The organism is Rossellomorea sp. KS-H15a (assembly GCF_024195245.1).
Classification (GTDB): domain Bacteria; phylum Bacillota; class Bacilli; order Bacillales; family Bacillaceae_B; genus Rossellomorea; species Rossellomorea vietnamensis.
Map to the genome: position 1 here is coordinate 3643880 of NZ_CP096886.1, position 57671 is coordinate 3701550.

A 57671-nucleotide genomic window follows, 5' to 3' on the forward strand; every position below is an offset into this window, starting at 1 on the left:
CGTATCCTTCGACGAGCTTCCCACCCGTGACTTCCTCGAATTGCTGCTGCACCTCAACCGGTAATGGCGCACTTCCACTGAGACATGAATCGATGGATGATAAGTCATATTTCTTTAAATCCGGGTGATTCAAGAGTCCGATATAGATTGTCGGGGCTCCTGGAAACAGGGTAGGCTTCAGTTTCTGAATCGTCTTCAATGTTGTTTCTGCATCAAACTTAGGAAGCAGGATCATCTTATATCCCTGCATGACGGAAAGAATCAGCACGGCAGTCATGCCATACACATGAAAGAATGGCAGGATCCCAAGCATCTTTTCTTCCCCTTTTGTACACTTATACAGCCAGGCATCGCACATGGAGGCATTGGCCACCAGATTCTTATGGGTCAGCATGACGCCTTTGGGGAAACCTGTCGTACCGCCTGTGTATTGAAGCAGGGCAAGATCATTTTCAAAATCGAATTCTTCCTGGGATATCGCTTCAGCCACCGACGATTTCATGATTTCCGTGAATAAATGATTCTGCCCTCTATGGTCCACCTTCACGACGATACCATATTGTTTCTTCTGGATGAATGGGTAAATGAGATTCTTAGGGAAAGGAAGATAGTCTTTGATAGCGGTTACAATGATGTGCTCAAGGTCGGTGTTTTTCATCACTTTCGATACTCTTGGATACAGAATGTCCAATGTAAGGATCACCTTGGCTCCGGAGTCTTTCATTTGATATTCGATTTCCCTTTCCATATATAATGGATTGGTTTGTACCACCACTCCGCCTGCATAAAGGATGCCGTAATAGGCGATAACGGATTGGGGGGTATTGGGAAGCATGATCGCTACCCGATCGCCCTTGTTGATCCCAAGTGTTTTAAGGTATCCGGCGAATGTAAGAGCCGATTCGTATAGTTCCTTGTATCCTATCTCTTTGCCCATGAAATGAATCGCTGCTTTATCTCCGTACAGAGAAGCGGCTTCGGTCAAATAGGACTGCAAAGGTTTTTCAACTAGGTTGAGCTCCTTTGGTATTTCCGCCGGGTATTCAGCAAGCCATGGTTGGTTCATTGTAATCCCTCCTTCTGAATAGTTAGAAAATTTATTCTATTCATTATTATAATATAAGGGGACTTCAGTTACAATTTGAAATAAATGCCGACATACTTTCTTCCTATCCATGAAGCTTGACCTTCCTTACAGAACTTTTTTCAAAAGAAAACAGACTGCCTATTCCACCATATGACAGTCTGTTTGTACAATATTATTATTTTGGGATTGTGTTTTTCCCCTGAGTGCCCTGAGTCAAGTAAAGAACAACATATAGATGATGCCGACGACTATAAAGCCGCCGCACAGGGTGAGCAGAACTTTCGCCAATGTTTCCATATTCCCTCTCCTTACGATATACCGGCTCCTATGACATAGGATAATCCGACTGAAATGACCAGTGAAATGAAGCCTACCGCCCGGTTATCATTTTCAATTTCCTCATCGATCCTGAATTTCGGAGTCAGGAACTCATAAATGAAATACCCGATCAACAGCAGGAAAAAGCCAAACACCCCCCACCCGATCGTCGTGAGGATGGTATCGTTATGACTGATGGAATGCCGGAAAATATTCGCGATCCCGAATATTTTCCCTCCCGTTGCCATGGCCACGGCCATATTCCCTTTTTTGATTTCTTCCCAGTTCCGATATTTTGTCACCAGTTCAAAGACCGCTAAGAACAACACGAGACAAAGGATGACTACACTGTAATTCCCCGCCGTCTGAACAAATTCATTTTCCCAAAAGTTCTCCATCGTAAAGCTCCCTTTACCTTGTTATTTAAATTGAACGACAGTTACACCCGTTCCACCTTCACCTGCATCCCCGAAACGGATACTCTTGACCGACCGGTGATTCTTCAAGTACTCCTGCACTCCCTGTCTCAAAGCCCCCGTTCCTTTTCCGTGGATGATGGAAACGCGTGGGTAGCCTGCAAGCAGAGCGTCATCAATGTACTTCTCCACCCTCGATAAGGCATTTTCAAAACGTTCTCCGCGCAAGTCAAGTTCGAGGCTGACATGAAAATCTTTCCCTTTCACCGTAGCGAGGGGTTTCGTTTCGACCTTTTGTTGGGATTGAATGAATTCAAGATCCGATTCCTTCACTTTCATCTTCATGATGCCCATCTGGACCTGCCATTCCTTCGCCGATACCCGCTCGACCAAATGACCCTTTTGATCGAAGCTCAGTACTTTGACTTCGTCCCCGGCCTTCAATTCATGCTGGGATCCAGTCGCTTTCTTCTTTTGACCCGTTTTCAGCTTAGGAGTCGCATCTTCAAGCTGTTTTTTCGCCTGGATCAATTCATGTTCTTTGATCTGGGCTGACTTCTCATGCTGCATTTTCCGCAGATCCTTGATGACCTGCTCGGCTTCCGCCTTCGCTTTTTCAACGACCTCACTGGCTTTTTGCTGTGCTTTTTCGTAAAGGGTATCCTTCTTCTCGTAATACTCCATCATTTGCTTCTGCATGTCTTTATGCATCTTCTCAGCCTGTCTCAACAGCTCATGGGCTTCCTCGAGCTCCCGTTCACCCTGGCGCCTGCTGTCTTCAAGGGAAGCGATCATATTCTCGACTTCTTTGCTATCGGTACCGATATGGGACTTCGCCCGTTGAATGACACCATCTGACAATCCCAGACGTTTGGAAATGTCAAAGGCATTACTTCTTCCCGGGACCCCAAGCAATAGCTTATACGTGGGGCTTAATGTCTCTACATTAAATTCCACACTGGCATTCACGACTCCTTCACGATTATACCCATACGCCTTCAACTCTGGATAGTGAGTGGTCGCCACAACCCTTGCCCCTGTTCCATGAACTTCATCAAGGATGGAAATCGCTAATGCCGCCCCTTCCTGAGGATCGGTACCGGCACCAAGCTCATCGAACAGCACCAGACTCTCATGATCGACCTTTTTCAAAATGTCGACGATGTTCACCATATGGGAGGAGAAGGTACTCAAACTTTGTTCAATGGATTGCTCATCCCCTATGTCAGCGTAAATCGTGCGGAATACACCGACCTCGGAACCATCAAGTGCCGGAATCGGAAGACCGGCCTGTGCCATCAAGCTTGTTAAGCCCAGTGTTTTCAACGTGACGGTTTTACCCCCGGTATTCGGTCCGGTGATGACGATGGAAGAAAATTCATTCCCAAGTTCGATATCATTCGCCACTGCCTCATCGATGGGCAAGAGGGGATGACGTGCTTTATTCAGCTTCACCCGGCGTTCATTATTGATCGTCGGCTTTGACCCTTTGATTGATCGTCCGAATTTCGCCTTGGTAAACATGAAATCCACGTCTGACAGGACGTTGACGATCAGAAGCAGTTCTTCTCCCGATTCTTGTACACTTTCAGACAGTTCCTGAAGAATCTTCTCGATTTCCGTCTGCTCTTTCAAACGAAGCTCACGGAGCTGGTTATTCAGCTGAACAATCGCTTCAGGCTCGATGAATAACGTCTGCCCGGAAGAAGATTGATCATGGATGATCCCGCCATATTGCCCCCTGTATTCCTGTTTGACCGGGATGACGTATCGATCATTCCGGATGGTGATGATCGCATCGGAAAGCATCTTCTGTGCGTTGGATGAACGGATCATCCGCTCCAGCTTCTCCCGTATCCGCCCTTCGTTGGCACGCAGCTGGGTCCGGATCGTACGGAGGGTTTCACTCGCCGTATCCAATATTTCACCATTGTCATCCACCACTTTACGTATATCCTGCTCTAAATGAGGAAGCGGGATGACCGTCCCCATCTTGCCTTGTAAGAGGGGAATATCCACCTCTTCCTCCAAGAGCTCTTCTACAAAAAGGGTCAGCTTCCGGCTTGCCCGGATTGTACTTGCCACCTGGACGAATTCAGACGGAGAAAGCATACCGCCGATTTGGGCACGCTTCACATGAGGGCGTATATCAAAAATCCCGCCAAGCGGGGCATGACCTTTCAATCTGAGAATCGTCATGGCTTCATCCGTCTCTTCATGAAGAGCGGTGATCTCTTCATAATCGACCGACGGCATGAGGGAGGAAACCCTTGCATGACCAAGGGCAGATGCTGCAAATTGCTTTAATAATTCTTTGATTTTATCAAACTCTAACGTTTTCAATACTTTAGAATTCACGGAATGTATTCCACCTTTTATCAGTTTCGCTTAATGTATTGTATGAACTCATTTTTGTCCCATGTATTGATGACCGTGTCTTTCTTGATCCATCCTTTACGTGCCGTACCGACACCCACTTCCATAAATTCCAGATGATCGATACTGTGGGCGTCCGTGTTGATAACAAGCTTCACACCCTGCTCCTGTGCTTTCCGGATGTTTTCAGCAGACAGATCCAGACGATTCGGATTGGCATTCAGTTCAAGAGCTGTACCGGTTTCTTTCGCCAATTGGATAAGAAGATCCATATCGACGTCATATCCTTCCCGCCTGCCGATGATCCTGCCAGTAGGATGGGCGATGATATCCACATGGGCACTTTCCAATGCCGTCTTCAATCTCTCCATGATTTTTTCACGGGGCTGCGAAAAGCTTGAATGAATGGAAGCAATGACGAGATCCACTCTCTTCAAAAGGTCATCATCATAGTCAAGGGTACCGTCAGGAAGGATATCCATCTCGATCCCCGAAAGGATTTCTATATCATCATACTTTTTATTCAGTTCCTTTATTTCATCGATTTGCTTCACCAACCGTTCGGGAGTGAGGCCGTTAGCCACCCGTAAATACTGGGAATGGTCTGTGATGGCCATATAGTGATACCCTTTGGCACGGCACGCCTCAACCATTTCTTCTATGGAATAGGCACCGTCAGACCATGTGGAGTGCATGTGAAGATCGCCCTTTATATCATTCAGGGTAAGGAGGGGATAATCCCCCTTGAACGCCTCCACTTCCTTTCCATCTTCCCGGAGTTCAGGCGGGATCCAGGGAAGGTCGAAGTGATGATAAAATGCTTCTTCGGAATCGAATGTTTTCACGTCACCTGTTTCACTATTCTCAACGCCATATTCACTGATCTTCTCTCCGCGTTCTTTGGCAAGCTGGCGCATACGGACGTTATGATCCTTCGATCCCGTGAAATGATGCAGGGTCGTGGCAAATTCCTCAGGCTTCACGATGCGAAAATCGATGCTCACATCCCAATGATACTGGAGGGTCAGTGACACCTTAGTGTCCCCGGCTGCAATCGTCTCAACGATATTCGGCAACTTCAGAAGCCCTTCCTTCACTTTTTCCGGATGCTCGGTCGAGATGATGAAATCCAGATCTTTAATGGTTTCTCTCATCCTTCTTAAGCTGCCGGCTCTCGAATACGTTCCGATGCTGTCGATTTCAGAAAGATAGCCTTCTATTTCTTCCGCGATGCCCATCATAAAGCCGATTGGAAGCCGGTCCGGTCTTTTCCCAACCTGCTCAATGGAAGCAAGGATCTTTTCTTCGGTCTTTTTTCCGAAGCCTGCAAGTGCCTGTACTCTGTTCTCTTTACACGCTTCTTCCAGGTCCTCTATGCTTTCGACTCCCAGCTCACTGTATAGCTTCGCGATTTTCTTCCCCCCAAGACCCGGCAATTGCAAAAGAGGGATCAACCCCTTCGGCACTTCTTCCTTCAGCCCTTCAAGAACAGAGGAGGTTCCTTCATTTATGTACTCTTCAATAACGGAGGCCGTGCCTTTGCCGATCCCGGTGAGCTTTGTGAAGTCGCTGATTTCCTGCAGGCTCCGGTCATCATTTTCAAGGGCCGCTGCCGCTTTTCGGTAGGCGGATGTTTTAAACGAATTCTCGCCTTTCAATTCCATATATATCGCAATGTTTTCTAATAATTTTATAATATCTTTTTTATTCAAGGGAATCACCTACAATCATAGAATTAACGATCAGGAACCATGTTCATTCAAATATCCAGAACGTCTCCAATTATATAGTAGCAAAACTGGTAGAAAAAGAAAAAAGACTGACTTATAAGATGAACAAATCGTTAATGGCTTTCCTAACGAATGTAAGTTGCATACTTATAGTCAGCCCTTTTTCAGGCTACATATTCAATCCACCAGGATTTCACCATATCGGAGAAAACAGGAGTATGTTTCACCATCGCTTGTGCAATGAATGAGTTATTGATGAATGTTTGAACCGACTCAATCGGCAATAATACCGCAATATACAAGAGTATGAATATCATTAAATAGGATTCAACAAAACCGAGTATCCCACCGCCAAGAACATTCAACTGCTTCAATAGTGGAAGATGGGCGACAAAGTCAAGCATCGATCCGATGATTTGAAGAATGATGCGCACTGCGAAGAAAATCATCGCAAACGCGATTACACGGTAATATGCCTGATCCAGATGGGTCGATTCAAAGATCATATTTAACGTGGATTGCTCGTCCAATACAGGATAAGGAATCCATAAAGTCAGCTTCGGTGCAAGCTGATCATAGTATATGTATGCTACAATGAAAGAAACGATAAATCCGAAAATGTGGATGACCTGCAGAATGAATCCACGTTTTAAACCTATTAAAAACCCTATCACCAGGATGACCAACAAAGCTAAGTCCAACATCTTTATTCAATCCTTTAATCGTTTAATTTCCCGTTCAAGCTCTTCAAACTTTTCCTGAAGTTTGAGATAATCGTTCACGGCATTGACAGCTGTCAAGACCGCAAGCCTGCTTGTGTCGAGAGATGGATTCATGGAGTTGATTTCTCTCATTTTGTCATCCACTTTAGAACAAACGTATCGGATTTGACTTGTTGATTCAGTCCCAACAATCGTATACTGTTGACCATATATGTCCACCGTGGTGCGATTTTTTTGTTCTTCTGACAACCTGAAAGCCCCCCATTCATAAGAATCCTACACATAATCATACCATGAAGTCTTTTGATTATGGAAGGAATTTGTCATATACGCTCACATTTTTTATTAAATTCAAGAACTTTGTCATAAGGAGAGAGAAGCATGGCCAATACCGTCATACAAACAACGAAAGAGACAATCGAGAAAATGAAAAGTCATTACAAACATGCATTAATCGAAAAACTGCCGCCGGGGGCAGTCTTTGTCGCAAAACCCTCAGGCTGTACGATCACCGCTTATAAATCGGGTAAAGTAATGTTTCAAGGGGCAAACGGTGAAGGTGAGGCAAGCCGGTGGGGAAGCAGCGCACCGGCCAAGGTGAAATCCCCTTCCAAAGGGACTGCCAGCCTCCCCGAAAATTTCGCAAATTGGTCCGTCATCGGTTCTGATGAAGTGGGGACAGGAGACTTCTTCGGCCCGATCACCGTGGTGAGCGCTTACGTAAAAAAAGAGCAGATCCCACTCATGAAAGAGCTCGGGGTCAAAGATTCCAAAAACCTATCCGACCCTCAAATCATCAGTATTGCCAGGGACCTGATTTCCACCATTCCCTATTCACTGCTCATTCTCCACAACCCGAAATACAATGAGATGCAGGCAAAAGGAATGACCCAGGGGAAGATGAAAGCCCTCCTTCATAACAAAGCCATACTGAACCTGCTGGAAAAGATGGCTCCGGAACAACCAGAAGGCATCTTGATCGATCAGTTCGTCGAAAAGAATACATATTTCAAACACATCGCTGCCCAATCGAAAATCCAGCGGGAACGCGTATACTTCAGCACAAAAGGCGAAAGCATCCATCTGGCAGTCGCAGCGGCATCGATCATCGCGCGCTACGCATTCTTAAAAGAAATGGACAAGCTGAGTGCCAAAGCAGGTGTAGAAATACCGAAAGGCGCCGGTAAACACGTAGATGTGGCAGCCGCGAAGATCATCAAACGAAAAGGGATCGAAGAATTACAGTCCATGACGAAATGGCATTTCGCCAATAGTGAAAAGGCGATGAGGTTGGCGAGGAAATGAGGATGATGGCCCCACTGGTGTTGCTGGTGGGGTTTTTTGTTTGTGTTTTTTTGGGGTGGGTGGTGTTCAGCAGGAGAATTTCGGTTGGGATTCAGCTGCTGATTTTTCTTTGTTTTTCAGCAGGTGAAGTTTGGTGTTTTTTTAGCTGTTGAATGTTGGGGATATTTCAGCAGGAGAATTTCCCCGTTTTTTCTCCTGTTGAATATACGTCATATTTCACCTGCTGAATTCCACCATTATTTCTCCTGTCAAAATCCCCTCCTATTTCAACAGGCAAACAATCCCACACCACATACAAAAAAAGATGCCAGACCAATGTCTGACACCTCTCTCCAAAAGTCGAATTATCCTCTCAATTCGGCTCCTGCTTTTTCTTTTACGCTTGCAAGTACTCCATCATGCACCTTCACCACTTCTTCATCGGTCAATGTTTTTGCCGGATCGAAGTATTTCAAGGAGAATGCAAGTGATTTCTTGCCTGCTTCCATATGCTCGCCTTCATACAGATCGAAGACGGACACTTCTTTCAGAAGTTTTCCTCCTGCTTCTTTGATGATGGATGCCAGATCCCCGGCTTTCACATCCGTGTTCACTACAAGGGCGATATCCCTTGTGATCGATGGATGACGAGGGATCGGCGTGTAGCTTAGGCCTGGTTTTTCATAATGGAAGACAGGTGATGCCTTCAGTTCAAACACATACGTTTCGTTTAGATCCAGTTCTTTTTCCGCTTCAGGATGGATCGCTCCGACGAAACCGATCACTTCGTTATCAAGTAAGATCTCGGCCGTACGTCCAGGGTGCATGCCGTCTACGGTTGCCTGACGGAATGAAATAGCTTCTGATACACCGATTTCTTCGAACATGCCCTCCAGGATCCCTTTGGCCACATAGAAGTCGACTGGCTTTTTCTCGCCTTGCCAAGGATGCTGGTGCCACAGGCCGGTCAGCGCTCCTGCAATATGCTCTTTTTCCTGTGGAAGCTCTTCGCCTGTTTCCGTTAAGAATACGGATCCCACTTCATAAAAGGCTAGAGAATCATTTTGACGGGCCTTGTTATATGAAACCACTTCAAGAAGCTGCGGAATGATGCTTAAACGAAGGTTGCTTCGTTCTTCACTCATCGGCATCAATAAGCGGACAGGTTCCCTTACGTCCAACGCATATTGGCTTGCTTTCTTGTCGTTTGTCAATGAATACGTGATCGCCTGCAGGAGTCCCGCTCCTTCCAGGTATCGGCGGACCGTACGACGCTTCAGCTGGTGATTCGAAAGGCCACCAGGTGTTGCCTCTCCTTCTGGAAGTGTCATCGGAAGATTGTCATAGCCGTAAAGGCGGGCCACTTCTTCCAGTAAATCTTCAGGGATGGTGATATCCCCTCTTCTTGTAGGAGCCGTTACGACGAATGTTCCGCCGTTTACTTCTGCATCAAATTGAAGTCGGCGGAAAATATCTTCCACTGTTTCAACGGAAATGGCTGTTCCAAGTGAAGAATTGATTTTTTCAAGGGAGATTTCCACCTTGACCGGTTCAACATCCAATTCATTAAATAAAACAGTACCTTCGAGAACTTCCCCTCCGGCATATTCAGCCATCAGTTCAGCCGCTCTTTCCCCGGCTTTCAGGACACGATTCGGATCCACACCCTTTTCATAACGGGTGCTGGCTTCGCTTCTGAGTCCGTGGTCTTTCGATGCACCTCTGACAATGGCACCGGTGAAGTAAGCTGCTTCAAGAAGGACCGTCGTCGTATCGTTCTGGACTTCTGAATTGGCTCCACCCATCACTCCGGCAAGGGCAACGGGTTCAGTCCCGTTCGTAATCACAAGCTGGCTGCTTGATAGCGTTCTTTCAGCATCATCCAGGGTCACGAATGTTTCGCCGTCGTTTGCCCGGCGAACAAGGATTTCCTTTGAACCGAGACGGTCGTAGTCGAAAGCATGGAGCGGTTGACCATATTCCAACAGTACGTAGTTCGTTATATCCACTACGTTGTTGTGGGGACGGATCCCTGCAGAAATCAGTGCATTTTGCATCCAAAGTGGAGATGGACCGATTTTGACATTTTTGATGATTTTAGCCCCGTAAAGAGGATTATCTTCTTTTGCTTCTACTTTTACCGATACATAATCCGAAGCTTTTTCGTTGCCTTCTGATACCTCGGCTGTCGGAAGCTTTACGTCACGGTCCAGGATGGCTGCGACTTCATACGCCACTCCAAGCATGCTTAAGCAATCAGAACGATTGGGTGTCAATCCTAATTCCAGGATTGCATCATCCAGGTTCAATAATTCAACGGCATTGCGACCGACTTCGGCCTCATCACTGAATACGTAGATTCCCTCTGCATGCTCTTTCGGTACGAGCTTTCCTTCGACTCCAAGCTCTTGCAGGGAACAGATCATCCCGTGGGATGCTTCGCCGCGAAGTTTGGCTTTTTTGATTTTGAAGTTTCCAGGAAGGACCGCCCCTACTTTCGCGACAGCCACTTTTTGGCCCTTTGCCACGTTCGGTGCCCCGCAAATAATTTGGACAGGCTCTTCTTCCCCTACGTCCACAAGGCATTTATTTAACTTATCCGCATCGGGATGCGGCTCACATTGCAGGACATGCCCGACGACCACATTTTTGATCTCTTCGCCGATCCGTTCGACACCTTCGACTTCGATCCCGCTTCTTGTAATCTTCTCTGCCAACTCTTCAGGAGTTGTGCCTGATAAGTCTACATAATTTTCTAACCATTTATATGAAACAAACATGTGTTAGTACCTCCCTATCGTTTTCTTTACTCTTGTGTTCCGAACTGTGTCACAAAGCGAGTATCGTTTGTGTAGAAATGACGGATATCATCGATGCCATATTTCAGCATGGCAATACGCTCTGGTCCCATACCAAACGCGAAACCTGTATATTTCTTCGAATCGAATCCAGCCATTTCAAGGACATTCGGATGAACCATCCCTGCTCCAAGGATTTCGATCCAGCCTGTGCCTTTACATACGCGGCAGCCTTTTCCTCCACAGATCTTACATGAGATATCCATCTCGACAGATGGCTCTGTGAATGGGAAAAAGCTCGGGCGCAAGCGGATTTCACGGTCTTCACCGAACATTTTCTTAGCAAATACATTCAGCGTTCCTTTCAGGTCACTCATGCGGATGTTTTCGTCGATGACAAGGCCCTCGATCTGGGTGAATTGATGGGAATGTGTCGCGTCATCTGTATCACGTCGGTACACTTTCCCGGGACAGATGATCTTGATGGGTCCCTTTCCTTTGGCCAGTTCCATCGTCCTTGCCTGAACCGGTGACGTGTGGGTACGCAGAAGGGTTTCTTCCGTAATATAGAAAGAATCCTGCATATCACGTGCCGGATGTCCTTTAGGGAGATTCAGGGCTTCGAAGTTATAATAGTCCTTCTCGACTTCCGGTCCTTCAGCAACCGTATAGCCCATGCCGATGAAGAGGTCTTCGATTTCTTCCACGATCATCGTCAGGGGATGGTGATTCCCTTTTTTCACAGGGCGACCGGGTAACGTGACATCGATCGTTTCAGATTGAAGCTTCTTTTCGACCGCTTCTTTTTCAAGAACAGCCTGCTTTGCTTCGATGGTTTCGGTGATCGCTCCACGGACTTCATTGGCAAGTGCCCCCATTTTAGGACGCTCTTCCGCTGAGAGTTTACCCATTCCTTTTAAGGCTTCGGTGACAGGTCCTTTTTTGCCTAAATAAGCAACGCGGATGTTGTTCAGTTCTTTCAGATCTTGTGCTTCGTTCACTTTTTCGATGGCTTCTTGTTGAAGGGATCGTAATTTGTCCTCCATTGTTCTTCCTCCTTTAATGTATATCGTCCGAATGTTTCGTTGGATTGGTTTTTAAACAAATAAAAAAACCCCATCCCAAAAAGGGACGAGGTTTATATCGCGGTACCACCCTTATAAGCATATCCACAGGGGGATCTGCTCACTTCATTCGGATAACGGCTTATGCCGGAGCATCTTTACATTCACATTGGAATGGTCCCGATGCCAACTCGAGAGGTGAAATGTTCACATCATGTTTCCTTAAGAATGCTTACAGTCCAGGGCATTCTCTCCCTTGAAGAAGGTCATGTGTTACTTTCCTCTTTCAACGTTTTTAAAGTTATATGTGCATTATTATAGTGAATTTCACGACATAATTCAAACCTTTTCACGAAATTCACTGCCCATTTTTAAAATAGTACATTAAAATGCCTGCCGCAATGGCCACATTCAATGATTCACTCTTACCGTAAATAGGGATGTAGAGGTTCCGGTCCGTTTCCTTTAACAGGTCCTTCGACATGCCGTTCCCCTCGTTCCCTACGATGAGGGCATAGGAAGATTGCGGGCTGATCGACGTGTACTCCACTCCGTTTTCAAGAGCCGTCCCGTACACGGGGATACTGCGCTCTTTCAGGGCTGAAATGGTTTCAGGCAGTTCTTTTCTGACGATCGGAATATGAAAATGACTTCCTTGTGCCGAGCGCAACACTTTCGGATTATAAGGGTCCACCGTCCCTTTTCCCAACACGACCATATCGATTCCCGCCGCATCGGCTGTACGGATGATGGTGCCGATATTGCCAGGATCCTGAAGGCCGTCGAGAAGCATGAATGTGGATGCCTGATCGGGGTCATACTCATCTTCTCTTTGCCTGCATATCGCAAAGATCCCTTGAGAGGTCTCGGTATCAGCGAGGATTTTCCCGACTTCATCCGATACCATGGTGACAGATACCGAGTCCACCGTCCATTTCTGGGGAAGATCGATCCCTTCGACGAGGATCAGCTCAATGACCGTATCCTCCTGCTTTAATGCTTCTTCCACAAGGTGAAATCCTTCAATGATATATGTGCGGGTGAGATCCCGTTCTTTTTTCGTCAATAATTTCTTCCACTGCTTCACAACAGGATTTTTCGAGGATTGAATATACTTCAATCGTATCCGCTCCTTTTGATTACTATTCAAGGTCTCATTATACCTTAACTTTCCTACATAATAAATTCAATTTGAGACAAGATAACAATGAATTCCTCATCCTAGCAAAAAGGAGAAATGCGTGATGAATCTTAACTTACGAAAAGCGATCATACACAATGTATCTGGAAACAACCAGGACGAATTGAGAGACACCATCGTGGATGCCATCCAGGGGGGAGAAGAAAAAACCCTCCCAGGTCTCGGTGTACTCCTTGAAGTCTTCTGGCAAAACGCCGATCCAGAGGAACAGAAAATGGTCCTTGAAACATTAGAGGAATCATTGCAGCAGCAACAAATGCAATAAAGGCATGGGCAATCCTGAATCGGGGTTGCCCATGTTTTTTCCCTTGAATGGTTTTAGCCTCACTCCTTCAGTGGTAATACAACATACATAAGAAATCGAAGGGGGAGAAAAAGGGATGAGTCAAAAGAAAAGCGCCTTATTGATCATCGACATGATTAATACGTTTGACTTCCAAGGTGGAGAAAAATTACATGAAAACACAATGAACATCGTCGGAAACATCCGCGATTTGAAGGAGAAAGCGAAGGAATCCGGGGTGCCTGTCATATATGTGAATGACAACTACGGCCTTTGGCAGGACAATATGAATGATATCATCGAGGAATGCAAAAAAGGGAAAGGCAAAGACGTGATTGAAAAACTCCATCCCGATACAGACGATTATTTTATCATCAAACCGAAACATTCCTGTTTTTTCGGAACTCAGCTTGATATCCTGCTTCATCAGCTGGATGTGAAGCATCTGATTCTAACAGGGATTGCAGGTGACATCTGTGTGCTGTATACCGCCAATGACGCCTATATGAGGGAATATGACATGTCGATACCAAAGGACTGCATGGCATCTGAAACCGAGGAGGACAATGAAAGCGCGATCCGCATCATCAAGAAGACGATTGACGCCGATATGACCTCTTCGAAAGAAATGACATTTGAATAAAGACAAAATAAAGAGACCCTGATCTAAAAGGGTCTCTCTCATTGCAATCAATCAAACGTAATCTTCGCCACGGTGTCGCTGTCTAGCTTCTTGATCACTTCTGTAATCAATTTAACTGCGTTCTCGTAATCATCACGATGCAACATCGCCGCATGTGAGTGGATATAACGTGTCGCAATGGTGATAGATAAGGCAGGAACTCCATTGGCTGTCAAATGGATCGCACCTGAATCCGTTCCTCCGCCTGCGATGGCATCGAATTGATACGGAATGTTATGCTCATCCGCAGTATCGGTCACGAAGTCGCGAAGTCCCTTGTGGGAAACCATGGACGCATCATATAAAATGATCTGTGGACCTTCACCCATTTTACTTGACGCTTCTTTATCAGAAACTCCAGGTGTATCCCCGGCGATTCCAACATCCACACCGAAGCCGATATCAGGCTGAATCTTGGCAGCAGCCGTTCTCGCGCCACGCAGGCCGACCTCTTCCTGTACGGTACCGACTCCATATACGACGTTCGGGTGACTCGCATCCTTCAGGTTTCTTAGTACATCGATGGCAATCGCACATCCAATGCGGTTATCCCATGCTTTCGCCAGTAGCATCTTCTCGTTGTTCATCACCGTGAATTCGAAATGAGGGACCACCATATCTCCCGGTTTCACTCCCCATTCCAGTACTTCTTCACGGCTTGAGGCACCGATATCAATGAACATATCTTTGATGTCCACCGGTTTTTTGCGTGCTTCCGGAGGCAGGATATGCGGCGGCTTGGAACCGATCACACCCGTCACTTCCCCTTGACTCGTCACGATCGTCACACGTTGGGCAAGCATAACTTGAGACCACCAGCCTCCTACGGTTTGAAAGCGCAGGAACCCTTTGCTGTCGATCTGGGTGATCATGAATCCGACTTCATCAAGATGTCCCGCCACCATGATCTTAGGACCGTTTTCATCGCCCACTTTTTTCGCGATCAGGCTACCGAGGTTATCTGTCGTCACTTCATCTGCAAATGGCTCTATGTATTTTTTCATGACTTCCCGTACTTCTCTCTCATTACCCGGTACACCTTTGGCATCGGTTAAATCTTTGAGCATTGTCAATGTTTCATCTAATTTCGCCATTGTTTCGACCCCCTAAATATTGTTTTACCTTTTCATTATACTAAAACCTGTGCGATTCATCAAAATTTCCTGAATCTTCTTTACTATCATGGATTAATATCCTTCTTTTTGACGATTATAATTCACTTCATTTTTCTTCACATACGCATCGAACACTTCTTCATGGGTGAATCCGAGCAGTTCTCCAAGGTACACGTAGTGCCTGAATAACTCCTGGAAATGTTCAACGGAACGCTCTTCAGCAAAGTGGTTGGCATATTTGAATACTTCCATGAATTGCTTTGTCACATCTTCATTCACATAATTCGTCTCCCCTATATCGAATTGTTGAATGCCGATTTCGATTCCTAGTGACAGGATGAAATGGACCCCGTCCACAAATTCTTCAAGGATCACATCCTTTGCTGACGAAGGTTTCGTACTCCAGAACTTGAAGCTTCTCGTTTCATTGGCCAGTTCCCCTACCTCAACCAGGAGGGCCAGGATTTTTTTGTCGATCAGATCTTCTTGTTCCAGGCCGTGTTCCTCTTCGATATGCTGATCAAGCTTTTTCTGCATGTCCAATAATGTTTCAATATTCATTGTGGTATCTCCCCTTCGATGCCTTTATTTCTTACACACCCTCTTAGTATGACAAATTTTTAAACAAATTTATAATAATATGAAACCTTTTTCTGATTTAACCGTAAATAGTATTGGAAGAAATATGCCTATGGAGGTAATGGTTATGCTTTGGCTTATTCGGTTAGTGCTTTTGATCCTTATTCTTTATCTTTTATACAGCAGCGTGAAATACATTATCAACCCAAAGCGAAAACTCGAGCTTGCCCAGGAGCAGAAACGTTTCTATTTTCTCGATGATCAGGAAAATGTCCGGAAGAATTTTCACATAACGTACAAGGGTGTACGATTTGAAGGGGAAAAATATCTCGGTGCAACCGAGAAGGCATTCGATGTGGTTTCCATATTCGTATGGACCAAACATGTTTCCTCATTAAAGGGCCTTACCCGGGAGGATTTCGAATACCTCCAGAACGAAATCAAAGAAAGATACCCGAATGCCAAACTCGACTGGAAAAGTCCGATCCACGAATTCCTTCAAAAATCACAACAAAAAAACGACTAGCAGAGCTGGTCGTTTTTCATTTTTATTTACCCGGGAAAAACTCTCTCCATTGAATGACTCTGACTTTTTCTCTCAGGAGGTAAAATAGGACGATGAGTGCGATGAAGATCATGACGAGAATGGGCGGGGAAAATTGTTTGATGTATTGGCCGAACACCGTATAGAAAAACGCCAGGGGAATATTGGAAAGGACAGAGGCGCGTACGAAGGGCTTGAGCTCCTTCTTCCGCTCGAGCAGGCAAAGATTCAAGAGCTGGTAATGGACAAAGGGAATCAGCCTGAGAACCGCAATCTGACCCGTGGTGAGGGTGGCATTCCGGCCGAACCACTTTTCTTTCAGCCTCAGGAGTTTTTCATAAAACGATTTGAAACTTTTGATGACAAAATAAAAAGTGACAGATAAGAGCGTTAATCCGATCAACGAGTACAGTGTGCCGAATAGACTCCCGAACAGAACCCCTCCCGCCATACAGACAAGGGCGACGGGGATGAACAGAAACTGCCTCAGGATATGAAATAAGATAAACAGAACAGGAGCCATATACCCGCTTGCCTCCATCAGGGCGAATGCAGCAACCAACCGTTCGTCCATGGCTTATGCGACCTCCTTCTGCTATTCTAAGCTGTTTCTACAAACCCTCTTTATATAGTATGTATGAGAGACGGGTTAAAGAATGAAAACTTTGACGTCACAGATTCGCGTTCAGCCAGATGAACAGCACACAGTGGACGATGACAAGCAATGGGAAGCCGATGGCAAACGCTTTGTGCTTCGTTTTATGCCTGAACACCTTCATCCCCATATACGCTCCGACACTGCCTCCCACAATGGCGACCTGCCACAGCACCCGCTCGCTGATGCGGTATTCATGCCGCTCTGCTTTCCGTTTATCTCTCCCCATGACCGTAAAGCCGATGATATTGATGATGACGGCATATAGATAAAGAATCCCTGTTAATGCATCCATGATTTCTACCTGCTTTCTAAAGTGATTGATATAAGAAAGGACCGGCCAGGGGCCAGTCCTTTTTGTCTGCTGATTTCGTCAGCAGTTACTTATTTGTTTAGTTGAGCTTTAGCAGCGTCAGCTAATTGGTTGAATGCTTTTTCGTCAGAAATCGCAAGCTCAGCAAGCATTTTGCGGTTTACTTCGATACCAGCAAGCTTTAATCCGTGCATTAAACGGCTGTAAGAAAGACCGTTCATACGTGCAGCCGCATTGATACGTGTGATCCATAGTTTACGGAAGTCACGTTTCTTTTGGCGACGGTCACGATAAGCATACATGTATGATTTCATGACTTGTTGATTTGCTACTTTATATAAAGTATGTTTTGAACCGAAATAACCTTTGGCTAATTTAAGAACTTTTTTACGACGTCTGCGTGTTACTGTTCCGCCTTTTACGCGTGGCATAATAATTCCCTCCTGTTTCTAATACTTCTTATTTTAGGTTGTCAAGCATATGACGAATGCGTTTGAAATCTCCTTTAGAGACAACAGCCGCTTTACGTAGCTTACGCTTTGCTTTAGTAGATTTGTTTGCGAATAAGTGGCTTGTGTAAGCGTGTGAACGTTTAAGTTTACCAGAACCTGTTTTCTTGAAACGCTTAGCTGAGCCGCGGTGAGTTTTCATTTTTGGCATGATGCTTTTCCTCCTCGGGTCCTTTATTTTTCGTTGACTGGTGCAAGCACCAAGAACATACTGCGACCATCCATTTTCGGTTTTGATTCAACGGTTGCTACATCTTTACACTCATCACTGAAGCGATCCAGAACGCGTTGACCAATTTCTTTGTGCGTAATCGCACGACCTTTAAATCGGATTGACGCTTTAACTTTGTCTCCTTTTTCAAGGAACTTACGAGCGTTACGAAGCTTTGTGTTGAAATCATGTTCATCAATCGTCGGGCTTAAACGCACCTCTTTAAGATTGATGATCTTCTGATTCTTACGTGCTTCTTTTTCTTTCTTCTGTTGTTCAAATTTAAACTTACCGTAGTCCATGATACGAGCAACGGGTGGTTTTGCATTTGGAGCAACAAGAACAAGATCAAGGTTTACACGTTCAGCAATTTCAAGAGCTTCATTCTTGGATTTGATTCCAAGTTGCTCACCGTTTTGATCGATAAGACGTACTTCACGGGCACGAATCGTTTCGTTTAAGATCATGTCTTTGCTAATAATTAGCCACCTCCAAGGTTTATTAAAAGAATACACGGCTTTGGTTGACGTACTCGCTTCTCTTTTTGAGTGCAACACACAAAAAAAGATGCGAGTGTCGAAACACCCGCACCTGATTATTAAGCATATATAAATGGCTTTAATAGTCAATCACATACCTGTAAACAGCTTTAACGCGTTATTCAGGTGAGAAGCGGGTAGCTTCTGCTTGTACCAAACTGTATTCAATTCACCTTAGATACTATATCACATGACAATACCGCTGTCAAATAATCATTTAATATCACAACGTATTTCATAATATCAGACATCTAAGGAGAGTGCAATAGTTTTTTTGAAATTTATCGGGAAGGGACGGACCTCCAACAGAAACATTATGGTAAACCACAATGACCATTTGGAGGTCCGTCCCTCTTCCAATTTTAGCGATTCGCTTCTTTTGTAATTTGAGCGATGAATTCGTCAAGGGAAATCGTTTCGGATTTCTGCTCTCCGTATTTACGGACGTTGACGGACGTTTCCTTGATTTCATTGTCTCCCACGACGAGCATGTAAGGAACTTTGCTCATCTGTGATTCGCGGATCTTGTAGCCGATTTTTTCATTACGGTCATCGATCTCTACACGAAGTCCTTCAGCCTGAAGCTTTTCTTTCACTTCTTTCGCGTAGTCGAAGTGAACATCCGGAGAAACCGGGATCACCTGAACCTGTGTTGGAGCAAGCCATGTCGGGAATGCACCTTTGTATTCCTCGATCAGGAAGGCAACGAAGCGTTCCATAGTGGATACAACTCCACGGTGGATCACGACAGGGCGATGCTGCTTGCCGTCCTCACCTACGTATGTTAAGTCAAAGCGCTCAGGCAGTAAGAAGTCCAGTTGAACAGTGGATAACGTTTCTTCTTTACCCAGTGCCGTCTTCACCTGTACATCCAGTTTAGGGCCGTAGAATGCCGCTTCCCCTTCTGCTTCGAAGTAATCGACATCCAGTTCATCCATCGCTTCCTTGATCATGCCTTGTGCGCGGTTCCACATTTCATCGTCATCGAAGTACTTTTCTGTATCTTTAGGATCACGATATGAAAGACGGAACGAACAATCATTCAGATCAAAGTCTTTGTACACTTCCTGAACGAGGCGTACGACGCGCTTGAATTCTTCCTTGATTTGATCCGGACGTACGAAGATATGGGCATCATTCAGAGTCATTCCCCGTACACGCTGAAGTCCTGACAGGGCACCGGATAATTCGTAACGGTGCATCGTACCAAGCTCGGCGATACGGATCGGAAGCTCACGGTAGCTGTGGATGCCGTTTTTGTAAATCATCATATGGTGCGGACAGTTCATCGGGCGAAGGACAAGATCTTCATTGTCCATTTCCATGACCGGAAACATGTTTTCCTGGTAATGATCCCAGTGACCGCTTGTTTTGTACAATTCCACGCTTCCCATGATAGGAGTGTAAACGTGGTCGTAACCCAGACGCTCTTCTTTATCGACGATGTAACGCTCGATGATGCGGCGGATCGTCGCACCTTTAGGAAGCCACATCGGCAGTCCTTGTCCCACTTTTTGTGAGTTCATAAACAGGTTCAATTCTTTCCCGATTTTACGGTGGTCACGCTCTTTCGCTTCTTCTAAAAGGCGTAAATGCTCCTCAAGATCTTCTTTCTTGAAGAACGCAGTCCCGTAAATCCGTTGAAGCATTTGATTATCACTATTCCCACGCCAGTAGGCACCGGCAATGCTTAACAGCTTGAATTCCTTGATTTTATTCGTTGATGGGACGTGGACCCCACGGCAAAGGTCGAAGAATTCACCTTGCTCGTAAATGGAAACCTGCTCGCCTGCAGGAATGGCTTCAAGCAGTTCAAGCTTGTACTCGTCACCGATTTCTTCGTACATTTTCTGCGCTTCGTCTCGGCTGACTTCTTTACGTACGACTTCCAGGTTTTCACCTGTGATCTTCTTCATTTCCTTCTCGATCACGGGAAGATCTTCCGGCGTAAACGTATGCTCTGAATCGATATCGTAATAAAATCCGCCTTCAATGACCGGACCGATCCCCAGCTTCGTTTCAGGGTATAAACGTTTGATTGCCTGTGCCATCAAATGGGCCGTACTGTGACGAAGGACTTCAAGGGCATCCGATGAAGGAGCCGTCACGATTTCAATCGCTCCATCTTCCTGAATTCCTGTGCGCAGGTCGATCATTTCACCATTTATTTTTCCAGCGAGCGCCTTCTTCTTCAGTCCCGGACTGATGGACGCAGCAATCTCTTCTGTTGTCGTACCCTTGGGAAACTCCTTAACATTACCATCCGGGAACTGCATTTTTACTACTTCTGACATGTGGTTTCACTCCTTAAAATATCTTTATACAACATAAAAAACCCCGCCCCTTCACGTTTGAAGGGACGAGGTTAATAAATAAACTCGTGGTTCCACCCAACTTCTCACTGTCCTGGTTTAAAGACAATGACTTCATTGAAAAAGAATAACGACATTTAGCCGTCAATCATTACTGTGAACCGGATCAGGTTCCGTTCATGATTGAAGTTCCGAGGTGGTAAATATCACTACCGAATTAGGAAGCTTGCAGCCTGGAGACTTCCCTCTCTGTGAATGAATAGGAATATTGTTGTCCTCATCATAACCTTTATTTATTGACTTATTATGTAGGTATTATAATCGGTTATGTTTTGAAAAGCAAGCCTATTCATTCGCAATATCCCACGAAGGATAAAGAAGTGTCTCGGGAAAATAACTTAACGGCAGAAGATCGATCCGTTCTTCAAAAATATTCTGTAGCGTCCGGATCAATTGATGATCCCCATTTCCATAAACGTGTATCTTCTCAGGTGCAAGGGACAATAAAGGGGCAATGGTGAATGAATCTACATATAAGGGGTGATTGGTGAGCAGCCGTTTATCGATCGCCTTCGTCAGCTCCTGCCGTGTCACTTCTTTCATGTCCTCATCAAAGAAACGAAATCCATACCCCGTCGAGTAAAGATGGACCGTGCGCATTTTCTGCTCCCTTGACGAGAGATATTCCCGCAGCATATGAACGAACATCTGATATTCCTGCTCCATCTTATATTCGTCTATGGCGAGATCCAGCATCAGCAGTAACCTCTCCTGAAGCTTTTTCAACCTGAACTTGCTGAAGGAGTCGAATGAGATGGGGGCCTTTCCTTCCAATAGAAGTTCAAGGCTCTCATGGACGTAGTCAGCCTCGTCCCATTCATCGATCAGCTCCATCAATTCCGGACGTTCACCCATCCTCATCTCTGACACGATTTCTAATATTTGATTGATTTCATCACTGTCTTCATACAAATAATTTTCTCTCAAGGCTGATTCGGACCAGTCCATGCATTTATCATTCATGACGAATTTGGAAACACCGTTGAAAAGCTTTTCCCGCTCCTTGAAGAAGGGCGAAACCTCTATCGTCAGATTATAGTGAGTTGTATGTTGAAAGAGCGTTTCATGAAACCATGATTGGATGAATTCTTTATTGAGGTATTCTTGAAGCTTTACCGCATCACTTTTTTGCTTGAAAATAAATTCAATCAAACTTTCTCGCCTCCTTAAACCCAATTCCCTGATTTATATATATGGGAGGCTTGTATAAATTAGAAGTTGAGGAGGGAAATTCTTTTGGCTGATAAAAAAAGGAAAGGGAACCGCATACGCGACTCCCTTTCCTACAAACTATTCCCTTCGATTCCGCCCGTCAATCAACACAGGCTTAGATAAATATTTAATCCGCTCCATGATCCGCGCAGCCTTCAATTTCTCTTCTTCCCCGCGCTGACTGTAGGTCAGGTGATGGGTCAGCTCGCTGAAGTTGAAGTTGGAAGTGAAGAATGTCGGCAGATTCTCAAGCATCCTGTACTGGAGGATGGTGCCGAGGATTTCATCCCTTCCCCAGCTGGACATCGTTTCCGCTCCGATGTCGTCAAGCATGAGGATCGGTGCTGATTTTACCATCTTTAGCTTTTCATTCACCGTATTATCACCGAGTGAAGACTTGATTTCCCTGAAGAACTCAGGAACATATACAATCAAAGATCCGATCTTTTTCTCAGCAAGTTCATTGGCCATGGCGCCTAGCAGATAGGACTTGCCCACTCCGAACTTCCCGTAAAAATAGAGACCCTTCATTTTCGTCCCTTCTGTATACGTCTCTACGAAATTCTTCGCAAGGCGCACCGCTTCCAGACGGCTTTTCGAATCAAGATCGAGGGTCTGGAAGGAGGCCTGCAAGATATCCTTAGGTACGTAAAGACTTTTAATCAGACGCTGGGCACTCGTTCTTTCATCATGGATGACTTTCCGCGGGCAGCGATGATAATCGATGTCGATGGTGTTTCCCCTGATCACCAGATGAGGGTCATACCCTTCCATCATGTTCTTGCATTCCTGCAAAGAAGGACAGTACCGGCATTCCTTGCTTTGAGAGATGTACTCATATAGTTTCATCAGGCTTTCATTGACCATTTCAGCCGTTACCCGGCCTTCATTCCTGCGGATAAAATCTTTTACATCATTATTTTCTAATATCTCTTTTTTCATTTGTTCATATCGCTGTTGAAATGACCCGGAAGTCGCCAGCCTTTTTAAGGTGTTATTGATTTTCTCCATCGTTTTGTTCACCTACTTCCGAAAATTTTTAAGCTCTTCTTCGAGTTTTTTCTTTTCTGCTTCGAAGTCGTATCCTTCTACAGTCGACTCGGATTCTTCCGCCGTTTCATCTTCCTTAAACCAGTCCGGAAGCTTCTCGGTGCGGATCGGCTTTCTCCGCCTGTTCGACTTCGTTTCCTTTTTACCTTCTGCCCATTCGAGATACTGCTTATGTTCACTTTTCGCAAGAATCATCGCTTCACTTGCCGACGTCACCTTTTTCCTGGACCAATGGGAAGCGATCTTCTCCATATATCCTTTTGTCAACTTCATGTCTGTTTTTAATAACACGTATTGAATCAAAACATTCATCACGCCGATCGGCAGCTTCTGGGACATGAGCACTTCCTCAACGGCTTGAAGATCAGCCTTGGAAGGCGACCCGCCGTTCGAGATGTCCGATAATACGTCCTTCGGTGAAGTGGTTTCCAGGTAGTCGATGAGCTCTTCCTCCTGGGAAAGCGGTTGATCCCGTTCTACGGCTTTCTTCGTTTCCACTCTCGTCGTCAAATCAGGCAGTTGATCACCCGTTTGCATACCATACCAGTCACGGGCCGTTTTACGGAGCAATTCGATATCAATCGTATCATCCGCATCCAGGGAGCTTAAGACGATATTCTTCATCTGAAGAGGATCAATCCCGTACAGATAGCTCAGCTTTAATACCGTTTCCTTCACTTTCGGCGTAAAGGCTTTGCGCGGGACCATGGATTCCGATAACCCGGCCAGCAGCAGCTGAAAATCAAATTCGATTTCATCCAGGGCAAGTCCATCATTCTTGCCGTATTTCATATATTGTTCACCTGACCCGGTTTCCGAATCCACATTCGCATCATGGTGAAGGAAATTAATCGGTTCAGATGTGAAGACATCCTGGAAAGATCGGGTAATGTCTGAGTACTGATTTTTATCAGCTGACGCATCTGTGAAAAATTTCTTCAAACGCAAATAGTGGGTCCGGCCGATCTTACGGTACAAATACACATTCAGCATGCCATCATGAAAGAATTCCTGAGGCGAGAGGGGCGGCTGCAGTTCATATAGAAAACGGCGGTCTTCATCATCCCTTTTTTCATACACCTTCAGCAAACCGATTCCCTCGAGCTTCATCCTTGCTTCGTAGACGTCCTGAAGATTGACGGACAGGACGTTCATCAAGTGATAATGGGTGGAATCAGTGGACCAGAGACGATTCTCTTCCACTTCCCCCCATAGACTCATGTAGAGGCTGTAGCAAACTGTACCGATCAGAGGCTGGTACAGAAACGTAATGATTTTCCGGTCATATTCCTGAAGCATCCCATGTGTCCCTACGGTGTAGTGATCGATTGGCTGTATTTCATTCCAATGCTTCTTCATCATAGTTGGATTCTACCTTTCAATAAATAAAGAGAAAAGAGCCAAAGAATTCCATCTTCAGCTCATTCTTCTACTCTTTTTTTATTAATTCTTTTAATTCGTCTATAAATACATTAATATCCTTAAATTGTCGATATACGGATGCAAAACGGACATATGCCACTTCATCAACTTTCGCAAGGTGATCCATGACCATCTCACCGATCTTCACAGATTCTACTTCGGAAGCACCTTGATTCCGCAGGTCCTTTTCGATATCTGTTGAGATCTTTTCTAATCTTTCAAGAGGTACCGGGCGCTTCTCACAGGCCTTGATCAATCCCCTCAAAATCTTTTCTCGACTAAACTCTTCTCTTACCCCTTCTTTTTTCACCACAATTAAAGGAAGCTCTTCAACCTTCTCAAAGGTCGTGAAGCGAAATGTACATTCTTCACATTCTCTTCTTCTCCTGATAGAGCGTCCTTCATCAGCAGGTCGTGAGTCCACCACTCGGGTACCATTATGCTGGCAAGACGGGCATTTCATAATATCAGCTCCGTTATTACATACTATTACCTTCATCATATAAAAAAGCTGCAACTTACACAAGCTTCTATAGGATTTACCGTTATTTCACTTTTTTCAATTCGCCATCAAGCTGGTGATAATAATGGTTGATTTGCGCTTTTAAAACGGTATATGTACCAAAGATCTTCCCTTTATCCGCACTGACCTTGAAATCGACTGCTGTTTCAAGGGGCCGCACGGTAATGACCGTGGCCACGATAAATAATTGAGGCGTTCCGTTTTTCCGGACGGTGATTTCCCCTCTGTCCTTGGACTGGGAGATCACCTCATATTCTGACGATGAGAATAATCCCAGCACGGCATTAAATGCACCTTGGTGCATGGATTTATAATAGCGTGATTGCAGTTCCTTATCTTCATGCTGATCGGACGTTTCACACTCCGATTGAAATCGCTTTAACAGGGTACGTATTCCACTCATATCAAGTTCCTCCCTTTAGTTACCCTTATTTTACACGAAAAGGCAAGATTGAAAAACCCATAAGTGCACGTACGAACGGGTGCATAAAAAAAGAGATGCATGAATCACGCATCTCTTCTGAGTTATTATCGATTAAAGGGCTTGAGCCTGGGACTTCTTCACTTGTACAGGACCCATTCCACGTGGCAATTCAATCGTTTCACGTGTGTCAGCACCAAGAGCATCTGCTATATATTCAGCTGCGATATTAGGATCTAAATCGCCGCACGTATATACGTCAATACTGGCATAACCATGTTCAGGAAAACTGTGGATCGTTAAGTGTGATTCAGAAATGATCACGACTCCACTAACACCTTGAGGAGCAAATTTATGAAAAGCCACCTCACGCACTTCTGCACCTGACTTAAGCGCAGCATCTACGAATGTTTTCTCAATTCCTACTACATCGTTTAATTTTTCAAAATCGCAACCCCATAATTCAGAGATTACATGACGTCCCATTGTTTCCATTTTGTATTTCCCCCTTTGACATGATTTTTTTCGTCAAAATGAACGAATCCTTTGGCAAAATCTTAACTACCACGGGGGAAAGTTAGTCCGAAGAGGTCCTAACCCTTTAAGTAGTTAAATCAGTATTCATTTGCTAATAAGAAGTTCACGAAAAATAGTATACTTTGTTTAAAACTCTTTTGCAATAAATTTTTATAAAGTTTTTTAACCAGGAAAACCAAAATCATTTTCACCTTTTAATAAAGTGCCTAGTAGATCCCGTTTTCTTCTTTGACCGTTCCTTTTCGCTGCAGGCACTTGCTTTCCGGCGGGGCGTGAGTTGAGCCTCCTCGGGCTTTGCCCTGTGGGGTCTCAACTTTCCCGCTATTCCCGCAGGAGTCAAGTGCCTTCCGCTACAATCCACTCTGTGGTACTACATTAGTTAAACGCGTAAACACATAGTTTTTTGAAAGAACAATTTGTCTAAAAAGACTTTTCATGGTAGCAACTAAATTCATACACTTTTAGAGAACTTTCGTTTACCCATTTATAAAAAGAGTAATAAATTAATAAAAGAAAAGAACGCACCTGAAAAAGGTACGTTCTAGGGTTTTGCTTTATGATTTATGTTGGTTCTTTCAAACGTTGACTTCTTGTTTGGCGTTCATTTTGGTGGCGACAAATTTGGCCAGGTCGACGACGCGGCATGAGTAGCCCCATTCGTTGTCGTACCAGGCAAGGACTTTCACTTTACGACTGCCCATGACCATTGTGGACAAGCCGTCGATGATGGCGGAATGTGGGTTTGTATTAAAATCGATTGAGACGAGTGGTTCTGTTGTATATTCCAGTACACCGTGCAGGGAACCAAGGGATGCCGTGACGAATGCTTCGTTGATTTCATCAACGGTTACGTCCCTTTTTACATCCACGACCAGGTCCACTAATGAAACGTTCGGAGTCGGAACTCGCAGCGCCATGCCGTGAAGCTTCCCGTTTAGTTGAGGAAGCACTAGTGATAATGCTTTCGCAGCACCCGTTGTCGTCGGGATGATCGATTGGCCGCATGCTCTTGCTCTTCTAAGATCTTTATGTGGATTATCAATATTCTTTTGATCATTCGTGTAAGCATGCACCGTCGTCATGAGACCGTTTTCAATTCCAAACTGCTCATCCAGCACTTTCGCTACAGGAGCCAGACAGTTCGTCGTGCAGGAAGCATTGGAGATGACGCTGTGTTCTTCTATATTTAATGCGCTTTCATTTACACCCATCACAATGGTAACGTCTTCATTTTTACCCGGGGCCGTCAGGATGACTTTTTTCGCTCCTGCTTCCAAGTGAAGGCTCGCTTTGTCTTTTGAATTAAATTTTCCCGTCGCTTCGATGACGATATCGATGTTCAGTTCATTCCATGGTAATGCTTTAGGATCACGATTGCTTAATAGTAAAACACGTTTTCCGTTGACGATGAGTGCATGATCTTCCACCACTACATCTGCCTGGAATGTACCATGATTTGTGTCATACTTTATTAAATGAGCTAACGTTTCAGCCGGGTAGCTTGCGTTAATGGCTACAACCTCTAAGTTTTCCTCTAATATTGCTTTTCTGAAAACCATTCTTCCAATACGTCCAAAACCATTGATTGCAATTTTCGCCTTCATAAATCCGGCTCCCCTCTATATTAATGTTATACTTATATGTTTATTTACTAAAAATAGTATAACATATTTGGAGAATTAGTTAATAAGTATTTTGCGGATTTTTAATGTTTTATTATTCTGACAAATAGGCTTATTGTATGTATATTTTTTTGGTTTGGAATCATACTTGATTTGAAGGTTTTATTCACACATTCTCTCGGAGCATGTGCTGGTTGAGTTCCGCTCCAGGTTGCTCGCTTTCCGCGGGGCTGGCGATGAGCCTCCTCGGCTTCGCCTGCGGGGTCTCATCTGTCCAGCTTTTCCCGTCGGAGTCGAGCAACCTTCCGCTACACTCAACATGGGTATTATGATAATACGAATAGTAAATGTCAGATCAATCCACCAAATGTTACTCTTAGACAAAATAAAAAACCGACAAGGGTTTCTTGTCGGTCGTTTGTGTTGTTATGGTTGTAGGTCCCATTCTGTTAATAGAGCATCTAGTTGTTCTTTTGTGTCATGCAGGGTTCCGTTGTTGTCGAGGACTGCGTCGGCAAGGTTGACTTTGTCCTTGAGTGGGAATTGGGATGCGATCCGTGCTTGTGCGTCTTGACGGTTTAAGTGATTGCGTTCCATTAAGCGTGAAAGTTGTGTTTCTTCGTTTACGTAAATGACGAGGGTGCGTTCGACCATCCACGTGAGGTCGCTTTCGAATAGCAAGGGGATATCCATGAATATGGTGTTCTTGCCGGACGCGATGGCTTCGTCTTTATGCTGGAGCATCATGCTTCTGACGGCAGGGTGCACGATGCTGTTCAGCATTTTTCTTTTTTCTTCAGAGTTAAAAATGATTCCACCGAGTTTTTCACGGTTGATGGTCGAATCGGTTTCGTGAAGGATGCCTTCACCAAATTCTTCGACAATCGCCAGATAGGCAGGCTGCCCCACCTCGACCACCATACGGGCTGCGAGGTCTGCGTCGATTATGGTATATCCTTTTTCTTGTAACATGGTGGAGATTGTACTTTTACCACTTGCAATTCCACCTGTTAATCCTATAATACGTGCCATGATCGTGTCCTTTCCAATACTCGCCGGTCACTAGAACCTCAGGATCCCGATCAGGATGAGCAGAACGCCCGGAAGGAATGAAACGCGGTGAATCCAGCGCAGGTGAGAGAAGAATTCCCCCATCTTCAATCCTGAAAATAAGAACGCGAAGCTCATCGCAAAAATCGCCAGGGTTAGTAGTAGTGGCGAGAAATGTAATAACGCGGCACCGATCCCGGCACCGAAGGCATCCAGTGACAAGGCGATCCCAAGCATGAATGCCTCGATTCCGGTAATCGTACCTGATTTATCAAAGTCCGCCGTGAGCGGTCTTCTTAATATTTGAATCACTAAACCTATGGATTTAATTTCAAAATTGATCAATGTTTTTTCATGTGACAGTACCGTCTCTTTTTCCGGTCTGAAGAACTGGTAGAGAACAGCAGCGCCGATCACGACAAGAATCATTCCGCCGATTCTTCCCGCCCAGACCGGGGTGATGATGGACCCGATGGTTTGACCGAGTAACATCGCCAGCAATAAAGAGCTCGCTGAACAGATCGATATGATGCTGATTGATTTTGTAGGGATTTTCACTTTTCGCAATCCATAAGTTAAACCGGTGCTAAAACTATCGAGACTTACAGCGAACGCCAGCAGTAATAAGGAGATTGTTTCACTCATCTAATAGCCCTCCCGAAAATCATTACAATACTATATGGTAAGGGCTTATCAAATGTTAAACGTTCTTTTTACTGCTGGCAGCTGGGGCAGTAATGGGTCCCCCGCCCAGCCGAAACTTTCTTCTCGATCGCTGTACCGCAGTTCCGGCACGGCTCTTCTTTTCTGCTGTAAACATAAAGGTTTTGTTGAAACATCCCCATCTGTCCCTGGGAATTCACGTAAGACCGGATCGTGCTTCCACCCATTTCCACTGCTTCTGTCAACGTGTGGATGATTTCTCGATGGAGCCGTTCAATTTCTTCCCGTGACAGGGACTTTGATTTCCGGTCGGGATGAATGCCTGCACGGAAAAGGGCTTCATCCACATAGATGTTTCCAAGGCCCACCAACACCGTTTGATCCAATAAGGTGGCCTTCACGATCCTATCCGTCCTGCCTAGCTTTTCAGCCAGATAGTCTGGGGTAAACTCCGCCAGAAACGGCTCCGGCCCCAACTGGAGGAGGGGTAGGTGAAGGAGTTCTTCCCCCTTTTTAAAGAGATGCATCGTCCCAAACTTCCGGACATCACGGTATCTGAGTTCCGTTCCATCCGTAAAGTGGAAGATGACATGAGTGTGTTTTTCAATGGGATCCTCATGATCAGCCAGATTATACTTTCCTTCCATTCTTAAATGAGAAACGAGGGCAACATCGTCACAAGAGAAGATCAAGAACTTCCCTCTTCTTCTCATTTCATGAATTTCCTGACCTCTCAAGCTATGGATGAATTCATCCGTTTCAGGTGGGTTCTTGATCATTTTTGGCCAAAAGACACTGACATCCTTTATTTTCTTCCCTGATACAAGGAGCTCCAATGTCCTTCTGACCGTTTCTACTTCAGGCAGCTCGGGCATAGTGCCACCTCCTTCTCAATAAAACTACTTCGCGTCGTACCATGTTTGTCCGTACGAGTAATCAACCTTTAATGGAACCTCGAGCTCCATTGCGTTTTCCATCACTTCAGGAACGATTTTCTTCAATGTTTCGATTTCATCCTCAGGGGCTTCGAAGATCAATTCATCATGCACCTGTAAAAGCATCCGTGTTTGAAGTTTCTCTTCCTTCAAACGGGCCGCCATATCAATCATGGCTTTCTTGATGATATCTGCTGCACTTCCCTGGATCGGTGTATTCATCGCTGTACGTTCAGCAAAGCTCCGTAAATTGAAATTACGACTCGTAATTTCAGGAAGGTATCGGCGTCGATTCATGAGGGTCGTCACATACCCCTTCTGTTTCGCATCCTGTACGATATCATCCATATATTCTTTCACGCCGGGGAAACTTTCTAAATATTTCTTAATGAACTCCCCTGCTTCTTTTCGTGTTATATCAAGACTTTGTGACAGTCCGTAGTCACTGATTCCATAGACGATTCCGAAGTTAACGGCTTTCGCATGCCTTCTCATATTGGATGTGACCTCTTCCTTCTCCACTCCAAACACGTCCATGGCCGTTTTCGTATGAATGTCCATATCATTACGGAAGGCTTCCACCAATTTCTCATCCCCCGCTATATGGGCAAGCACCCGCAGTTCGATTTGTGAATAATCGGCAGCGAACATGACCCATCCCTTTTCAGAAGGAATGAACGCCTGACGGATCTTCCTGCCTTCTTCCAAGCGGATCGGAATGTTTTGAAGGTTCGGATCCGTTGAGCTCAGGCGGCCGGTTTGAGTGAGGGCCTGGTTGAACCGTGTATGGATCTTGCTGGAATCTTTATGAACCACCTTCAATAATCCTTCGAGATAAGTAGACTGGAGCTTTCCTAACTGACGGTAGTGTAGGATATGATCAATGATTTCATGCTTAGACTGCAGTTTTTCCAATACGTCTGCGGAAGTGGAGTAACCAGTCTTTGTTTTCTTCACAACCGGCAGCCCCAATTTTTCAAAAAGGATCACACCGAGCTGCTTAGGAGAATTGATATTGAAGTTCTCCCCTGCCAGTTCATGAATGTTCTTTTCCAATTCTTCCAGTCGGAGGGCAAGCTCTTCCTTCATGGTCATCAAACGATCCTGATCCACTTTCACACCTGTGAATTCCATCTCAGCCAGGATAAGGGCAAGAGGCAATTCCAGCTCCATGTATAATTCATAAAGATCATTTTCTTCAAGCTCTTTTATGCATGTTTCCTTCAAGTCTTGAAGGATGAATGCCTTTCTGGCCAGATGTTCGGATAATACTTCAGTGGCAGGGACCTTCTGCTTGGCCCCTTTTCCATACACCGCTTCGTCCGATTCGATGGATGGCTGACCATGACCTTTTGCGATTGAGGCGAAATCTTCACTCGATTCAGAAGGATTGATGATGTAAGAAGCAAGCAGCAGATCGAACCCGATCCCTTTGATGTCGATCCCTTGTCGCTTCAGGGCAACGACGGTCTCTTTCGAGTTGTAAACGTTCTTCGACTTCGATCCGTCTTCTGCCCATTTTTTAAAGGCTTCTGAATTCAGTGCCGTTTCAAGGGTAAAGAAAATCGTCCCATTTTCGTTATGAAGGCTCATGCCGATCACTTCACCAAGATGATAATTCTCTTCAAGCATTTCGATGTATAGGAAGCTCTCACTTGTCAAGTGTTCGTCTGTAATGGTTTCCACCACTTCAAAGGAGATATCATCCAGCTCCTGGGGCTCTTCTTGAACGGATTCACCCATTTTCTCAAGAAGGGAGTTGAAGCCAAGGTCCCGGTACACTTCCTTCAGTTTCACTTCATCCCAGCCCTCGTAATTCAATTCCTCAACCGTGACTTCTATGGGAGCTTCCCTGAGGATCGTGGCCAGTTCTTTACTCATGATCGCCTGGTCTTTATTTTCTTCAAGCTTCTCTTTCAGTTTCTTTCCGCTCACTTTATCGATGGACTCCAGCAGCTTCTCAAGAGAATCGAATTCCTTCAGGAGCTTGATCGCCGTTTTCTCACCGACACCGGGTACACCAGGGATATTATCAGAGCTATCCCCCATCAACCCTTTCATATCAATGATCCGGTCAGGGGTGATCTCCCATTTTTCTTTGATGTGCTGAGGTGTATACACCTCGATATCCGTGATTCCTTTTCTTGTGATGCACACCGTCGTATCTTTGGAGCTCAGCTGGGTTAAATCCTTATCCCCTGAGTACACTTTCACTTCAAACCCGTCTGACTCTGCCTGCAGGGAGAGGGTCCCGATGATATCATCGGCTTCATAGTTTTCTTTTTCATACCGTTTGATTCCGTAAGCATCCAGCAGCTCCCGGATATATGGGAATTGCTCGGACAATTCAGGCGGGGTCTTCTGCCTGCCGCCCTTGTACTCCGTGAATGTCTTATGACGGAACGTTGTTTTCCCCGCATCAAAGGCCACGAGGATATGAGACGGCTTTTCATCTTCCAGTATTTTCTGCAGCATGGTGGTAAACCCGTAAACTGCGTTTGTATGTACACCCTTGTCGTTATTCAATAGTGGAAGGGCAAAGAATGCACGGTAAGCAATGCTGTTACCGTCAATCAGGACTAATTTTTTGGACATATAAGTACCTCCTGTAAAGGCTTCTGTTTCTATATATTCATTCTATCATGTTGGGGAATGAAAGGAAAAACGGGGACCTTATTTATGGAATGGGACTGTGATTCTTGACATTCCCCTCCTTATAAAAGAAAAAACTCTTCGAAAATGGATCATTCCATTTTTCAAAGAGTCCCTTCCTATTACTCCGTATACCCCATCAACAGCCTCGCATACGGCGAATCGGACGGTAAGATGATGACGGTTTTATCATCCACGGTCTTCTTATACGTTTCGAGCGTTTTATAGAGGTCATAGAAGCTCGGGTCCTTCGAGAAGGATTTGTTGTAAATTTGTGCGGCTTCGGCTTCCCCTTCGGCCCGGATCACATTGGCATCTGCCCCTGCTTTTGCAAGGAGCTCTTTCACTTCACGATCGGTTTCAGCCGTCACCCGTTGTTTCTCGGCATCCCCCATGGACAGATATTCCTGTGCTTTGGAGTCCCGTTCCGAGATCATTCGGGTATAGACGGAGTTTTCATTCGCTTCAGGCAGGTCGGTGCGCTTCATGCGAACATCCTGAACGACGATTCCATAGTTATCCCGCTGCAACAGCTCATTCACCTTATCTGTTACTTTATCATTTAGGCTACCCCTTGAAGACTTCTCATCATTGATGATTTCATCATATTCCAATCGACCGAGCTCTGAGCGGACGACGGAATAGATGAATTCTTCCATCTTGGTCTCGGCATTGATCACCGTTCTGGCATTTTTGATCATTTTGAGGGGGTCTTCAATGCGCCACACGGCATAATTGTCGATGAGCATCCGCTTTTTATCTTTGGTGTTGATCTCTGCTTCTGTCACGTCATAGGTCATTTGGTGCTTCGGTAAGGTAGTGACGGATTGGATGAACGGAATCTTATATTTCATACCAGGCTCCTTATCGATTCGTACCACTTCCCCAAATTGACGGACGACTTTGTATTCTCCTTCTTTGACAATAAAGAGACTTGTGAAGAGGAGAAGGATGACAGCGATGAGGATCACGAAAAAGATTCCTAATTTTGTATAGCGCTTCCACTCGATCGGTTCTTTCTTCTTTGTATTGATATCAAATACGTTTTGATCACTCATTCTCATCACTTCCTTCCTGCTTCACCGGAGGATTCTGATTCTCCATTTGACGGATAGGGAAGTATTTCAGGGTTTCTCCACTATCCTTCATGATATAAATTTCTGCATCCGGCAGGACATTTTCCAACGTTTCCAGCACGAGACGCTTTCTTGTAATGTCAGGATTCGATTTATACTCATTGTATAACTTGTCAAATACCGCTACATCTCCACGCGCCTGCTCCACACGTGCGATTTTATCCCCTTTGGCCCGGGACATGATGGCATCCTTTTCCCCTTTGGCTTCGTTGGTCCGCTGGTTTCGATATTTCTTGGCTTCATTGATTTTCGTATTCATCGTTTCCCTTGCATCCGTGACCGCCGTAAACGCCGAGCGGACCTCTGCATTCGGCAGCTCAACATCCTGCAGCTTCACCGCAAGAATGGAGATCCCGATATCATAATCATCGATCAACTCCGTCAATAAATCCCTTACATCTGCCTCGATTTCGGCTTTCCCAGATGTTAAGGCATCGTCAATCAATGAGCTTCCGATAATGCTTCTTAATGAAGAAGAAGTCGCATCGTACAGGATTTCTTTCGGTTTATCCGAGTTGAATAAATAGGCCTCAGGATCGGTGATTTTCCATTGAACCACAAGATCCGCAAGCACAATGTATTCATCCCCCGTGATCATTTTTGTTTCTTTAGGAAAGTCCTTGATTTTCCCGTCTTTTTCTTCATATCCAAATTGAAGACTGAAGGTTTCTTTCGACAGCACTTCCACTGACTGCACCGGCCACGGCATCTTGAAATGCAGTCCAGGCTCCACAACCGGTTCGCCTGCATCCCCGAACGTCAACACCAGTGCCTGTTCTGATTCGTCGACGGTATACCAGGATGTCAGTAGGACAACAATTAGAATTATGGCTGCGAGCACCATTCCTGCCAGAGTATAAACACGCTTCAAGCTCATATGCACCCTCCCTTTTCCATCTCTATATCTTATTTTCTGCTTACTAAGATATACGGACGTAAGACAAAAAGGTTTCAATAATATTAAGGAAAGATGACAAGAGGAGTTGCGAAAGCGTTATCAAAAATAAAAAGCGAAAAGACGAGAACGGGGTTGGTTCTCGTCTTTTCGTAACACCTTGGATGAAGGGGTTTCACTTAGTATCGTAACACCCCATTGTTAATTGAATTTAAAGCGATTGTAAAAACAATGTAAATAAGGTGAAATACAACTAAGGTTTTCCTTGATTTCCACCATGAGAGATGGATGAAGCACGTTTATTCAATGTGACAGTGAAAGTCGTTCCTTTTTCAAGTTCACTTTCCACTTCAATATCACCTTCATGGGCTTCAATGATATGCTTGACAATCGCCAAGCCCAAACCGGTTCCACCTGAATTCCGGCTTCTTGCTTTATCCACCCGGTAAAACCGTTCAAAGATGCGGGGGAGCTCTTCCTGGCTGATTCCCATCCCGTTATCCTTCACTTTCACATACACTTTATCCTGATCGTCCTGCACCGTGACCGAAACATTTCCGCCTTTCGGAGTGTATGCGATCGCATTGCTGATCAGGTTGATGAACACCTGTTTTAACCGGTAGGAATCCACTTCTGCCGTTCCCCTTGATTCGAAATCGGATTGAAGGGAAATGTCCTTCGGTTTTGCTTTTTCTTTTAAAATCGGGATTACATCTTCTATCAACCCTGCCACTTCCACTTCCTCGACGAATAGCTGGAAACCCTGCTTCTCAATTTTAGATAACTCCAGCAGATCCTGAATGAGGGACTGCAGCCGGTCACTTTCCTTTAGAATGATGTCTAAGAAGGATTTCAGCGTTTCAGGATCATCCATTGCCCCGTCGAGTAGCGTTTCTGAGAATCCTTTGATCGAGGTGATCGGCGTCTTCAGTTCGTGTGAAACATTCGCCACAAAATCTTTGCGCATCTGTTCAAGCTTTTTAAGCTCGGTGATGTCATGGAATACGACGACAATCCCTTTCCATACGTCATTGTTGCCGATAATGGGGGCTCCGTACACTTCATAGTGCTTTCGATCAAGCTTGTACGGAAGGAGAATCTGCTTTCTCAATCGCTCCTCCGTCATAAAGATTTCCTCCACAAGCTTATTCACTTCAGAATAGTGAATCACCTCATGGTATCGTACTTTCTTCAGTTGGCTCTCTTCCAGGTTAAAGAATTCCCTGAACGTCCTGTTCGTTAAGACGACAAACCCCCGGTGATCGATCAATAGGAGAGCGCTCCCCATATTTTCAATCAAAGTCGTTAAGCGGTCTTGCTGCATTTCCTGGGAATTCACCATTTCCTGAAGGTTTCTCGCCAGAATATTGATGGAGGTGCTGAGCATACTCGTTTCATCCAGCCGGTCCTCGTAGGTCCTGGCACGGTAATTCCCCTTGGCAAGCTCCATGGCCACATTGGTCGCTGATTCAATGGGTTTTGTATACCTCACCGTAATCCTTGAGCCAAGAATGATGATGAGTACCAGGGCAAGGCCTAAGGAAATGGACAGTACGAACCAAATTTGCTGAGTGCCTCTTTCCAGGGCATCCACCTCTGCGCTCATAATGAGAAGTCCCATCTTTTCACCGTTGGCATTTTTTAATGGATACCAGTAATACCGATATTCATTTCCAGATGTGACGAGTTTTTTATGCTTCTGTTTCACATCCCAATTTTTCTGGATTTCCTGTACGATTTTCTTCTGCTGTGGACCAACCAGTGAATCTGCCGTATCCGTATCGTGGACCACATCCCCGGATTTATCGAGCACGGTGATCCGGACATCCAATATGTCGCTCAACCCTTTGATCATTTCAGGATCGATTTCTTTTGGTGCCCCGTTCTCCTCAATGGAACTTGCCAGTAACCTGGTCTCCTTTTGAATCCTAGAGTTAAAGGTATCCAAATAGAAGTTCTTGAAAATCTGGCCCAAAAGCAGACCAAGCCCTATTAAGACAGCGATGATCAACGTAATGAGAGCAAATAGGAGCTTTGTTCTAAATTTGGTCATCGATTTTTAGGCTCCTCCAATTTATACCCGAGACCACGGATCGTTTTGATATAGGTTGGTTTTTTCGTATTGGACTCGATTTTTTCCCGTAGATGGCTGATATGCACATCTACGATTCTCGTATCCCCGGCAAAGTCGTAGTTCCATACCGCACTCAGCAGTTGATCTCTCGTAAGGACCCTTCCTTTGTTATCCACCAAATATAATAAAAGCTCGAATTCCTTTGGTGTCAGTTCAAGTAATTCTCCTTGGAAATACGCCTCATATTGTTCAGGATATACTTTTAGTTCCCCGACTTCCTTATAATCAGTCGGTTCTTCGGCAGCCGGTTCCGTTTCCCGAATGGCCTGGCTTCGCCTTAGGATCGCCTTCACCCTCGCAACCACTTCACGGGGGCTGAACGGTTTTGTCATATAATCATCTGCGCCAAGCTCCAAACCGAGGACTTTATCGAATTCATCATCCTTCGCCGTTAACATCAGAATCGGGATATTGATCTTGCGCTGCCGCAATTCTTTACATACCTCGATTCCATCCATGGACGGAAGCATCAGGTCAAGGACGATCAAGTCCGGGGACTGTTCAATCGCAAGATCCCTTCCTTCCGCGCCGTCATGTGCTGTTGTCACTGAATAACCGGATTGCTCCAGATTGTACTTTAAGAGTGTTGCAATGGATTGTTCATCATCGACTACCAAGATTTTTTTGCTCATGTGTTGTGCCTCCATACCAAAGAAAATTAACCCCAACATCCAAACTGTTTATGTAATTGTACTTTCATTATAATATAATTCTCCGGGCTTACCATCATTTAATCCTTTTTAGTTTTTTACTGCCCTTTATGATAGGATGCACCTCAAGCTTTTTCTTTATCATTTTTATGCATAAAAAAAGAGCTATGATGACATAGCTCCCTCCCGGCATTAGAAGTTTTCCAATGCATGACTATTCATTTTTTCCAGGTGATGAGGCGGACACACCTTGATGGTTCCGTTGATCACCTTTTCATCTTCCTCGTTCGTAGCCGATACCTGGATGGTAACCAGATGGTTATGTGGATTGACTTCTGTCACTTCAAAGAGGAATTGAACCGTTGCATAATGATAGACCGGCTTTGGAAATTCAATGTTTTGCTCCACGATATGGGAGCCCGGTCCCGGCAGATATTTGGATACAGCAGACGTGATGATCCCCGTCAGCATGATTGATGGAACGATCGGCTTTTTAAAAGGTGTCTGTGACGCATAATCGTGCTGGATATATAATGGATTGGCATCATTTGTGAGCCCAAGGTATAGCAGAAGTTCATTGTCTTCAATTTTTTCTGTGAGGGTCAGTTTTTCACCTACGGTCATTTCTTCGATTTTTCTTCCCAGTTTTCTCTTTTTCCCTAATAACATAAGAAGCACCTCCAAGTATGTAAACGATTACAATTTTAAATAATAAAAATTGTTTTTATTGTCTGTCTATTAGTATTTTATCATTTTTAGGGTTACCATACAAAGAGTTTTTACTCGCTTCTATACAAGTTACACCCTTTTCACCATTAAAAAACTGACCTCCAATTTGGAAGTCAGTTTTGAGATTATTAAGCCAATGAAGCCATGACGTTTTTCACTGCGTCGGCTGAGTTGGCTAGTGCGGCTTTTTCGTCTTCTGTTAGTTCGAGTTCGATTATTTTCTCGAGACCGTTACCACCTAGGATGGTCGGGACGCCGAGGTAGATGCCTTCGAATCCGTACTCACCTTCAAGGTAGGCAATGGCCGGGATGACGCGGCGCTGGTCTTTAAGGATGGCTTCGACCATTTGGACGAGGGATGCGGCAGGTGCGTAGTAGGCACTTCCGTTACCGAGAAGTCCCACGATTTCTCCTCCGCCCTTACGGGTGCGCTCAACGATGGCGTCCAAGCGGTCTTTCGGGATCAGTGTCTCCAGAGGGATGCCTCCAGCGTATGAGTAACGAATAAGAGGAACCATGTCATCACCGTGGCCGCCGAGGACGAATCCTGTAATATCCTTCACGGACAGGTTTAATTCCTGTGCGACAAAGGTGCGGAAGCGAGCTGTATCCAGGACTCCTGATTGTCCGATTACGCGCTCTTTCGGGAAACCGGATTCCTTGAAGACTGTATAGGTCATGGCATCCACTGGATTGGTCAGAACGATGATGTAACAGTCAGGTGAATGCTTCACGATTTGCTGAGTCACTGATTTCATGACCTTTTGATTGGTCTGAACCAGATCATCACGGCTCATACCCGGTTTACGGGCAATCCCGGCAGTGATGACAACGATATCGGAATCCTTTGTATCTTCATAATTGGACGTACCGATGATGGTTGAATCAAAGCCCTGTACAGGACTTGCCTCAAGCATATCCAGTGCTTTCCCTTTCGTTGGATCCTCGTTTTGCGGAATATCAACCAATACAACATCTCCAAGCTCTTTCTGGGCGAGCATCAATGCCGTTGTCGCCCCGGTGAAACCTCCACCGATTACAGATACTTTTCTACGTTTAATTGCCATCATGATTCCTCCTATTCGTCTCATTATGTAAAGGAAGGAGTGCTCCAATACGAAGCACCCCACCCTTATGTCACATTATTATGCTTCCATGTTATCGATTAAAGCTGAACCGAACTCAGAGCATTTCACTTCTGTCGCGCCATCCATCAGACGGGCGAAGTCATATGTTACCACTTTAGAAGCGATTGTTTTTTCCATTGATTTTGTGATCAGGTTAGCAGCTTCTGTCCAACCAAGGTGTTCAAGCATAAGCACACCTGAAAGGATGACAGATGAAGGATTCACTTTATCCATACCTGCATATTTAGGAGCCGTTCCGTGAGTTGCCTCAAAGATCGCATGTCCTGATTCGTAGTTGATGTTTGCTCCTGGAGCAATACCGATTCCACCTACTTGAGCTGCTAATGCATCAGAGATGTAATCTCCGTTTAGGTTCATTGTTGCCACTACATCAAACTCAGCTGGACGAGTAAGGATTTGCTGTAAGAAGATATCAGCGATTGAATCCTTCACGATGATCTTACCTGCTGCTTCAGCATCAGATTGAGCTTTATTAGCTGCTTCCAATCCGTCAGCTTCTTTGATCTTGTCATATTGAGCCCAAGTGAATACTTTATCGCCGAATTCTTTCTCAGCAAGCTCGTAACCCCAGTTTTTGAAAGCTCCTTCAGTGAACTTCATGATGTTTCCTTTGTGAACTAGAGTCACTGATTTACGGCCTTCAGTGATTGCATAGTTGATTGCTGCACGGACTAAACGGCTTGTCCCTTCTTCAGACACTGGCTTGATTCCGATACCTGATGTTTCAGGGAAACGGATTTTGTTAACGCCCATTTCGTCTTGAAGGAAGCTGATTAATTTCTTCACTTCATCAGAACCTTTAGCGTACTCGATACCTGCATAGATATCTTCAGTGTTTTCACGGAAGATGACCATATCAGTATCTTCAGGACGCTTAACCGGTGAAGGAACACCTTCAAAGTAGCGTACTGGACGCAGGCATGTGAATAGATCCAATTCCTGGCGAAGCGCAACGTTCAATGAACGGATTCCGCCGCCTACAGGAGTCGTAAGTGGACCTTTGATCGCGATGAAATATTCACGGATTGCTTCTAGTGTATCGTTTGGAAGCCATTCACCCGTTTTGTTGAATGCTTTTTCCCCAGCATATACTTCTTTCCAGGAAATCTTGCGTTCGCCTTTGTATGCTTTCTCTACAGAAGCATCGAGGACGCGTTGAGCTGCTGCCCAAATATCTGGACCCGTTCCGTCACCTTCAATGAATGGGACGATTGGATTGTTAGGCACATTAAGTTGGCCATTCTGGTTTGTAATTTTTTCACCTTGTGTCATTATGTAACCTCCATTTTTTCATTATCAAAGGGGATGACCCATTAGAAGCATATTGAGTCATTCCCCTTCTCTTATTATTACACCAATATTTTTACTATTTGTAAATATCGATGATTAACCTCTTTGATCAACAGGTACATATTCCTGCTTGCCAGGCCCTACATAATCAGCACGAGGGCGGATCAGGCGGTTGTTGGAATATTGTTCAAGGATATGTGCCAACCAGCCGGATACACGGCTTACCGCAAAGATCGGAGTGAATAGATCATGATCGATGCCTAAGCTGTGATACACAGATGCTGAGTAGAAATCAACATTTGGCGGCAAGCCTTTGTTTGACGTAAATACGTCTTCTACCTTAACGGACATTTCGTAGTATTCGCTTTGTCCTGTTAATTCAGTTAATTTTTTGGACATTTCTTTCAAATGCTTCGCACGTGGATCCCCTTGACGGTAAACACGGTGACCGAAGCCCATGATTTTTTCTTTCTTCTCTAACTTGTCCAGGATATATTCTTCTGCTTTATCAACAGAACCGATTTCAGTAAGCATCTTCATAACCTGCTCATTCGCACCACCGTGAAGCGGACCTTTTAAAGCTCCGATTGCAGCGGTAACACCTGAGTAGACATCTGATAGAGTTGCCACACATACACGCGCTGTGAACGTGGAAGCGTTTAACTCATGGTCCGCATGAAGGACAAGTGCTTTATTAAATGCTTCAACTTCAACAGGCTCAGGATCTTTTCCTGTCAGCATGTATAGGAAGTTAGCGGCAAAACCTAAATCCTGACGTGGTGCAATCGGTTCCTGACCGTTGCGGATACGTGCAAAGCTCGTGACGATCGTCGGGATCTTCGCTTGAAGGCGAACGGCTTTCAGATAGTTTTCCTTATCTTCCATCACATCTGCTTTGTCATCATATAGTCCCAGTAAAGATACAGCAGAACGTAAAGCGGCCATCGGGTGAACCTTTTTGATGTCATACATTTTGAAATGTTCGATGACTTCTTTCGGCAATTCAGCGTTAGCAGCCAACAGTTCTGTAAATTCTTGAAGTTCAGAGGCAGTAGGAAGCTTCAGGTGCCACAATAAGTAGATAACCTCTTCGAAGCTTGCATTGTTTGCTAAATCATCAATGTTGTAGCCAACATATGTAAGAGTATCGTCAATGATGGAGCTGATGGACGATGTCGTTGCTACAACTCCTTCTAATCCGCGAGTTGCTGTCATAATAAACCTCTCCTTTTGTTAATCTTTACCCATTTTCATATGAGTATAAAACCCTACAAAACGATCTATTAAATCTAGTAGGCTTGTTTAAATAGAACGTAAAGAAACACGTTGAGCGATTGCTCAATTCCTATACAAAAAATGATTCCCGGCTCTTCTATGATAACATGAGAGCTTGGGATGCGCTTACATTTCCTATTATAAACAATTATCTGACTTTTGTGAATGAAAACGCATCAATTTCTATAAAAATTATTTTTCTAGAAAAATAAACCAGGGATAAAAAGAGGATCAAACCGGGGGATCACCCATGCATATTCACAGAAATAATTCGTACAATTTCATAGCAAGATAGGCGATCCCGGCTCCGATCAAAGGCCCGACGGCAACCCCTTTAAAGAGAGCGACGGCTAACACTGTGCCAAGGACGAGGGCCGTTGTCAGGTGGGGGTCATCTTCCAATAGAATCAACCCATTCTTCGCAATCAATGCCACTGCCATCCCAGAGGCGAGTGCAATCCACGCATATGGGGACTTCAACGAATCAACGAGATCCTTAAAGCCGATTTCCCCTGTCGCAATCGGTGCAAGGACGGCAATCGTAATGATCGTCACACCCCAGTTAATGCCTTTCGACTGAATCGTCGAAAAAATCTTCTCATCCAGCCCGAGCAGCTTTAATACAAGTAGAAATGCTACGGCTATAATGATAGATTGATTTTTCGCCATCAGCCCGATTCCCAATAAAAGCAATAAAAACATGAATGGCTGAGTCATATCATTCCCCTGCCTCTCCTATATGTACTCCAATCATTATCCTACCATATCAACTTTTCATATCTTTCATAAAATGCTCCTGCCACTGCAAATATATCTTCCTTTCATTTCCTGTCTCCTATAAAATAGAAGTACTAGACCCGGTAGGAGGGAAACCCTTGAATTTAGATTATGTTTATCGAACGATTCGCTTTCTGATCGTTCTCGCGATCATCATTCTCTCATTGATTTCACTCTATTACATATGGAAGCTTGCATACCCATTCATCATCGCCGTTGCCATCGCCTTGTTGATCAATCCCCTGGTGAACGGGCTGGAGAAATGGCTCCCAAGGATATGGGCCGTCACCGTATCCCTCATCTTGATTGTCGCCATTTTCGCAGGTCTCATCACATTATTGATTGCCGAAATAGTCTCCGGAGCAAATTACTTGGCAGAAGAACTGCCTAAGCATGTTCAAACCCTTGTTACATATGCAGAGGATATCATTGTCGGACAGGTCATCCCCCTGTACAATCAGCTCGCAGGATTATTCAAAAATCTTGAAGCCGGGCAGCAGGATACGATCCTCGAAAATGTCCAGACAGCCGGAACGAAAATCGCGACGTCGGCTGGTGATTTTCTGCAAAACTTTTTCACCAAACTGCCCCAGCTGATCTCATGGATCCCAAATGCTGCGTCAGTCCTGATCTTTGCGGCGCTCGCCACATTCTTCATCAGCAAGGATTGGTATACATTATCCGCCAAAGCGGAGAAAATCATTCCGGGTAAGGCGATGAGCAGTGGGAGAAAGGTGTTCTTCGACTTAAAACGGGCACTGTTCGGGTTCATCCGTGCTCAATTCACTCTCATTTCCATCACAGCGATCATCGTTCTGATCGGATTGATCATCCTGAGAGTAGATTACGCAATCACCATCGCACTCGTGACAGGTCTCGTGGATATCCTCCCATATCTCGGGACAGGGGCAGTATTCGTGCCGTGGATCATCTATGAATTCATTACGGGCAATACAGGTTTGGGGATCGGGCTTTCGGTCCTGTACCTGGTCGTAGTCGTCCAGCGGCAGATCATGGAGCCGAAAGTGCTATCTTCAAGCATCGGACTCGATCCCTTGGCCACTCTTATTGCTTTATTTGTCGGGTTTAAACTCATCGGTTTTCTCGGACTGATCGTTGGTCCTGTTGTACTGGTGATATTATCTACTTTAAAAAGAGCTGGGGTATTTGAAGATACGTGGAAATTCATCATGGGTGTGAAATAAGAAAACGCACTGCTCCATCGGTGAGCAGTGCGTTTTCCGTTATCTGTATATAATGACGTTCCCTTTGTTGATCAAGCGTTTGAATAACCGATAGAAGAATGGCTTGAATATTCTCCTCGTAGCCGGGAGCAATAAGAGAAATCCAAGAGCATCCGTAATGAATCCTGGTGTCAGCAGGACGATTCCGCCCACCAGTATACATAGACCATCCATGATGGCCTCCCCGGGCATCTGACCATATTGCATGTCCCGCTGAGCCTTCCTTATCGTTTCGATCCCCTGCTTCTTCGCAAGGTACGCTCCAAGGATCCCTGTCGTAATAATCAATAACACGGTTGGGATAAGACCAATGGCCTGTCCAGAAAGGACCAATAAGCCTATTTCAAGTGCCGGTATGATAATCAATAGTAAAAGCATATATCTCATGATGGATTCCTCCATTTGGTTTAATACTTGCTTAGTATTTATTATAGCATATTAGAGAAATTGTGTTTTATGTTGAGGGTTATCCTTGTTGCAGTGCTTTGAAGGGGGCTCCACAACACTCCATCCAATATAAAAAACCAGAGCCCACAAAAAGACTCTGGTTTTCCCATAACTATCTACTTACAATACACTCGCATACCCATTATAAATCACGCCATGAGTCGCATCCACCGTGATTTCCTGGCCACTCTTGAATAATGAAGTGGCATGGTCGACTCCGACCACAACAGGAATTCCAAGATTGATACCGACTACGGCTGCATGACTTGTCAGGCCGCCTTCTTCGACGATCAGTGCCGAACATTTTTCAAGGGCAGGCATCATTTCTTTGTCAGTGCCGATTGTGACAAGGACGCCACCATCAGTCATGTTCTTTACGGCTTCTTCAGCTGTTGTTGCCACGACTGCTTTACCGTATGCAGATTTACGTCCGATTCCTTGACCTTTTGCAACGACATCGCCCACTACGTGGATTTTCATCAGGTTCGTCGTTCCGGATTCACCGATCGGAACACCCGCTGTGATGACGATGCGGTCTCCGTGCTTCGTCATACCTGAGTTGACGCTCTCTTCTACTGCCATATCAAGCATTTCATCGGTTGTCGTCACTTTGCGGCCGACTGTAGGGTAGACGCCCCATACAAGTGCCAGGCGGCGTGATACAGAGTCTGTACCAGTCACGGCTACGATTGGTGCTTTCGGACGGTATTTAGAGATCATGCGTGCCGTGTGGCCACTCTCAGTCGGAGCGACAATGGCATTCACATCAAGATTAAGAGCTGTATAGGCAACGGATTGACCGATGGCATCCGTCATATTGTGCTCGCTGTCTTTGCTGCGTGAAGAAAGGATGGCATCGTAATCAAGTGCCGTTTCTGCTCTTGAAGCGATATTATGCATCGTTTGAACCGCTTCTACAGGGTAAGAACCTGCTGCCGTTTCACCAGAAAGCATGATCGCATCTGTCCCATCAAAGATGGCGTTCGCTACGTCACTTGCTTCCGCTCTTGTCGGTCTTGGGTTGCGCTGCATAGAATCAAGCATTTGAGTCGCTGTGATGACAGGCTTACCAAGTGAATTACATTTCTTGATCAGCATCTTCTGCACAAGTGGTACTTCCTCAGCTGGGATCTCCACACCAAGGTCTCCACGCGCAACCATCAATCCGTCAGATACTTCAAGGATTTCATCGATGTTGTCTACACCCTCTTGGTTTTCAATTTTAGGGATGATTTGGATATGAGACGCGTTGTGTTCTTCCAGTAATTGACGGATTTCAAGTACATCAGATGCACGACGTACGAATGATGCTGCGATAAAGTCAACACCTTGTCCGATACCGAATACGATATCGCTGGCATCTTTCTCCGTGATTCCCGGAAGGTTCACAGAAACGCCCGGTACGTTTACACCTTTTTTATTTTTAAGTGTACCGCTGTTGGCAACATGTGTATGGATTTCACCGTTCGCTTTGTCGATTTCGGTCACGTCCAACTCGATTAATCCGTCATCAAGAAGAATCTTGGAACCAACATGAACATCATCGATCAATCCTTCGTATGTAACGGAGAATTTTTCAGTTGTTCCCAGTACTTCTTTCATGGAAACGATGATGTTGGATCCTTGTGTTAATTCAATAGCTCCGTCTTGCATATTGTTCGTGCGGATTTCCGGACCTTTAGTATCAAGCAGGATCCCGACTGTTTTACCGGCTTTTTCTGCTGCTTCGCGGATATTGATGATGCGCTGTCCGTGCTCATCGTGGTCACCATGTGAAAAGTTCAAGCGGGAAACGTTCATTCCTGCTTCAATCAGTTGTGATAACTTCTCTACACTTTCACTGGCAGGACCGATCGTACATACTATTTTCGTTTTTCTCATTTTCTTTTACCTCCTGAAATCTTACAACAATTTAGATTGAAAGCTCTTTGGAAAGTCTGTACATGTTCAAATCAATTTGATGTGGCTTGGCAAGTGCTTCAATAATATCGTAATCAACAAGTTGATTTTTCTCAATTCCTACCGCTCTTCCGCCTTTACCCTGGGCCAATAGCTCAACGGCATGAGCCCCTAAACGGCTGGCAAGGACACGGTCTGCAGCTGTCGGCGTTCCACCGCGCTGGATATGACCAAGGACGGAGACTCGCGTATCCATTCCTGTTGCTTCTGTGAAGCGGTTCGCAAATTCATTGGCAGACATGACACCTTCTGCAACAATGATGATACTATGTTTCTTTCCGCGTTCCTGTCCTTTTTTCAAACGGCCGACTACGTCGTCAAGATCGAATTTCTCCTCAGGGATCAGGACCGTTTCCGCTCCGCCGGCAAGACCTGCCCAAAGAGCGATATCCCCGGCGTTGCGTCCCATTACTTCAATGATGAACGTCCGCTCATGGGATGTAGCCGTATCACGGATTTTATCGATCGCATCGATGACCGTGTTCAGCGCTGTATCAAAACCGATCGTATATTCAGTCCCAGGGATATCATTATCGATCGTCCCCGGTACACCGACACATGGGTATCCCCATTCCGTCAAGGCTTTTGCCCCTTGGTAAGAACCGTCCCCACCAATGACAACGAGACCTTCGATGCCGTGTTTTTCTAGTTGCTCGATCCCTTTTTTCTGTCCTTCTTTTGTTTTGAATTCTTCACAGCGGGCTGTATAAAGCATCGTACCGCCACGATGGATGATATCACCGACAGAACCAAGCTCAAGCTTCTTGATGTTCCCGTTGATTAATCCATTATACCCTTGATAAATACCATATACCTCTATATCCATGAAGATGGCTTTACGCACAACTGCACGGACTGCTGCATTCATACCGGGTGAATCTCCACCACTTGTCAATACACCAATCTTTTTCACTACGATCACCTCATTAAGAAATATGCCTTTATATGTAATTGAATGGTATTGTTAATCGTTTCACATAAATCAAAGAAAAGGAAAATTCCAGTTTTCATTCATTACATTATTATGGACCAATAGACTTTGGATTATTTCTAAAATAACACGAAGGTTCAAGGTTCTCAACAAGTTACTAGGAGGAATAGCAAAAGACGAAATAATCTATTAAATGGAAGCGTTTTAATTGTTAAAACCTTCAAAATATCGTCACAAAGCCCTTTTTCCGGGTAGGAATTATTAAGATTGAATGAAAAAGACTGACAAATGGTATCTCCTATTTGTCAGTCCATCGTTTGTTATGATTTTACCCCGATAAGATCATTTAAAACCGAATATTCACCCATCGCCTTGAATTTTTCATAACGATGTTGGATGAGTTCGTCCTTTTTCATCGGAACCAACTCTTTCAGTGAGCTCATAAGGACGTCGTTGATATACTTCGCTTGTTCCTCGACATCTTTATGGGCTCCGCCTTTTACTTCCGTGATGATGTCATCGATGATCCCAAGCTCCTTAAGGTCGGGAGCCGTAATCTTCATGGATTCAGCCGCGCGTTTCGCCTGGGTGGAATCCTTCCAGAGGATGGCCGCTGCCCCTTCAGGTGAGATGACGGAGTAGGTGGAGTTTTCAAGCATATGAATATGATTTCCCACTCCAAGTGCAAGGGCTCCACCACTACCGCCTTCACCGATGACGATGCAGATGACGGGAACCGTAAGGCCGGCCATCTCCACAAGATTCCGTGCAATGGCTTCACTCTGTCCGCGTTCCTCTGCCGCTTTTCCGGGATACGCACCTTTTGTATCGATAAAGCAGATGATCGGACGATTGAACTTGTCCGCCTGTTTCATCAAGCGCAGTGCTTTTCGGTATCCTTCCGGATGAGGCATCCCAAAGTTCCGGCGGATGTTTTCTTTCGTATCTTTCCCTCTTTGGTGACCGATGATCGTCACAGGGACATCGTGAAACTTCCCGACGCCTGACACAATCGCTTCGTCATCCCCATACAGGCGGTCTCCGTGCATTTCAATGAAGTCCGTAAAGAGGTACTTGATGTAATCCAGAGTCGTCGGACGCTCTGGATGACGGGCCACCTGGACCCTTTCCCACGGCTTCATGTTTTCGTAGATATCATTTTGAAGCTTTGTGAGACGGTGCTCAAGCTTCTCGATTTCCTTCGATAAATCGACGTCCGAATTCTGGGTGAACTCCTTCAGTTCGGCAATTTTCTTCTTGAGCTCGTATACAGGCTTTTCAAATTCCATCTCATTTACCATGGCAGATCACCGTCCCACTGATGTATATCAAGTATTGTCCCGATTTTCTCTTTCAACTCGAGTCTCGAAATGACTCCGTCAAGTTGTCCATGTTTTAATAAAAATTCGGATGTCTGGAAGTCTTCCGGCAGGTCTTCACGGATCGTCTGCTCGATGATTCTTCTGCCTGCGAATCCAATCAGTGCTCCCGGCTCAGCAAAGTTATAATCCCCGACGGATGCGAAACTTGCGGATACTCCGCCTGTCGTCGGATGGGTCATGATCGAGATGAAAAGCCCTCCGTTATCGCTCAGACGTTTCAGCGCTACACTGGTCTTTGCCATCTGCATCAAGGAAAGGACACCTTCTTGCATCCTGGCCCCGCCTGAAGCCGTGAAGATGATGAACGGTACCTTCCGTTTATCGGCTTCTTCGATGGCTCTCGTAATTTTTTCACCGACCACCGATCCCATGCTTCCCATCCGGAAACGGGAATCCATGATGGCTGTCACAACTTCCACACCATTAACCTTTCCTGAACCCGTCAGAACAGCTTCGTTCATGCCCGTCTTCTTACGGTCCTTTTCGACTTTACTTTCATAATCAGGAAAGTTTAGGGGGTTACCCGAAGTCAGGTCATGATCAAGCTCCTTGAACGTGCCCTCATCTATAAAACTATCGACTCTCTCTGGTGAACTCATGCCATGATGGTATCCACAATGGATACACACCTTTAGGTTTTTTTGAAGTTCTTTCGTGTACATGATTTTTTTGCAATCAGGACATTTCGTCATGATGCCTTCCGGAACGTCATGTTTGGCCGCTTCAGAAGGAATCGTTGCATATTTTTTCTTTTCCTTTTTTGATTTGTTAAAAAGTTCCTTTAGCAAGGTGAAACCTCCTTACCGAATGACACTAGCTTGCTTTTAGCGGGGAAATATTCCCTTACATGACAGCTGCCCATTCGCTTCTCTATAGTAAGTGCATTAACTGCTTGACTATCAGTTTAATGGAAGTGTTTAAAAAAAGATGTTGGAAATTGTCGCGTCTTCATCGACAATTTTCCTAACCCTTCTATACGTCTCTTGCACAGTCTCTTTCTCCTGGTGATCGATGCCACTGAGCATGGTGATCAACTCTTCCCTCATCGCTTCTGTGAGTTTTTTCTCACCACAGATCAACGTCTCGAAATCATTCAGGATATTCCAGATCCGTTGGGATAAGTAATTCGAACTCATCATGACGATCTCCCTGAACACGTCGTCCAGGTTCTCGCATTCAGAAACGCTCACATGCAGGGAATCTGTATTCCTTTTATCTATATACAAAGCCTTCAATGCTTCTTTTTCAATCATCATCTTCGTCTGAAGAATGTCTTCCTGAGCCATGTCGTCCTGGAGGATGAACATGCCTAGAAGATCGATCAGATGATGATCCCTGAAGTCCCGCAAGAAGGTACCTTCGCCTCTGCGGGTTTCAATCAGTCCCAACAGTTCAAGGGCCCGGAGTGCTTCCCTGACAGAGGATCGCCCGACATTCAGGCGCTCGGACAGCTCTCTCTCGGACGGGATCTTATCTCCCGGCTTCAGACAGTCCTTTGATATCATTTCTCTCAGCTGGTGAACAATTCCAATATATACTTTAGCGTGAGTTTGGAGAGAGTTCACTTCTGTCATCATTCACTCTTCCCGATGACGGCTAAATCTTCCGTTTTCTTACGGATTTCTTCCGGGTCCACCTTTAAGCGGGCAACCCCTGTTTCCATCGCTGTTTTCGCCACGGCAGCAGCAACGGCTGGAGCGACACGCTTATCGAATGGCGCAGGAATGACATAGTCTGCGTTCAGTTCGTCTTCCGTGATCAAAGAAGCGATCGCTTCAACGGCAGCCTGCTTCATTTTTTCATTGATGTGGGTTGCGCGTACGTCCAGTGCACCCCTGAAGATCCCAGGGAAGGCAAGGACATTGTTCACCTGGTTCGGGAAATCAGATCGGCCTGTACCAATGACTTTGGCTCCCGCCGCTTTCGCAAGCTCCGGCATGATTTCAGGAACCGGGTTCGCCATGGCGAAGATGATTGGATCCTGCTTCATGGAAGAAACCATCTCTTCCGTCAGGGCACCCGCCACGGAAACACCGATGAATACGTCGGCATCCTTCAATACTTCACCTAAGCCGCCTTTGATATGGTCACGGTTCGTAAACTTCGCGACTTCATCTTTCGTACTGTTCATCCCTTCAGGACGCCCTTCATAAATCGCACCCTTGGAATCACACATGATGATGTCCCTTACCCCATAACGGTAAAGAAGCTTAATGATGGCCATACCGGCAGCACCGGCACCATTTGCCACGACTTTGATTTCGGACATCTTCTTTCCGACTATTTTGAGAGCGTTCACAAGTCCAGCCACGGTGACGATCGCCGTACCATGCTGATCATCATGGAAAACAGGAATATTCGTTTCTTTCTTCAGGCGCTCTTCAATTTCAAAGCAATTCGGAGCGGCGATATCTTCAAGGTTCACGCCTCCGAACGTCGGCTCAAGGAGCTTGACGGTTTCAACGATCTTGTCCACATCCGTTGTGTTCAAACAGATCGGGAATGCGTCGACTCCTGCAAAACTCTTGAATAGTACCGCTTTTCCTTCCATGACGGGAAGAGCCGCTTCAGGTCCGATATTCCCAAGACCCAGAACAGCCGTACCATCGGAAACAACCGCGACCATATTCCCTTTCATCGTGTAATCATAGACCGTTTCAGGCTTGTCATAGATCACCTTGCAGGGTTCCGCCACCCCGGGGGAGTAAGCTAAGCTCAAGTCATCCGCATTTCGGACTTCCACCTTGGATTTAGACTCTAATTTCCCTTTATTCACTCGATGCATATGCAGAGCTTCTTCGCGTAATGACAAATTGACTCACTCCTTCTGATTCTTTTACATGCTATGGATCGAATCGCTAAAAACGACTCTTCTAAATGTAAAATTGGATAATAAAATAATAAGTTCAGAGGTGGTCAGACCACCTTTTTCTATTAAACAATAATATAAATTATGGTTTTAGTAAAGTATGTTATTGCAATATCACGTTTGACTCCCCAAGAATTCGGTACAATTCCCTAAGAGCCTCTTGTGAAGGACTGATGCGCAGATGATCCGGAAGCCTTATACTCTTTTTGGTTTGCTCGTTGTAGACGATGACCGGATTCTTCCCTTTGAACCGGTTAATGGCTCGATGGATCCCCTCCATACAGCCCTCTTCATCCTGACCCGCGGCGATTTTCAAATAGAGCTTCTGGCTGCTCTCTTTCACCCTTGCCTGAACGTCTTCCATCGTTTCCAACTGATTCACGATGAACTGAAGCTTATCGTTGCGGTCTTCCACATTGCCCCCGAATAGGAGAATATTCCCTTCTTTGAGCAGAGGCATATTATGTTTGTACACATTCGGAAACACAACGGCTTCCATCTCTCCGCTCTCGTCCCCGATTTCAAGGAAAGCCATCACTTCCCCTTTTTTGGTCCGGATCGATTTCATCCCGGTAATATAACCGCCGAGTGAGATTTTCGATCCTTTTTGAAGATCGGCTATCTGTTGCAATCCCATTCCTTCAAATAAAGGCCGGTAAGAAGAAACCGGGTGATCCGATAAGTAGAGTCCAAGTACCTGTTTTTCAAACTGAAGCTTCGTATCGATCGTCATGTCATCCACTTCCACATATTTGGGCTTTAACATAAAAGCCTCTTCTTCATGGAACAGGTCAGGATCGTCATCAGGGTTCACAAGCTCAGCATGCTGCGCTGCCACATCCAAGCTAGCAAGCAAGGTTGCGCGGTCGATCCCGAATTCATCAAACGCCCCGGAGAGCACAAGATTCTCTAAGATCTTCCGGTTGATCGTCTTCGAGGACACCCGCATGCAGAAATCGAAGAGATCCTGAAACGGCTTTTCTTTTCTCGAACGGATGATTTCCTTAAGAGCCGCGGCCCCGATTCCTTTAATCGCCCCTATGCTGTAGCGGATCACATTCTTTCCTTCGACTGTAAAAACAAACTGGCTGCGATTGATGGAAGGAGGCAGGATTTCAATGTCATACTGCGTGGCCTCCCGTATATACTGAGCCACCTTTGTTTCATTCCCTACGACAGATGTCAGGAGTGACGATAAGAAGAACGCAGGATAATGGGCTTTCAGGTAAGCCAGTTGATAGGCGATCATACTGTACGCCACGGCATGTGACCGGTTGAAACCGTAATCGGCAAAACGAACGATCAAATCATAAATTGTATGGGCGACCTCTTCCCTGTAGCCTTTCCGTATCGAACCGGAAACAAAATGCTCCCGTTCCTGATCGAGGACACCCTTTTTCTTCTTGGAAACGGCTCGCCTGAGGAGATCCGCTTCCCCGAGGGAGAACCCGGCCATTTTCGATGCGATCTGCATGATCTGCTCCTGATACACAATGACCCCATACGTCATTTCAAGGATCGGTTTCAAATCGGGATGAGGATATTCCACCTGCTCTTTCCCATGTTTCCGGTTGATATACATCGGGATGTTCTCCATCGGACCCGGACGGTACAAGGCGTTCACCGCCACGATGTCTTCAAAGGAATTGGGTTTCAGCCTTTTTAACACATTCCGCATCCCATCCGATTCCAGCTGGAAGATCCCGTTCGTCTGCCCTTTAGTGAGCAGCTCGAACGTTTTGGCATCATTCATCGGGATCGACTCGATGGCAAACGGTTTTCCCGTCCCGATTTCAACATTCTTCACGATTCTTTCCAATATACTCAGATTGCGAAGCCCAAGGAAATCCATCTTCAACAACCCAATTTCTTCTAAAATATCCATAGAGTACTGTGTCAGGTGAATCCCCGATGAACTCCCCTGGATCGGTACCCACTGTACTAAAGGAGCTTCACTCATCACGACTCCCGCCGCGTGGGTGGAGGTGTGCCTCGGTAGTCCTTCAAGCTTGAGAGCAGTCTGGAACAATTTTTTATAATGATCAGAGCCCGTCACAAAGTCGCGAAACCCCTTCGACTTTTCATAGGCTTCCTTCAAAGTGATTCCGAGCTGGTTCGGCACGAGCTTCGACACCTGCTCCTGCTCCTTCATATTGAGTCCAAACACACGACCCGTATCACGGAGAGCCGCTTTCGCTGCAAACGTCCCGAACGTGATGATCTGGGCGACATGCAGGCTGCCGTACTTCCCTTCCACATACTCGATCACTTCGTCGCGCCGGTGATCAGGGAAATCGATGTCGATATCCGGCATGGTCACCCGTTCTGGATTCAGGAATCGTTCAAACAGCAGATGATGCTCCAAAGGATCCACGTCCGTAATTCTGAGGGCGTAGGATACGAGGGAACCTGCGGCCGACCCACGTCCCGGTCCGGTCAGGATCTTTTTGTCCTTCGCGTATTTCATGAAATCCCACACAATCAGGAAGTAGTCGCTGAACCCCATCCTGCCGATGACTTCAAGCTCATAATCCAACCGCTCGATATACTCATCAGTTACCGTTTCGACCCGATCGCTTAACCCTTTTTCACAAAGATGCGTCAATTCCTCGAGGGCGGTGACTCCTTCAGGCAGAGGATATTTCGGAAGGAGCTGTTGATGAAAAGGAATGGTCAGATGGCAGCGGTCGGCAATCTTCATTGTATTTTCCAATGCCTCAACATGATCAGAGAATAGTTCCACCATCTGATCCTTGTTCTTGAAGTAATACTCCTGTGATTCCAGGACGTCCCGGTCATCCTCAGACAGTTTCACCCCGTCACGGATCGCCGCCATACACTCATGGGCAAAATGATCTTCCTGCTCGAGGTACTGTACATCATTGGTAGCGACCATTTCCGAACCGGTCTCTTCCGCTATCTTCTGCAGTAAAGGAATAAGCGAATCCTCAGAGGCAATGCCGTGCTTTTGAATGCTCAAGTAAAAGGAGTCCCGACCGAACATCTGTTGATAGGTGCGGATACATTCCTTAGCTTTTTCTTTTTCATCATTCAATAACAGGTTCTCTATCTCACCCTTGACGCCTGGAGTGATGGCGATCAATCCCTTACTGTAGGAAGAGAGCCACTTCAGCGGTAATCCTTCTTTCGACTTTGCTCCGATGGCACTCGAGATTTTTAATAGATTCTGATAGCCACTTTGATCTTTCACGAGGAGAACGAGGGGGTGGGAACCTTCCTCCGAGGCAATATCTGCGGTCAATCCGATGATCGGTTTGATGTTTTCTTTTACACACGCCTTATAAAAAGGGATCGCGGCATACATCATATTTTTATCGGTCAAGGCAAGCGCCCTGTACCCTGATTCCTTCGCTTTATGTACAAGTCCATTTATCGATATCGTGCTAGACAAGAGACTATAGGCACTCGCTATTTGTAAATGAACAAATGACATGTTATGCACAACCTTTTTTTCAATATACTTTTATTATAGGAAAGAAACCGCAAAAAAGAAAATATGTTCTCCCTCATATCTTGTCCCCGAATCCCATATAGTTATCGTAAAGACACGTAATAGATGGAGATGATGAAATGGCGGAAGCTTTCTTTCCTGAATTATTCAAAAGCTTCTTTATCGCTATGGGAGTATTGCTCGGCGGATCACTGCTCGGCGGATTGGCCTCGTTTGCCATGGGGCAGCCCCTGTTCATTGAAATGAGACGACTATCCGATTTCCTGCGGATCTGGGCCATCATCGCAGCGATCGGCGGTACATTCGATACAGTGTACAGCTTTGAAAAAGGTTTCCTGAATGGGGAAACAAAAGAACTCTTCAAACAATTCCTGTGGATCCTGTCTGCACTTGGAGGAGCCAACACGGCTGCCATGATCATCACGTGGCTCACCCAGGAACATATGCCGTCATGAGGATCCCCCCTTTCTACCGACTCCCCTCCTGGCAGCGGTTCTTCGCCGGAATGGTCGTGGGGGGCATCATCAGCTGGATGATCTTCCTCTACATGTTCGGCACCATGCATGAAAAACAGGCCCTGAAAATAGAGGAACAAAAAAACGACATCAGCAAACTCAAGCATACTCTGACCTACTTACAAGAAGAATACAAGCAGCTGAATCAGGAAAACGAAAATGAACTGGTCATCCAGGAAGTCAAAATCAAAATCATCAACACGACCAAGACAAAAGTGGAGCTGCTGAGCATTCATCAAACCGAGGACAAACTGAGCGAAGATTTGCGGAGCCTTTTGACCAAGGATCTGGAAACGGTGTATGGGAATAAAGAGCTCATCAAGAAAATCATTGAGAATAAAACGGTCAAGCTGAATGATAAGAATTTCCGGCTGAAAGTGAAGGAGATGTACTTTTATACGACCACGCAGATTACTTTGGAGTTGAAGTATGAGGATGATTAGATTTGTTGGGTGAACCTGCCGGGTGGCGGGTTCTTTTGTGTGCATGTATATAGGTAAGATGGTTGCTTCGGTTCATTTTGCTTTGCTGACTGGCTTTTCGATGGGCTCAAGTCTTCACATTTGTCTTAATTGCGCCAAAATTTACTTTATTGCGTCATTATTTTGATAATTGCGTCAAAAAAAATTTGATTGCGCCATTCCCATCGAGAATTGCGTCAAAATACAAAATCACCCATTTCCCTCCCCAGCCTTGATTGTATACTGGAGTAAGCCAAAAAAAATTCCAACTTACATGAGAATAACTTCCCCATCCATTCGTTGTACATAGTGTAAAGGCCTTTCAATCATATAAGGAGCGAATGAAATGAAAAGTTCACCAACCAATTTCATCAAAAGGTTAAAAAAGAAAAAAGAGGATGCATTGGAATATATCATCGATGCTTACATGCCGCTTGTGAAAACGATCGCTACAAAAATCCTACACAATCAAAATCGTCTGGACGTCGATGAATGTATTAACGATGTATTCCTGACCGTCTGGCAAAACGCACATCAGTTTAAAGGAGAGCCTGAAGACTTCAGGAAGTGGATTGGAATGATCACAAAATACAAGGCAATCGACCGATACCGTCAGGCTGAAAAACGGAACGCCCGTGAACATCAGGACGAATCTCTCCTTGAAAAATCAAGTACTCCCGGAACCGATATATCCATATTGCGACGGGAAGAAAAAAATGAATTACTAGCAGCGATCAGTCACCTGGAAGAGCTGGACCGTGACATCTTCATAATGAAGTATTACCTGGACTTAACCAATATAGAAATTGCTGATCAATTAACCCTTTCGAAAGCGGCGGTGGATAACCGCTTGTATCGCGGGAAGAAAAAATTAGCGTCAAATGTAACATTAAAGGAGCGACTGGTATGAGCATGAAGGAATGGATGGAATTAGATATCGACTCACTTGAACTAGAAAAAGTGACCGAATTGGAAAAAAAGCGCGTCAAACAACATGTTCTAAATAAACGGAAAAAGACAAACATTTGGAGGAATCTGGCCGTCGCATCCGTTATGCTGATCGGCGTCTCCACAGCGGCAAGCTTTGCGTATCCCTCGTTTGCCACACAGCTCCCGTTCATGGACGATGTCATACGCTATTTTACTGATGAGCCATACAAAGAGTTTGAAGACTACTCGACTGATATCGGACTTTCCCAGACAAGTAATGGTGTGACCATCCTGATTGATAACGCCGTTTATGACGGCACGAATATCAAAATATCCTATGCCATCGAAACGGACAAAGATTTCGGTGAAGACATCCACAGCGGTGGACAATGGTTTGACATCAAGGGTGCGAATGGAAGCGGCGGGAGCAGTCAACTCACCAAGATCAGTCCAACCCGCTATGTCGGATTGTCCTCCATCACCCCGAGCTTTAAAGGCGGGGACTTTCCGGAAAAGGTGGACATCAGGTGGGAACCAGAGAC

General features: G+C 45.3%; 54 protein-coding genes and 1 other annotated feature (2 of these 55 running past the window's edge). Of the genes, 9 read left to right on the forward strand and 45 right to left on the reverse strand.

The window, feature by feature from the left end; all coding sequences use genetic code 11:
• The 6 genes from M1J35_RS18650 to zapA all read right to left on the reverse strand — a co-directional run.
• Positions 1–1066: the 5' portion of an AMP-binding protein gene (locus M1J35_RS18650; RefSeq protein WP_371928685.1), read on the reverse strand. 632 nt of this gene lie to the left of the window's left edge; only the first 1066 of its 1698 coding nucleotides appear in the window; the start codon lies at positions 1064–1066; its stop codon lies beyond the left edge, outside the window.
• A gap of 329 nt (positions 1067–1395) precedes the next feature.
• Positions 1396–1803 (reverse strand): DUF350 domain-containing protein, encoded by a 408-nt coding sequence (locus tag M1J35_RS18655; RefSeq protein ID WP_034757057.1) that lies wholly within the window; start codon positions 1801–1803, stop codon positions 1396–1398.
• Positions 1804–1824: 21 nt separating this feature from the next.
• Positions 1825–4179 carry an endonuclease MutS2 gene (locus M1J35_RS18660; protein ID WP_254651920.1) on the reverse strand — a complete coding sequence of 785 codons (2355 nt, stop codon included), beginning with the start codon at positions 4177–4179 and terminating at the stop codon, positions 1825–1827.
• Positions 4180–4199: 20 nt separating this feature from the next.
• The gene (gene polX / locus M1J35_RS18665; RefSeq protein WP_371928686.1) at positions 4200–5909 is read right to left on the reverse strand and encodes a DNA polymerase/3'-5' exonuclease PolX; all 1710 of its coding nucleotides are present in this window, start codon (positions 5907–5909) and stop codon (positions 4200–4202) included.
• A 182-nt stretch (positions 5910–6091) separates the two neighbouring features.
• The gene (locus tag M1J35_RS18670) at positions 6092–6631 is read right to left on the reverse strand and encodes a CvpA family protein (protein ID WP_034757049.1); all 540 of its coding nucleotides are present in this window, start codon (positions 6629–6631) and stop codon (positions 6092–6094) included.
• A gap of 6 nt (positions 6632–6637) precedes the next feature.
• On the reverse strand, positions 6638–6898 hold the full coding sequence (gene zapA / locus M1J35_RS18675; RefSeq protein WP_034757046.1) for a cell division protein ZapA: 261 nt from the start codon (positions 6896–6898) through the stop codon (positions 6638–6640).
• 132 nt (positions 6899–7030) lie between these two features.
• Here zapA and rnhC point away from each other — a divergent pair, with 132 nt between their 5' ends.
• Positions 7031–7954 carry a ribonuclease HIII gene (gene rnhC / locus M1J35_RS18680; RefSeq protein ID WP_224519382.1) on the forward strand — a complete coding sequence of 308 codons (924 nt, stop codon included), beginning with the start codon at positions 7031–7033 and terminating at the stop codon, positions 7952–7954.
• Between the two features lie 344 nt (positions 7955–8298).
• On the opposite strand, the gene pheT is transcribed toward rnhC, so the two are convergent.
• From pheT to M1J35_RS18695, 3 genes are all read right to left on the reverse strand, one after another.
• The gene (gene pheT, locus M1J35_RS18685) at positions 8299–10713 is read right to left on the reverse strand and encodes a phenylalanine--tRNA ligase subunit beta (protein WP_224519381.1); all 2415 of its coding nucleotides are present in this window, start codon (positions 10711–10713) and stop codon (positions 8299–8301) included.
• A gap of 26 nt (positions 10714–10739) precedes the next feature.
• The gene (pheS, locus tag M1J35_RS18690; protein WP_034757039.1) at positions 10740–11777 is read right to left on the reverse strand and encodes a phenylalanine--tRNA ligase subunit alpha; all 1038 of its coding nucleotides are present in this window, start codon (positions 11775–11777) and stop codon (positions 10740–10742) included.
• 376 nt (positions 11778–12153) lie between these two features.
• A complete protein-coding gene (locus M1J35_RS18695; RefSeq protein ID WP_254651921.1) occupies positions 12154–12915 on the reverse strand; it encodes a TrmH family RNA methyltransferase in 762 nt (253 codons plus the stop codon).
• A gap of 124 nt (positions 12916–13039) precedes the next feature.
• On the opposite strand from M1J35_RS18695, the gene sspI reads away from it, so the two are divergent.
• Positions 13040–13261: a small acid-soluble spore protein SspI gene (gene sspI / locus M1J35_RS18700; protein ID WP_034757033.1), complete on the forward strand. Its 222-nt coding sequence runs from the start codon at positions 13040–13042 to the stop codon at positions 13259–13261.
• Positions 13262–13376: 115 nt separating this feature from the next.
• A complete protein-coding gene (locus M1J35_RS18705) occupies positions 13377–13922 on the forward strand; it encodes a cysteine hydrolase family protein (RefSeq protein ID WP_254651922.1) in 546 nt (181 codons plus the stop codon).
• 47 nt (positions 13923–13969) lie between these two features.
• Here M1J35_RS18705 and M1J35_RS18710 read toward each other — a convergent pair whose 3' ends face one another.
• Both M1J35_RS18710 and M1J35_RS18715 read right to left on the reverse strand, forming a co-directional pair.
• On the reverse strand, positions 13970–15055 hold the full coding sequence (locus tag M1J35_RS18710; RefSeq protein ID WP_034757028.1) for a M42 family metallopeptidase: 1086 nt from the start codon (positions 15053–15055) through the stop codon (positions 13970–13972).
• A 93-nt stretch (positions 15056–15148) separates the two neighbouring features.
• On the reverse strand, positions 15149–15637 hold the full coding sequence (locus M1J35_RS18715; RefSeq protein ID WP_224519378.1) for a dUTP diphosphatase: 489 nt from the start codon (positions 15635–15637) through the stop codon (positions 15149–15151).
• A gap of 145 nt (positions 15638–15782) precedes the next feature.
• Between M1J35_RS18715 and M1J35_RS18720 the strand changes: the two genes are divergently transcribed.
• Positions 15783–16181 (forward strand): hypothetical protein, encoded by a 399-nt coding sequence (locus M1J35_RS18720; RefSeq protein ID WP_034757022.1) that lies wholly within the window; start codon positions 15783–15785, stop codon positions 16179–16181.
• A gap of 22 nt (positions 16182–16203) precedes the next feature.
• Here the strand turns inward: M1J35_RS18720 and M1J35_RS18725 are convergent, their stop codons facing one another.
• The 26 genes from M1J35_RS18725 to M1J35_RS18850 all read right to left on the reverse strand — a co-directional run bounded on the left by M1J35_RS18725 (position 16204) and on the right by M1J35_RS18850 (position 42859).
• Positions 16204–16773, reverse strand: coding sequence for a TVP38/TMEM64 family protein (locus M1J35_RS18725; RefSeq protein WP_034757020.1), 570 nt, complete (start codon positions 16771–16773; stop codon positions 16204–16206).
• Between the two features lie 97 nt (positions 16774–16870).
• Positions 16871–17149, reverse strand: coding sequence for a DUF1294 domain-containing protein (locus tag M1J35_RS18730; RefSeq protein WP_034757017.1), 279 nt, complete (start codon positions 17147–17149; stop codon positions 16871–16873).
• Positions 17150–17238: 89 nt separating this feature from the next.
• Positions 17239–17598 (reverse strand): 50S ribosomal protein L20, encoded by a 360-nt coding sequence (rplT, locus tag M1J35_RS18735; protein WP_034757014.1) that lies wholly within the window; start codon positions 17596–17598, stop codon positions 17239–17241.
• A gap of 28 nt (positions 17599–17626) precedes the next feature.
• Positions 17627–17827: a 50S ribosomal protein L35 gene (rpmI, locus tag M1J35_RS18740; protein WP_032087387.1), complete on the reverse strand. Its 201-nt coding sequence runs from the start codon at positions 17825–17827 to the stop codon at positions 17627–17629.
• Between the two features lie 23 nt (positions 17828–17850).
• Entirely contained in the window at positions 17851–18354 is a 504-nt protein-coding gene (infC, locus tag M1J35_RS18745; protein ID WP_034757009.1) for a translation initiation factor IF-3, read from the reverse strand.
• A gap of 88 nt (positions 18355–18442) precedes the next feature.
• Positions 18443–18582: a sequence feature (ribosomal protein L20 leader region), on the reverse strand.
• A 206-nt stretch (positions 18583–18788) separates the two neighbouring features.
• Positions 18789–20720, reverse strand: a complete 1932-nt coding sequence (gene thrS, locus M1J35_RS18750; protein ID WP_254651923.1) for a threonine--tRNA ligase — start codon at positions 20718–20720, stop codon at positions 18789–18791.
• A gap of 363 nt (positions 20721–21083) precedes the next feature.
• On the reverse strand, positions 21084–21950 hold the full coding sequence (locus M1J35_RS18755) for a putative sporulation protein YtxC (RefSeq protein ID WP_254651924.1): 867 nt from the start codon (positions 21948–21950) through the stop codon (positions 21084–21086).
• A gap of 138 nt (positions 21951–22088) precedes the next feature.
• Positions 22089–23021 (reverse strand): primosomal protein DnaI, encoded by a 933-nt coding sequence (dnaI, locus tag M1J35_RS18760; RefSeq protein ID WP_254653800.1) that lies wholly within the window; start codon positions 23019–23021, stop codon positions 22089–22091.
• A 12-nt stretch (positions 23022–23033) separates the two neighbouring features.
• Entirely contained in the window at positions 23034–24422 is a 1389-nt protein-coding gene (locus M1J35_RS18765; protein WP_347815193.1) for a replication initiation and membrane attachment family protein, read from the reverse strand.
• 67 nt (positions 24423–24489) lie between these two features.
• A complete protein-coding gene (gene nrdR, locus M1J35_RS18770; RefSeq protein WP_034757001.1) occupies positions 24490–24945 on the reverse strand; it encodes a transcriptional regulator NrdR in 456 nt (151 codons plus the stop codon).
• Positions 24946–25027: 82 nt separating this feature from the next.
• Entirely contained in the window at positions 25028–25408 is a 381-nt protein-coding gene (locus M1J35_RS18775; RefSeq protein WP_051758182.1) for a hypothetical protein, read from the reverse strand.
• 132 nt (positions 25409–25540) lie between these two features.
• A complete protein-coding gene (gene speD, locus M1J35_RS18780; RefSeq protein WP_034756998.1) occupies positions 25541–25921 on the reverse strand; it encodes an adenosylmethionine decarboxylase in 381 nt (126 codons plus the stop codon).
• Positions 25922–26538: 617 nt separating this feature from the next.
• Entirely contained in the window at positions 26539–27567 is a 1029-nt protein-coding gene (locus M1J35_RS18785; protein ID WP_034756995.1) for a glyceraldehyde-3-phosphate dehydrogenase, read from the reverse strand.
• A gap of 444 nt (positions 27568–28011) precedes the next feature.
• On the reverse strand, positions 28012–28617 hold the full coding sequence (gene coaE / locus M1J35_RS18790; RefSeq protein ID WP_254651925.1) for a dephospho-CoA kinase: 606 nt from the start codon (positions 28615–28617) through the stop codon (positions 28012–28014).
• A gap of 30 nt (positions 28618–28647) precedes the next feature.
• Positions 28648–29280: a sporulation membrane protein YtaF gene (gene ytaF, locus M1J35_RS18795; protein WP_034756989.1), complete on the reverse strand. Its 633-nt coding sequence runs from the start codon at positions 29278–29280 to the stop codon at positions 28648–28650.
• A gap of 68 nt (positions 29281–29348) precedes the next feature.
• Positions 29349–30173, reverse strand: coding sequence for a DNA-formamidopyrimidine glycosylase (mutM, locus tag M1J35_RS18800; RefSeq protein ID WP_254651926.1), 825 nt, complete (start codon positions 30171–30173; stop codon positions 29349–29351).
• Between the two features lie 24 nt (positions 30174–30197).
• Entirely contained in the window at positions 30198–32828 is a 2631-nt protein-coding gene (gene polA, locus M1J35_RS18805; protein ID WP_224519366.1) for a DNA polymerase I, read from the reverse strand.
• A 179-nt stretch (positions 32829–33007) separates the two neighbouring features.
• On the reverse strand, positions 33008–33943 hold the full coding sequence (gene hflC / locus M1J35_RS18810) for a protease modulator HflC (protein ID WP_061811472.1): 936 nt from the start codon (positions 33941–33943) through the stop codon (positions 33008–33010).
• Entirely contained in the window at positions 33936–34898 is a 963-nt protein-coding gene (gene hflK / locus M1J35_RS18815) for an FtsH protease activity modulator HflK (protein WP_224519365.1), read from the reverse strand. Before hflK ends, hflC begins: the two co-directional genes overlap by 8 nt.
• 271 nt (positions 34899–35169) lie before the next feature.
• Positions 35170–36969, reverse strand: coding sequence for a two-component system histidine kinase PnpS (gene pnpS / locus M1J35_RS18820; RefSeq protein ID WP_224519364.1), 1800 nt, complete (start codon positions 36967–36969; stop codon positions 35170–35172).
• A complete protein-coding gene (locus tag M1J35_RS18825; protein ID WP_034756976.1) occupies positions 36966–37682 on the reverse strand; it encodes a response regulator transcription factor in 717 nt (238 codons plus the stop codon). The genes pnpS and M1J35_RS18825 overlap by 4 nt, the downstream gene beginning before the upstream one ends.
• A 210-nt stretch (positions 37683–37892) precedes the next feature.
• A complete protein-coding gene (locus tag M1J35_RS18830) occupies positions 37893–38369 on the reverse strand; it encodes a MaoC family dehydratase (protein WP_061811468.1) in 477 nt (158 codons plus the stop codon).
• Positions 38370–38557: 188 nt separating this feature from the next.
• A complete protein-coding gene (gene mdh / locus M1J35_RS18835) occupies positions 38558–39496 on the reverse strand; it encodes a malate dehydrogenase (RefSeq protein WP_254653802.1) in 939 nt (312 codons plus the stop codon).
• A gap of 78 nt (positions 39497–39574) precedes the next feature.
• Positions 39575–40849 carry an NADP-dependent isocitrate dehydrogenase gene (icd, locus tag M1J35_RS18840; RefSeq protein WP_034756950.1) on the reverse strand — a complete coding sequence of 425 codons (1275 nt, stop codon included), beginning with the start codon at positions 40847–40849 and terminating at the stop codon, positions 39575–39577.
• A gap of 114 nt (positions 40850–40963) precedes the next feature.
• The gene (gene citZ / locus M1J35_RS18845; protein ID WP_229593906.1) at positions 40964–42082 is read right to left on the reverse strand and encodes a citrate synthase; all 1119 of its coding nucleotides are present in this window, start codon (positions 42080–42082) and stop codon (positions 40964–40966) included.
• A 318-nt stretch (positions 42083–42400) separates the two neighbouring features.
• Positions 42401–42859 (reverse strand): DUF441 domain-containing protein, encoded by a 459-nt coding sequence (locus M1J35_RS18850; protein ID WP_034756944.1) that lies wholly within the window; start codon positions 42857–42859, stop codon positions 42401–42403.
• Positions 42860–43017: 158 nt separating this feature from the next.
• On the opposite strand from M1J35_RS18850, the gene ytvI reads away from it, so the two are divergent.
• Positions 43018–44124, forward strand: coding sequence for a sporulation integral membrane protein YtvI (gene ytvI, locus M1J35_RS18855; RefSeq protein ID WP_034756941.1), 1107 nt, complete (start codon positions 43018–43020; stop codon positions 44122–44124).
• A 39-nt stretch (positions 44125–44163) separates the two neighbouring features.
• On the opposite strand, the gene M1J35_RS18860 is transcribed toward ytvI, so the two are convergent.
• From M1J35_RS18860 to dnaE, 8 genes are all read right to left on the reverse strand, one after another.
• On the reverse strand, positions 44164–44550 hold the full coding sequence (locus tag M1J35_RS18860; protein WP_254651927.1) for an FxsA family protein: 387 nt from the start codon (positions 44548–44550) through the stop codon (positions 44164–44166).
• Positions 44551–44730: 180 nt separating this feature from the next.
• Positions 44731–46491: a pyruvate kinase gene (pyk, locus tag M1J35_RS18865; protein ID WP_229593900.1), complete on the reverse strand. Its 1761-nt coding sequence runs from the start codon at positions 46489–46491 to the stop codon at positions 44731–44733.
• Positions 46492–46522: 31 nt separating this feature from the next.
• Positions 46523–47482, reverse strand: coding sequence for a 6-phosphofructokinase (gene pfkA, locus M1J35_RS18870; protein ID WP_034756932.1), 960 nt, complete (start codon positions 47480–47482; stop codon positions 46523–46525).
• Between the two features lie 338 nt (positions 47483–47820).
• Complete coding sequence (gene accA, locus M1J35_RS18875; RefSeq protein ID WP_034756929.1) at positions 47821–48801, reverse strand: acetyl-CoA carboxylase carboxyl transferase subunit alpha; 981 nt, start codon at positions 48799–48801, stop codon at positions 47821–47823.
• Complete coding sequence (gene accD, locus M1J35_RS18880) at positions 48795–49670, reverse strand: acetyl-CoA carboxylase, carboxyltransferase subunit beta (RefSeq protein WP_034756926.1); 876 nt, start codon at positions 49668–49670, stop codon at positions 48795–48797. The genes accA and accD overlap by 7 nt, the downstream gene beginning before the upstream one ends.
• A 129-nt stretch (positions 49671–49799) precedes the next feature.
• The gene (locus tag M1J35_RS22770; protein WP_263497462.1) at positions 49800–50459 is read right to left on the reverse strand and encodes a FadR/GntR family transcriptional regulator; all 660 of its coding nucleotides are present in this window, start codon (positions 50457–50459) and stop codon (positions 49800–49802) included.
• Complete coding sequence (locus M1J35_RS18890; protein WP_079532813.1) at positions 50456–51694, reverse strand: NADP-dependent malic enzyme; 1239 nt, start codon at positions 51692–51694, stop codon at positions 50456–50458. Before M1J35_RS18890 ends, M1J35_RS22770 begins: the two co-directional genes overlap by 4 nt.
• 160 nt (positions 51695–51854) lie before the next feature.
• Positions 51855–55205 carry a DNA polymerase III subunit alpha gene (gene dnaE, locus M1J35_RS18895; protein ID WP_254651928.1) on the reverse strand — a complete coding sequence of 1117 codons (3351 nt, stop codon included), beginning with the start codon at positions 55203–55205 and terminating at the stop codon, positions 51855–51857.
• Between the two features lie 137 nt (positions 55206–55342).
• Here dnaE and M1J35_RS18900 point away from each other — a divergent pair, with 137 nt between their 5' ends.
• The 4 genes from M1J35_RS18900 to M1J35_RS18915 all read left to right on the forward strand — a co-directional run.
• Positions 55343–55678 carry a sporulation membrane protein YtrH gene (locus M1J35_RS18900; RefSeq protein ID WP_034756917.1) on the forward strand — a complete coding sequence of 112 codons (336 nt, stop codon included), beginning with the start codon at positions 55343–55345 and terminating at the stop codon, positions 55676–55678.
• Positions 55648–56181: a sporulation membrane protein YtrI gene (gene ytrI, locus M1J35_RS18905; RefSeq protein ID WP_254651929.1), complete on the forward strand. Its 534-nt coding sequence runs from the start codon at positions 55648–55650 to the stop codon at positions 56179–56181. Before M1J35_RS18900 ends, ytrI begins: the two co-directional genes overlap by 31 nt.
• 364 nt (positions 56182–56545) lie before the next feature.
• Positions 56546–57109, forward strand: coding sequence for a sigma-70 family RNA polymerase sigma factor (locus M1J35_RS18910; protein ID WP_254651930.1), 564 nt, complete (start codon positions 56546–56548; stop codon positions 57107–57109).
• Positions 57106–57671, forward strand: partial view of a DUF4179 domain-containing protein gene (locus tag M1J35_RS18915; RefSeq protein ID WP_254651931.1) — the 5' portion only. 451 nt of this gene lie beyond the right edge of the window; only the first 566 of its 1017 coding nucleotides appear in the window; its start codon is at positions 57106–57108; the stop codon falls past the right edge of the window. The genes M1J35_RS18910 and M1J35_RS18915 overlap by 4 nt, the downstream gene beginning before the upstream one ends.

Bases quoted from the DNA above. Each gene is read 5' to 3' on its own strand.
- accA (WP_034756929.1), bottom strand. From the start codon at position 48,801: ATGGTAAATGAGATGGAATTTGAAAAGCCTGTATACGAGCTCAAGAAG.
- rplT (WP_034757014.1), bottom strand. From the start codon at position 17,598: ATGCCACGCGTAAAAGGCGGAACAGTAACACGCAGACGTCGTAAAAAA.
- mdh (WP_254653802.1), bottom strand. From the start codon at position 39,496: ATGGCAATTAAACGTAGAAAAGTATCTGTAATCGGTGGAGGTTTCACC.
- M1J35_RS18850 (WP_034756944.1), bottom strand. From the start codon at position 42,859: ATGACTCAGCCATTCATGTTTTTATTGCTTTTATTGGGAATCGGGCTG.
- M1J35_RS18720 (WP_034757022.1), top strand. From the start codon at position 15,783: ATGCTTTGGCTTATTCGGTTAGTGCTTTTGATCCTTATTCTTTATCTT.
- mutM (WP_254651926.1), bottom strand. From the start codon at position 30,173: ATGCCCGAGCTGCCTGAAGTAGAAACGGTCAGAAGGACATTGGAGCTC.
- speD (WP_034756998.1), bottom strand. From the start codon at position 25,921: ATGGAAACAATGGGACGTCATGTAATCTCTGAATTATGGGGTTGCGAT.
- M1J35_RS18725 (WP_034757020.1), bottom strand. From the start codon at position 16,773: ATGGACGAACGGTTGGTTGCTGCATTCGCCCTGATGGAGGCAAGCGGG.
- sspI (WP_034757033.1), top strand. From the start codon at position 13,040: ATGAATCTTAACTTACGAAAAGCGATCATACACAATGTATCTGGAAAC.
- M1J35_RS18900 (WP_034756917.1), top strand. From the start codon at position 55,343: ATGGCGGAAGCTTTCTTTCCTGAATTATTCAAAAGCTTCTTTATCGCT.
- M1J35_RS18785 (WP_034756995.1), bottom strand. From the start codon at position 27,567: ATGAAGGCGAAAATTGCAATCAATGGTTTTGGACGTATTGGAAGAATG.
- nrdR (WP_034757001.1), bottom strand. From the start codon at position 24,945: ATGAAATGCCCGTCTTGCCAGCATAATGGTACCCGAGTGGTGGACTCA.
- pnpS (WP_224519364.1), bottom strand. From the start codon at position 36,969: ATGACCAAATTTAGAACAAAGCTCCTATTTGCTCTCATTACGTTGATC.
- M1J35_RS18765 (WP_347815193.1), bottom strand. From the start codon at position 24,422: ATGATGAAGAAGCATTGGAATGAAATACAGCCAATCGATCACTACACC.
- rpmI (WP_032087387.1), bottom strand. From the start codon at position 17,827: ATGCCAAAAATGAAAACTCACCGCGGCTCAGCTAAGCGTTTCAAGAAA.
- dnaI (WP_254653800.1), bottom strand. From the start codon at position 23,021: ATGGAGAAAATCAATAACACCTTAAAAAGGCTGGCGACTTCCGGGTCA.
- icd (WP_034756950.1), bottom strand. From the start codon at position 40,849: ATGACACAAGGTGAAAAAATTACAAACCAGAATGGCCAACTTAATGTG.
- M1J35_RS18825 (WP_034756976.1), bottom strand. From the start codon at position 37,682: ATGAGCAAAAAAATCTTGGTAGTCGATGATGAACAATCCATTGCAACA.
- ytaF (WP_034756989.1), bottom strand. From the start codon at position 29,280: ATGAGTGAAACAATCTCCTTATTACTGCTGGCGTTCGCTGTAAGTCTC.
- coaE (WP_254651925.1), bottom strand. From the start codon at position 28,617: ATGGCACGTATTATAGGATTAACAGGTGGAATTGCAAGTGGTAAAAGT.
- M1J35_RS22770 (WP_263497462.1), bottom strand. From the start codon at position 50,459: ATGATGACAGAAGTGAACTCTCTCCAAACTCACGCTAAAGTATATATT.
- citZ (WP_229593906.1), bottom strand. From the start codon at position 42,082: ATGACAGCAACTCGCGGATTAGAAGGAGTTGTAGCAACGACATCGTCC.
- rnhC (WP_224519382.1), top strand. From the start codon at position 7,031: ATGGCCAATACCGTCATACAAACAACGAAAGAGACAATCGAGAAAATG.
- M1J35_RS18655 (WP_034757057.1), bottom strand. From the start codon at position 1,803: ATGGAGAACTTTTGGGAAAATGAATTTGTTCAGACGGCGGGGAATTAC.
- thrS (WP_254651923.1), bottom strand. From the start codon at position 20,720: ATGTCAGAAGTAGTAAAAATGCAGTTCCCGGATGGTAATGTTAAGGAG.
- M1J35_RS18710 (WP_034757028.1), bottom strand. From the start codon at position 15,055: ATGGCGAAATTAGATGAAACATTGACAATGCTCAAAGATTTAACCGAT.
- M1J35_RS18705 (WP_254651922.1), top strand. From the start codon at position 13,377: ATGAGTCAAAAGAAAAGCGCCTTATTGATCATCGACATGATTAATACG.
- dnaE (WP_254651928.1), bottom strand. From the start codon at position 55,205: ATGTCATTTGTTCATTTACAAATAGCGAGTGCCTATAGTCTCTTGTCT.
- hflC (WP_061811472.1), bottom strand. From the start codon at position 33,943: ATGAGTGATCAAAACGTATTTGATATCAATACAAAGAAGAAAGAACCG.
- infC (WP_034757009.1), bottom strand. From the start codon at position 18,354: ATGATCTTAAACGAAACGATTCGTGCCCGTGAAGTACGTCTTATCGAT.
- pheS (WP_034757039.1), bottom strand. From the start codon at position 11,777: ATGGAGGACAAATTACGATCCCTTCAACAAGAAGCCATCGAAAAAGTG.
- M1J35_RS18910 (WP_254651930.1), top strand. From the start codon at position 56,546: ATGAAAAGTTCACCAACCAATTTCATCAAAAGGTTAAAAAAGAAAAAA.
- M1J35_RS18830 (WP_061811468.1), bottom strand. From the start codon at position 38,369: ATGTTATTAGGGAAAAAGAGAAAACTGGGAAGAAAAATCGAAGAAATG.
- hflK (WP_224519365.1), bottom strand. From the start codon at position 34,898: ATGAGCTTGAAGCGTGTTTATACTCTGGCAGGAATGGTGCTCGCAGCC.
- M1J35_RS18775 (WP_051758182.1), bottom strand. From the start codon at position 25,408: ATGAGTGGAATACGTACCCTGTTAAAGCGATTTCAATCGGAGTGTGAA.
- pyk (WP_229593900.1), bottom strand. From the start codon at position 46,491: ATGAGAAAAACGAAAATAGTATGTACGATCGGTCCTGCCAGTGAAAGT.
- pheT (WP_224519381.1), bottom strand. From the start codon at position 10,713: ATGTTTGTTTCATATAAATGGTTAGAAAATTATGTAGACTTATCAGGC.
- M1J35_RS18730 (WP_034757017.1), bottom strand. From the start codon at position 17,149: ATGGATGCATTAACAGGGATTCTTTATCTATATGCCGTCATCATCAAT.
- M1J35_RS18860 (WP_254651927.1), bottom strand. From the start codon at position 44,550: ATGAGATATATGCTTTTACTATTGATTATCATACCGGCACTTGAAATA.
- M1J35_RS18715 (WP_224519378.1), bottom strand. From the start codon at position 15,637: ATGAATATTGAAACATTATTGGACATGCAGAAAAAGCTTGATCAGCAT.
- polA (WP_224519366.1), bottom strand. From the start codon at position 32,828: ATGTCCAAAAAATTAGTCCTGATTGACGGTAACAGCATTGCTTACCGT.
- M1J35_RS18670 (WP_034757049.1), bottom strand. From the start codon at position 6,631: ATGTTGGACTTAGCTTTGTTGGTCATCCTGGTGATAGGGTTTTTAATA.